The 49,829-nt window shown below is 44.0% G+C and carries 56 protein-coding genes and 1 pseudogene (2 of these 57 cut by a window edge); 7 read left to right on the top strand and 50 right to left on the bottom strand.

The annotated features are described in order from the left end of the window. The 15 genes and pseudogenes from K364_RS0103600 to K364_RS0103535 form a co-directional block, all read right to left on the bottom strand. Positions 1–1,606, bottom strand: partial view of a heavy metal translocating P-type ATPase gene (locus K364_RS0103600; protein WP_028306871.1) — the 5' portion only. The gene continues 755 nt to the left of window position 1, outside the view; 1,606 of the gene's 2,361 nt are visible here — the first part of the coding sequence; its start codon is at positions 1,604–1,606; its stop codon lies off the left edge, out of view. A 13-nt stretch (positions 1,607–1,619) separates the two neighbouring features. Further along, positions 1,620–1,994 (bottom strand): ArsR/SmtB family transcription factor, encoded by a 375-nt coding sequence (locus tag K364_RS0103595; protein WP_028306870.1) that lies wholly within the window; start codon positions 1,992–1,994, stop codon positions 1,620–1,622. 316 nt (positions 1,995–2,310) lie between these two features. Continuing rightward, a pseudogene (locus tag K364_RS26910) lies at positions 2,311–2,534 on the bottom strand (recombinase family protein); the annotation flags it as partial. A 76-nt stretch (positions 2,535–2,610) separates the two neighbouring features. Beyond that, a complete protein-coding gene (locus K364_RS0103585) occupies positions 2,611–4,179 on the bottom strand; it encodes a recombinase family protein (protein WP_028306868.1) in 1,569 nt (522 codons plus the stop codon). After that, positions 4,142–4,633 carry a recombinase family protein gene (locus K364_RS0103580; RefSeq protein ID WP_084295472.1) on the bottom strand — a complete coding sequence of 164 codons (492 nt, stop codon included), beginning with the start codon at positions 4,631–4,633 and terminating at the stop codon, positions 4,142–4,144. The genes K364_RS0103585 and K364_RS0103580 overlap by 38 nt, the downstream gene beginning before the upstream one ends. Further along, on the bottom strand, positions 4,597–6,165 hold the full coding sequence (locus K364_RS0103575) for a recombinase family protein (RefSeq protein ID WP_028306866.1): 1,569 nt from the start codon (positions 6,163–6,165) through the stop codon (positions 4,597–4,599). The genes K364_RS0103580 and K364_RS0103575 overlap by 37 nt, the downstream gene beginning before the upstream one ends. Positions 6,166–6,226: 61 nt before the next feature. After that, entirely contained in the window at positions 6,227–6,445 is a 219-nt protein-coding gene (locus K364_RS0103570; RefSeq protein WP_028306865.1) for an SHOCT domain-containing protein, read from the bottom strand. A gap of 57 nt (positions 6,446–6,502) precedes the next feature. After that, complete coding sequence (locus K364_RS27505) at positions 6,503–7,507, bottom strand: N-acetylmuramoyl-L-alanine amidase (RefSeq protein WP_014256646.1); 1,005 nt, start codon at positions 7,505–7,507, stop codon at positions 6,503–6,505. After that, complete coding sequence (locus K364_RS0103560; RefSeq protein ID WP_028306864.1) at positions 7,504–7,923, bottom strand: phage holin family protein; 420 nt, start codon at positions 7,921–7,923, stop codon at positions 7,504–7,506. The genes K364_RS27505 and K364_RS0103560 overlap by 4 nt, the downstream gene beginning before the upstream one ends. Before the next feature lie 87 nt (positions 7,924–8,010). After that, entirely contained in the window at positions 8,011–10,479 is a 2,469-nt protein-coding gene (locus K364_RS0103555; RefSeq protein ID WP_028306863.1) for a glycosyl hydrolase family 18 protein, read from the bottom strand. Next, positions 10,476–11,051, bottom strand: a complete 576-nt coding sequence (locus K364_RS0103550; protein WP_028306862.1) for a hypothetical protein — start codon at positions 11,049–11,051, stop codon at positions 10,476–10,478. The genes K364_RS0103555 and K364_RS0103550 overlap by 4 nt, the downstream gene beginning before the upstream one ends. 9 nt (positions 11,052–11,060) lie before the next feature. Continuing rightward, positions 11,061–11,255, bottom strand: coding sequence for a hypothetical protein (locus K364_RS26055; protein ID WP_003520677.1), 195 nt, complete (start codon positions 11,253–11,255; stop codon positions 11,061–11,063). A gap of 10 nt (positions 11,256–11,265) precedes the next feature. After that, positions 11,266–13,788 carry a phage tail spike protein gene (locus K364_RS0103545; RefSeq protein ID WP_028306861.1) on the bottom strand — a complete coding sequence of 841 codons (2,523 nt, stop codon included), beginning with the start codon at positions 13,786–13,788 and terminating at the stop codon, positions 11,266–11,268. A 4-nt stretch (positions 13,789–13,792) separates the two neighbouring features. Beyond that, positions 13,793–14,566, bottom strand: a complete 774-nt coding sequence (locus tag K364_RS0103540) for a distal tail protein Dit (RefSeq protein WP_028306860.1) — start codon at positions 14,564–14,566, stop codon at positions 13,793–13,795. Positions 14,567–14,579: 13 nt separating this feature from the next. Continuing rightward, positions 14,580–16,766: a phage tail protein gene (locus K364_RS0103535; protein ID WP_028306859.1), complete on the bottom strand. Its 2,187-nt coding sequence runs from the start codon at positions 16,764–16,766 to the stop codon at positions 14,580–14,582. Between the two features lie 133 nt (positions 16,767–16,899). On the opposite strand from K364_RS0103535, the gene K364_RS0103530 reads away from it, so the two are divergent. Further along, positions 16,900–17,172 (top strand): AbrB/MazE/SpoVT family DNA-binding domain-containing protein, encoded by a 273-nt coding sequence (locus K364_RS0103530; RefSeq protein WP_004463997.1) that lies wholly within the window; start codon positions 16,900–16,902, stop codon positions 17,170–17,172. After that, positions 17,169–17,573, top strand: coding sequence for a putative toxin-antitoxin system toxin component, PIN family (locus tag K364_RS0103525; protein ID WP_004463999.1), 405 nt, complete (start codon positions 17,169–17,171; stop codon positions 17,571–17,573). Before K364_RS0103530 ends, K364_RS0103525 begins: the two co-directional genes overlap by 4 nt. A 48-nt stretch (positions 17,574–17,621) precedes the next feature. Here the strand turns inward: K364_RS0103525 and K364_RS0103520 are convergent, their stop codons facing one another. The 34 genes from K364_RS0103520 to K364_RS0103355 form a co-directional block, all read right to left on the bottom strand. Continuing rightward, the gene (locus tag K364_RS0103520; RefSeq protein WP_028306858.1) at positions 17,622–17,813 is read right to left on the bottom strand and encodes a hypothetical protein; all 192 of its coding nucleotides are present in this window, start codon (positions 17,811–17,813) and stop codon (positions 17,622–17,624) included. Beyond that, positions 17,810–18,193, bottom strand: coding sequence for a hypothetical protein (locus K364_RS0103515; protein WP_023062535.1), 384 nt, complete (start codon positions 18,191–18,193; stop codon positions 17,810–17,812). Before K364_RS0103515 ends, K364_RS0103520 begins: the two co-directional genes overlap by 4 nt. After that, positions 18,193–18,792, bottom strand: a complete 600-nt coding sequence (locus K364_RS0103510) for a major tail protein (protein WP_028306857.1) — start codon at positions 18,790–18,792, stop codon at positions 18,193–18,195. The genes K364_RS0103515 and K364_RS0103510 overlap by 1 nt, the downstream gene beginning before the upstream one ends. Before the next feature lie 5 nt (positions 18,793–18,797). Continuing rightward, positions 18,798–19,142 carry a hypothetical protein gene (locus tag K364_RS0103505; protein WP_003516028.1) on the bottom strand — a complete coding sequence of 115 codons (345 nt, stop codon included), beginning with the start codon at positions 19,140–19,142 and terminating at the stop codon, positions 18,798–18,800. Next, positions 19,139–19,570: an HK97 gp10 family phage protein gene (locus K364_RS0103500; RefSeq protein ID WP_014256681.1), complete on the bottom strand. Its 432-nt coding sequence runs from the start codon at positions 19,568–19,570 to the stop codon at positions 19,139–19,141. The genes K364_RS0103505 and K364_RS0103500 overlap by 4 nt, the downstream gene beginning before the upstream one ends. A gap of 17 nt (positions 19,571–19,587) precedes the next feature. After that, a complete protein-coding gene (locus tag K364_RS0103495) occupies positions 19,588–19,923 on the bottom strand; it encodes a head-tail adaptor protein (RefSeq protein ID WP_028306856.1) in 336 nt (111 codons plus the stop codon). 2 nt (positions 19,924–19,925) lie between these two features. Continuing rightward, entirely contained in the window at positions 19,926–20,234 is a 309-nt protein-coding gene (locus K364_RS0103490) for a head-tail connector protein (protein WP_028306855.1), read from the bottom strand. Between the two features lie 21 nt (positions 20,235–20,255). Further along, positions 20,256–21,452: a phage major capsid protein gene (locus K364_RS0103485; RefSeq protein ID WP_028306854.1), complete on the bottom strand. Its 1,197-nt coding sequence runs from the start codon at positions 21,450–21,452 to the stop codon at positions 20,256–20,258. Between the two features lie 14 nt (positions 21,453–21,466). Beyond that, positions 21,467–22,219, bottom strand: coding sequence for a head maturation protease, ClpP-related (locus K364_RS0103480; RefSeq protein WP_051533789.1), 753 nt, complete (start codon positions 22,217–22,219; stop codon positions 21,467–21,469). Then, a complete protein-coding gene (locus tag K364_RS0103475) occupies positions 22,206–23,477 on the bottom strand; it encodes a phage portal protein (protein WP_028306852.1) in 1,272 nt (423 codons plus the stop codon). Before K364_RS0103475 ends, K364_RS0103480 begins: the two co-directional genes overlap by 14 nt. Continuing rightward, on the bottom strand, positions 23,474–25,078 hold the full coding sequence (locus tag K364_RS0103470) for a terminase TerL endonuclease subunit (RefSeq protein ID WP_028306851.1): 1,605 nt from the start codon (positions 25,076–25,078) through the stop codon (positions 23,474–23,476). The genes K364_RS0103475 and K364_RS0103470 overlap by 4 nt, the downstream gene beginning before the upstream one ends. A gap of 76 nt (positions 25,079–25,154) precedes the next feature. Beyond that, complete coding sequence (locus K364_RS0103465) at positions 25,155–25,649, bottom strand: gamma-glutamylcyclotransferase family protein (RefSeq protein ID WP_028306850.1); 495 nt, start codon at positions 25,647–25,649, stop codon at positions 25,155–25,157. A 61-nt stretch (positions 25,650–25,710) separates the two neighbouring features. Continuing rightward, the gene (locus K364_RS26050; protein ID WP_084295471.1) at positions 25,711–26,610 is read right to left on the bottom strand and encodes an amidoligase family protein; all 900 of its coding nucleotides are present in this window, start codon (positions 26,608–26,610) and stop codon (positions 25,711–25,713) included. Positions 26,611–26,752: 142 nt separating this feature from the next. Then, on the bottom strand, positions 26,753–26,983 hold the full coding sequence (locus K364_RS0103455) for a DUF4314 domain-containing protein (protein ID WP_013297311.1): 231 nt from the start codon (positions 26,981–26,983) through the stop codon (positions 26,753–26,755). A gap of 3 nt (positions 26,984–26,986) precedes the next feature. Next, positions 26,987–27,316, bottom strand: a complete 330-nt coding sequence (locus K364_RS0103450; protein ID WP_028306848.1) for a hypothetical protein — start codon at positions 27,314–27,316, stop codon at positions 26,987–26,989. After that, positions 27,309–27,983, bottom strand: a complete 675-nt coding sequence (locus K364_RS0103445) for a virulence factor (RefSeq protein WP_028306847.1) — start codon at positions 27,981–27,983, stop codon at positions 27,309–27,311. Before K364_RS0103445 ends, K364_RS0103450 begins: the two co-directional genes overlap by 8 nt. 116 nt (positions 27,984–28,099) lie before the next feature. Further along, positions 28,100–29,353 (bottom strand): site-specific DNA-methyltransferase, encoded by a 1,254-nt coding sequence (locus tag K364_RS0103440; RefSeq protein WP_028306846.1) that lies wholly within the window; start codon positions 29,351–29,353, stop codon positions 28,100–28,102. Between the two features lie 5 nt (positions 29,354–29,358). Beyond that, on the bottom strand, positions 29,359–30,657 hold the full coding sequence (locus tag K364_RS0103435; protein ID WP_028306845.1) for a site-specific DNA-methyltransferase: 1,299 nt from the start codon (positions 30,655–30,657) through the stop codon (positions 29,359–29,361). Beyond that, the gene (locus K364_RS0103430) at positions 30,632–30,814 is read right to left on the bottom strand and encodes a hypothetical protein (RefSeq protein WP_004400063.1); all 183 of its coding nucleotides are present in this window, start codon (positions 30,812–30,814) and stop codon (positions 30,632–30,634) included. The genes K364_RS0103435 and K364_RS0103430 overlap by 26 nt, the downstream gene beginning before the upstream one ends. Next, positions 30,814–31,365 carry a P27 family phage terminase small subunit gene (locus tag K364_RS0103425; RefSeq protein WP_003515999.1) on the bottom strand — a complete coding sequence of 184 codons (552 nt, stop codon included), beginning with the start codon at positions 31,363–31,365 and terminating at the stop codon, positions 30,814–30,816. Before K364_RS0103425 ends, K364_RS0103430 begins: the two co-directional genes overlap by 1 nt. 120 nt (positions 31,366–31,485) lie before the next feature. After that, positions 31,486–31,845, bottom strand: coding sequence for an HNH endonuclease (locus K364_RS0103420; protein ID WP_028306844.1), 360 nt, complete (start codon positions 31,843–31,845; stop codon positions 31,486–31,488). A gap of 133 nt (positions 31,846–31,978) precedes the next feature. Next, positions 31,979–32,209 carry a hypothetical protein gene (locus K364_RS0103415; RefSeq protein ID WP_028306843.1) on the bottom strand — a complete coding sequence of 77 codons (231 nt, stop codon included), beginning with the start codon at positions 32,207–32,209 and terminating at the stop codon, positions 31,979–31,981. A 126-nt stretch (positions 32,210–32,335) separates the two neighbouring features. Further along, on the bottom strand, positions 32,336–32,791 hold the full coding sequence (locus K364_RS0103410; protein WP_011838164.1) for a hypothetical protein: 456 nt from the start codon (positions 32,789–32,791) through the stop codon (positions 32,336–32,338). Positions 32,792–32,882: 91 nt separating this feature from the next. After that, entirely contained in the window at positions 32,883–33,185 is a 303-nt protein-coding gene (locus K364_RS0103405) for a VRR-NUC domain-containing protein (protein ID WP_028306842.1), read from the bottom strand. A 300-nt stretch (positions 33,186–33,485) separates the two neighbouring features. Beyond that, positions 33,486–36,041, bottom strand: a complete 2,556-nt coding sequence (locus K364_RS0103400) for a phage NrS-1 polymerase family protein (RefSeq protein WP_028306841.1) — start codon at positions 36,039–36,041, stop codon at positions 33,486–33,488. Next, positions 36,038–36,463 carry a DUF7768 domain-containing protein gene (locus tag K364_RS0103395; RefSeq protein WP_028306840.1) on the bottom strand — a complete coding sequence of 142 codons (426 nt, stop codon included), beginning with the start codon at positions 36,461–36,463 and terminating at the stop codon, positions 36,038–36,040. Before K364_RS0103395 ends, K364_RS0103400 begins: the two co-directional genes overlap by 4 nt. A gap of 15 nt (positions 36,464–36,478) precedes the next feature. Next, positions 36,479–37,300 (bottom strand): phage antirepressor, encoded by an 822-nt coding sequence (locus K364_RS0103390; RefSeq protein WP_028306839.1) that lies wholly within the window; start codon positions 37,298–37,300, stop codon positions 36,479–36,481. A gap of 4 nt (positions 37,301–37,304) precedes the next feature. Continuing rightward, complete coding sequence (locus tag K364_RS0103385; RefSeq protein WP_028306838.1) at positions 37,305–39,227, bottom strand: bifunctional 3'-5' exonuclease/DNA polymerase; 1,923 nt, start codon at positions 39,225–39,227, stop codon at positions 37,305–37,307. A 56-nt stretch (positions 39,228–39,283) separates the two neighbouring features. Next, positions 39,284–40,036 carry a hypothetical protein gene (locus K364_RS0103380; RefSeq protein ID WP_028306837.1) on the bottom strand — a complete coding sequence of 251 codons (753 nt, stop codon included), beginning with the start codon at positions 40,034–40,036 and terminating at the stop codon, positions 39,284–39,286. 132 nt (positions 40,037–40,168) lie between these two features. After that, complete coding sequence (locus K364_RS0103375) at positions 40,169–40,585, bottom strand: gp33 family protein (RefSeq protein WP_028306836.1); 417 nt, start codon at positions 40,583–40,585, stop codon at positions 40,169–40,171. After that, positions 40,575–41,855 carry a DEAD/DEAH box helicase gene (locus tag K364_RS22755; protein ID WP_242841644.1) on the bottom strand — a complete coding sequence of 427 codons (1,281 nt, stop codon included), beginning with the start codon at positions 41,853–41,855 and terminating at the stop codon, positions 40,575–40,577. The genes K364_RS0103375 and K364_RS22755 overlap by 11 nt, the downstream gene beginning before the upstream one ends. A 44-nt stretch (positions 41,856–41,899) precedes the next feature. Continuing rightward, positions 41,900–42,070 (bottom strand): hypothetical protein, encoded by a 171-nt coding sequence (locus tag K364_RS26560; protein ID WP_156946390.1) that lies wholly within the window; start codon positions 42,068–42,070, stop codon positions 41,900–41,902. Between the two features lie 271 nt (positions 42,071–42,341). Next, positions 42,342–42,731 (bottom strand): RNA polymerase sigma factor, encoded by a 390-nt coding sequence (locus K364_RS0103360; protein ID WP_028306834.1) that lies wholly within the window; start codon positions 42,729–42,731, stop codon positions 42,342–42,344. A 152-nt stretch (positions 42,732–42,883) separates the two neighbouring features. After that, positions 42,884–43,093 (bottom strand): hypothetical protein, encoded by a 210-nt coding sequence (locus K364_RS0103355; protein ID WP_028306833.1) that lies wholly within the window; start codon positions 43,091–43,093, stop codon positions 42,884–42,886. A 272-nt stretch (positions 43,094–43,365) separates the two neighbouring features. Between K364_RS0103355 and K364_RS0103350 the strand changes: the two genes are divergently transcribed. The 5 genes from K364_RS0103350 to K364_RS22750 are packed head-to-tail and all read left to right on the top strand — an operon-like array spanning position 43,366 to position 48,809. Beyond that, the gene (locus K364_RS0103350) at positions 43,366–43,593 is read left to right on the top strand and encodes a helix-turn-helix domain-containing protein (RefSeq protein ID WP_028306832.1); all 228 of its coding nucleotides are present in this window, start codon (positions 43,366–43,368) and stop codon (positions 43,591–43,593) included. A gap of 16 nt (positions 43,594–43,609) precedes the next feature. Beyond that, positions 43,610–44,848, top strand: coding sequence for an ABC-three component system protein (locus K364_RS0103345; RefSeq protein WP_028306831.1), 1,239 nt, complete (start codon positions 43,610–43,612; stop codon positions 44,846–44,848). Then, positions 44,832–45,074 carry an ABC-three component system middle component 7 gene (locus tag K364_RS0103340; protein WP_014451309.1) on the top strand — a complete coding sequence of 81 codons (243 nt, stop codon included), beginning with the start codon at positions 44,832–44,834 and terminating at the stop codon, positions 45,072–45,074. The genes K364_RS0103345 and K364_RS0103340 overlap by 17 nt, the downstream gene beginning before the upstream one ends. Further along, positions 45,049–46,686 carry a DUF2326 domain-containing protein gene (locus K364_RS0103335; RefSeq protein ID WP_028306830.1) on the top strand — a complete coding sequence of 546 codons (1,638 nt, stop codon included), beginning with the start codon at positions 45,049–45,051 and terminating at the stop codon, positions 46,684–46,686. Before K364_RS0103340 ends, K364_RS0103335 begins: the two co-directional genes overlap by 26 nt. Before the next feature lie 20 nt (positions 46,687–46,706). Beyond that, positions 46,707–48,809, top strand: coding sequence for a site-specific DNA-methyltransferase (locus K364_RS22750; protein WP_207640823.1), 2,103 nt, complete (start codon positions 46,707–46,709; stop codon positions 48,807–48,809). 221 nt (positions 48,810–49,030) lie between these two features. On the opposite strand, the gene K364_RS0103320 is transcribed toward K364_RS22750, so the two are convergent. Further along, positions 49,031–49,829, bottom strand: a protein-coding gene (locus tag K364_RS0103320; protein WP_156946389.1) for an IS3 family transposase (it continues 361 nt past the right edge of the window). Within the gene, positions 49,031–49,829 belong to an annotated coding region that runs on past the window's edge; the region does not span the whole gene.

Genomic DNA, 49,829 nt, shown 5'->3' with positions numbered 1-49,829 from the left:
TGTTATAGGCTTTCAGAATGGACAGTGCAATTGGATGACTTGAATGACTTTCAGCAAATGCCGCATATTCAATCAATTCCTCATCAGTAAAATCGGCTTGGGGGTTAACATCCACAACCTCAAATATACCTTTAGTTAAAGTACCTGTCTTATCGAAAACAACCACTTCAACATTGTTCAACGCTTCAAGATAGTTGCTGCCTTTTACTAATATCCCCCGCTTAGACGCTCCGCCAATCCCTCCGAAGAAGCCCAATGGTATTGAAATTACTAACGCACATGGACAGGATATAACTAAAAACACTAATGCTCTATATATCCAAGTAGCGAAAGTTGCATCGGGGATCACCAATGGAGGTATGATTGCTAAGGCTAACGCTCCAAACACTACAATCGGAGTATAGGAACGGGCAAATTTTGTTATAAATTTTTCTGTAGGAGCCTTCTTACTGCTGGCATTCTGAACCAGATCCAAAATTTTAGATACAGTTGAATCACCAAAATCCTTTGTTACCTCTATAGTCAAAACACCATTTATATTAATGAATCCGCTCAATGCATCGTCTCCTGGCTTGAGTTTACGAGGAACAGATTCCCCTGTTAACGCTGCAGTGTCAACCATTGAGTTTCCTTCTATAACCTTGCCATCGAGGGGAACTTTTTCTCCTGGCTTAACAATAATGATGTCACCTATGTTTACCTCTTCAGGAGATACTTTCCTGATCTCATCGCCAACTTTAAGATTTGCATAGTCAGGACGAATATCCATCAAAGCACTTATTGATTTTCTGGAGTGACCTACAGCTATATCCTGAAACAATTCACCTACCAGATAGAACAGCATAACTGCTACACCTTCTGGATACTCTCCAATGAAGAAAGCACCAATGGTAGCAATACTCATTAGAAAATGCTCACTGAATACCTGTCCACGGGCAATACCTTTTATTGCTCTTAAGACAACCTCTCCACCAACTATGATATAACTAATAATAAATAAGGTAAGCTCAAGCCAATTTTGGAAATTAAAGATGATTCCCACGGCAAATATTGCTCCACCGACCACAAGTCTTATAATTTCTTTTTTGTTGACACCTTCTTCTTCCTCTTCGTTATTTTCGTTTATTTTGGTCTTGGAGTTATTCTCCTCAAAAATGACCTTTACATCTGGCTCTATTTTCTTTACTATGCCTTCAATCTTCTCATTTAACTCAGAGCGGTTGACTTTCGGACTTATTTCCAGTATTAGTTTCTTCGAAACAAAATCTACTGCAGCAAATTCAACTCCTTCTAGACCGCTTATTTCTTTTTCCATTTTAGCTGCACAATTCGCGCAGCCAAGTCCTTCAAGTATTAATACTTTTTTATTGCTCTTGTTAACGGATTTTTCTTTCACTACCACATCCGGTTCGTGCTTGTGCACTATGGTTTTAACTTGCTGTAATGTATTCTTATACTCTTGCTCTGATTCAATTTCTAAAGTCAATGTCTTGTTCATGAAGTTCATATAGGCTTTGACTCCATTTAATTTATTAACCTCATCTTCAATTTTAGCTGCACAATTTGTGCAATCTAAACCTTCTAAAATTACTTCCTTCTTTAACATTACTGACCCTCCTTTACTTACTTTCTTCTGAAATATGAATTAATCCCTGGTCAAATATTTGCTTTACATGTTCATCTTCAAGAGAGTAGAATACAAGCTTTCCTTCTCTTCTGCTCTTTACTAGTCCAGCCTGCTTTAAGACTCTTAGCTGATGTGAAATTGCTGATTGGGTCATATTTAATAAGAATGCAATATCGCAAACGCACATCTCTGATTCATCTAATGCCCAGAGTATCTTAATTCTTGTTGAATCTCCAAAAACTTTAAATAGTTCTGCTAGATCATATAGAGTTTCTTCTTGAGGCATATTTTCTCGCACTTTATTTACAATTTCCTCATGTATTACATCACAGTCGCATCTTTCAATTGGTTGAATTTTTTTTGCCATATTTATATCACCTCTTTATCATTCAATTAAACACTTGAATAAGCTTTCATATATATTATAAACCTCAATTCTCCGTTTGTCAATAAAAACATATGAGTAATTGTTCAAGTGTGTTTATCTTTTAGCTTTACGGTCAAGACCGCCACCTCTAAGCGCAGCGTAGGTGGGTTTTAATCAGGTGGAGTAGACTCTCCATCTGATTCCCCGATGTTTCAGCTTGCTGAAACGAGTTCACTTATTAGATTATCCCCAAGTATAAATAGAAAAGAACCGCCCATCAAGAAGTATTTCTCCTCAATCGGCGGTCAAGTTCATTTTAAATTAATACATCAATCTCTACTCCAGACTTAAACTCAACGGTCAGCTTATTATCAAATACCGTAACTTTTTCAATAAGCCGCCTTACCAGTTGCTCATCATATTCCTCCAGCTCATAGGACTGTTCATTCAAGAAGTCTGTCATTTCAGCTATTCGCTGCTTCTTCCTTCACGCTCTGCATTTTTAACCAGCGCATTTTGCTTCTGCTCCCGCAATCGGTAATCCAATTATGTCTCCTGTAGTTATTTATAATAGTATAAGTACTCTTCCCCTACTGGCGGCTATCTTAATACGAGCTTATAGGTTTACTTCTATTTCTAACCCTGACTTAAACTCTACCACTAGCCTGTCATTATATACAGTTGCCTTTTCAATTAGTTTTCTAACCAGTTTATCATCAAATTCCGTAATACCACCGGTTTGCATATTAAGGAAGTCCGTCATCTCAGCAATCCGATCCCGCTTATCTTGGCGGAGAGCGTTTCTCGAAAGGGTTTCTTGCCTTAGATCACGTAGTCGGTAAATCTCATTGACAATATTATCGTATGCTTCCTTTGAATTTGCCTTTTGGATTAACTCGGTTTGGAGTTCTTCTAGCCTTTTATCAATGTCTGCTGTAGTCTCATCCAAATCCACGCTTAATACGGTTTCAATATTCTTCTTCAGTATGGCCAGAAAAGAGTTTTTTCCGCTGACCGCTACATTGATGGCTTCTACAATTTTCTCTTTAAGCGTATCTTCAAGTATAGTGGAAGCGGTACAAAACAAACCGGTATTTTCTAACCGGCTAACACATCTCCATACGATTGATTTCTTCCCTCGATTATTCCAATGTACCCTGCGGAATATTTCATGGCAATTGCCGCAGAAAACCATCTGTGATAAAGGATGATTGTTGCTATAGTTTCTTTTCTTTCCATTCTTACTTATATACACACATCTTCTTTTGACAAGCTGTTCCTGCACCTGCATAAAGATTTCACGCGGGATTATAGGCTCATGGCTGTTTTCTACATAGTATTGTGGAACTATACCGTTATTGGGTACCCTTTTCTTCGATAAAAAATCTACCGTATAGGTTTTCTGCAGCAGCGCATCACCGATGTATTTTTCATTCCTCAAAATCTTATTGATAGTGCTGGTATGCCATCTGGGATTGCCCGCGCCTGTAAGAATTCCGTCAGCTTCCAGACCTCTTGCTATCTGCAGCATACTGGAACCTTCGAGGTATTCTCTATAAATGCGTTTAACAATTTCTGCTTCTTCTGGCACGATAACTAAATTACCGTCTTTATCCTTTGTATAGCCAAGAAACCGGTTGTGATTAATATGGATTTTCCCTTGCTGATATCGGTACTGAATGCCCAGTTTTACATTCTGGCTTAACGATTGGCTTTCTTGCTGTGCCAAAGACGCCATAATGGTCAACAGGATTTCCCCTTTGGAATCCAATGTGTTTATATTTTCCTTTTCAAAGTAAACTGGAATATTTTTTTCTTTAAGCTGCCTTATGTACTTTAGGCAGTCCAGCGTATTTCTTGCAAACCGGCTGATAGATTTCGTAATTATCATATCGATTTTGCCCTGCATGCATTCTTCTATCATCCGGTTAAATTCTTCACGCTTTTTTGTGTTAGTTCCGGTAATGCCTTCATCTGCAAATATACCGGCTAACTCCCATTCTGGATTGCTTTTAATGTAATTTGTATAATGCTCGATTTGTGCTTCATAACTGGTTGCCTGCTCCTCGCTGTCCGTAGAAACACGACAGTAAGCTGCTACCCGAAGCTTAGGCAATTCCTCAGCCTTTGCACTATTCCCAATTCGCTTACGAGCAGGAATTATCGTAACATTCCTGGTTGTCATCTAAAATCACCTCGCTCTTAATAGAACTATAAGCATACTCTGCCTGCTGAAATGGATCATCGTATAGATTATCTGGCATTGAAGCATGAAACCTAAAATTCAGGCATTTCTTTTCATTTCCTTTATGTTTATAAATCCTGCCAAGCGCCTTAGCTCGTCTGCGTCTTTCCAGTTGTGCTTTTTCGAATGTGTCCCTGCTGATAATTGGCGGATAGAATTTGTCTTCAACATACCGTTTATCTGAAAGCATTTTTGCAACAGATGTGTGGTAACGCTTAATGCCCGCTTTTTGAGCCGCATCGGTTAAAGAAAGCCCGGAAAGATAAGCCTCAAATAGTTTCTCAATCTTAACTGCTTCCTCTTCATTAACGACAGCCCTGCCGTTTTGAATGTTATATCCAAAAGGTATATGGCTCATCATTTCACCAGCCTTTCCCTTAAGTTCAACCCGCATTTCATTTTGAAACCTATTTCCTCCTGTGAAAACACAATGATTTCTTCAATAAAGTTCTCAAATATATCGCTATCAAATGCATCAATATGCTTTTCAGCTTTCGTTGCAAATTTAAGAAGCTTCTCAACCTCAACAAGGATAGTCTGACTCCCATCGATTGCGCGTTTTATGGCTTCTTTTTGTTCTTTTAATATGGCTGCTTCTTTAAGCAGCTCATTTTTTTGTGTATTAAAAAGAGCGGGTTCCAGGTATCCCTTGGCCATAAGTCCCATAATTACCTGAACCCGCTCTGTATTTTCTTTGATTTTTGTTTCCAGTTCTTGAATCTTCGCTAGATTATCTGAGTAATTTGCTTTCTTTAAGCTTTGCAGTAATGGTCTTAGAATGAATCTATGACCGAAAATAAGCTTATTGATCATTACAACAAAGGCCTGATGGATCGCATCCTCTCTGACAAACTTCATTGAACAGCTTGATGCGTCCTTTATATGCTTTGTGCAGCACCATGCAATATATTTACGGTCACCGCTGCCATGAATTCGACGCTTAAAACTGCTGCCACATTCTGCGCATTTGATTTTCCCCGAGAAAGGGTAGCGGTTTTGATATTTACTGCTTCCCTTGATTACGCCTTTTTCTTTACCTCTTTGCTTCAATATTTCTTTGACGGCTTCAAATTCCTCATGGGATATGATAGCTTCATGATGATCCTTTATCATGTATTGATCTTTTTCCCCACGATTATAATGCCGCTTAAAATTCTCATCTGTATATGTTTTTTGCAGAAGGACATCCCCGGTATATTTTTCATTGCTTAAAATGCCGCGGATAGTTGTCGTTGTCCAATGCGAACCTCTCTTTGTTGGGATTTTATCCAAATTTAACCCATCTGCAATTTTCTGTGTGCCTTTACCAGCCAAAGCTTCAGAAAAAATCCGCTTTACGATTTCAGCCTGTTCTTTATTGATAAATAGCTTTCCATCCACATAATCATAACCATAGGGAGGATACGAAATTTTGTATGTTCCGTTTTGGAACCTACGCCTGATAGACCACTTACTATTTTCTGCAATGGATAATGACTCGTTTTCTGCAAGGCTGCTCAAAATTGTCAGCACTAATTCGCCTTCCATGCGCTGGGTGTTTATATTCTCTTTCTCGAAATAGATGAAAACACCGAGATCGGTAAGTTTTCGTACCATTTCAATGCAGTCGGTTGTGTTTCTGGCAAATCTGCTGACTGACTTGGTTATAATAAAGTCAATTTTCTTGTTTTCACAATCTGCAAGCAGCCTTAAAAGTCCAGTCCGATTCTCCTTTTTTGTACCTGAAATGCCTTCATCATAGTAAATCCCTGCAAATTCCCAATCAGGATTTGCTTTTATATAGGATTCATAATGGTCCTTTTGCGCTTCCAGGCTTGCCATTTGCTCATCACTATCGGTTGAAACCCTGCAATAAGCTGCCACTCTTACCTTTGGTTTGAAAGCTTGGAGAGCATTGTTTCCATCAATCCTTGTTACCTTTCTCACTGTTTTCACCTCCTTTGGGTATGTGACATGTTACCTCTGTGTGCCGCTAATAGCAAGCCAATTAGGCCATAAGCTGTGCATACATCGGCGAGAAAGTTTTGCGGTTCAATTTGTCGATTTTGTTGAATTCTTCTTCTGAAATCAGTCCCGCCTTAAGCATCCTCTGCAGAATTTTGTATGCCCGCCAGTAATCAACCTCTCTTTGAAGTTCCTCCTGCGTTATCTTTGTATAGTTAGTTTCCTGCGGGTTATATGGTATATGATTAGCCGTCTCTATCATTCAAGAAAGCACCTCCTATAAAAACTTAGGACAGCCTCGACTGGCTGTCCTTTATCGTTATTCCGGCAATTTGAGAACTTGTCCGGGGTAAATAGTATCTGAAGTCAGGCCATTGAGTTTCTTAATCTCCGGATATCTTGTTCCTCTACCGAGTTCTTTTTCTGCTATTCTCCATAAGGTGTCGCCTTTTTGCACTGTATAGGTTCTATTGCCCTTGTTATCAGGAATGCTGTTTACAATTACAAGGTTTTCTTTTGCTACCCAAGTGTTTATGCCTGCAATCTCTTGACCGCCGGATTTCTTAACCTTTTTGCCAAGCAATACACATTCTTTGCCGCCTTTTATGACCGGCTTGCCTTTGTATAAAGTCTGTGTGACCCTGTGGTAATAGTCATTTTTGACCCACGTTGGAACTTCCACACTGCCGGGGTAGTAATTCTTTACACTGACCTTAAACTCCACCATATCTCCAATTCCAATATCAGTATTGATATCTGTACTGTTCTCCAGCGCTTTTTTTACTGCTTTACGGAAAGTGTCCATATTCTCCCCATGCTTGGGAAACCAGTGCATCACATCAGCATGGTTGCTGGCAATACCGAGCTTATATCCTTCGGAGTGGCAGATGATGTCATTCTCATTAAGACCGTACTTCTTGCAGAGCATAACGCAGAGTTCAACAGCATTCTGCCACGCTTTACGGAAATAATCTTCCTGCTTTGCTGCATCATAACCCACCATTACCGACCCGGATTTATACGAAAACCCAGCAGGCTCACAGATTTCAAAGCCAATATGGGTATTGTTGGCTGCTCCTCCCGCATGCCACCCGCGATGATCCCAAGGCAGGTATTGCCAAATCTCTTTATCGTCTACAAAAGCGTGAACACATACCTGCCTATTTATTTCGCCGGCCTTGTAAGATTTGTTCCAACGGGAAAACCACTCAGCCGCCATTACACCCGGCACAGCCGTCGAATGTACCATGATTCCTTTAGGCGTGATTTTGCGGCCTGCTGTATAGCAATCGTTTCGCGTCATGTATTTAGTAAAAAGCTTCATTTCTTTTCATCCTCCTCATTTGAGCGATCATGCAGTTGTTCCAATGCGTTCTTCAGCTTTTCAGGAATGGGCAGTCCTATATGTGCTGCATTCTCAAGAATTGAAATTCCCTCGTTACTCAGGTAAAAGAAAATCACCGCTGTCCGGATTGCCCCGCCATTGCCGAGCACCTGGCTGTCGATGATGTGTCCTACTCCTACAAGTACAAAAATAAGCACTTTCTTAAAGATGCCCTTGGCCCCGACTTCACTCGAAAGCTTTCTGTCTACAACGGCACACATCACTCCGGTCACATAGTCAATGGCTACAAAAGCGATGAGTGCATATAAAAATCCATCCAGCCCTCCAAGAAACCAGCCAAGAAATCCGCCAATAGCAGTAAAAACCGCCTGTACCCAGTTCCATACTGTTTTCATTGTCTTAAACCTCCGTTCAACTTGAGTTTTGCATATAAAAAAGCGCCCTGCCTTAAAGCAAAGCGCTGAATAAATAAAACTTCTAAACTATATTTGCTTCGGAAGCGCCTCCCACAGCCGCATATCCTCCTGCCCAAGAGACCAGATAGCTATACCTCGCAGTTTCCATCGATAAGCCGCTTCGTTTGCCCAGTAAACAAGGCTGTCTGCATCCTGATAATACAGAATAGAAAAACCATCTGCATCTCCGAGGAAGAGACGGGATATCCAGATATTGATGTCTTTCGGTATAATCTTTACTTCATAGTCATTACCGCAAGAAAGAGCCAAAAGTTGTGAGTGGAAGAAGTCATAGTCCATCGAAATGTCCTCACTGCGAGTTATCGATTCCTCCACATCGTTATTTACTGAAAACACCTGAAATTCATCATCCCACGTGACACCAGTGCGAGCAAGCCTGCCAAAGCTGGTTATAGTTCCATCCGGGAGTTCCACATCAAAACGCTCGTATGGTTCATATACCCACGCATCGCCCAGTCTCAGCAGCTCGCATACCGTCCGGTTGTCCGAGCTGTACCCTGCATAACCACTACCACCGTTTACATTCACTGTGAAACGCAGGGTTGAAGCTGCACCAGAATATACTCTTACCTTATTGCCGCGTTTTCGCATCTCTATAGTATACATATTCGGATTAGCACGAAGATCGGCATCTACAGTTTTTGAGAAACTGGTGGAATAGCTACCAAGCAAGGAATTACCTTGATAAAGCTCGACTCTTTGCGTGTCATAGTTTAAGCAGCAGAAAATATCCCCAAGGAACACCCCAGCCCGTCCACTGCTATTTTGAGGGAAAGCCAGCCTTGCCCGGATATGGATGTCGGAAAACCCGTCGTATTTCCATGCAAGTTTGCCATATCCCTCGAGCTGGGAATATGGGCGGCTTTCTGTGCTGTCTGGATCTTGCCAAACATCCCATTCGCCATCCAGCACAGTCCAATAATTTTCAGGCAGGATGTTCCTGTCCCGAAAATCCTCATACCAAATAAGCGCCGAGTCGGGTTTTCTTCGCAACATTTCAAAGGTCAGTTTAAAACCTCGATCCGGCTCAACCATCACACCATTTACATCCTTGAACCGACGAGGAGAGAGCATAAAGCTGGCTTCACCGGCAAAGGGATACTCCGAAAATCCACTGCAAACCCTAAAACCGTAAAACTGGACTCCCGGCACACCACCGCTTATGCTGACAGCATGCGTTCCCTCTTGGAGAAATACACCTTTTGCAAGTGTCAACCAGCAAACTCTTCTCCAGTATGGCCACCATAAACGGTTCTCGCTGAAAGTCTTTGATTCACCATCAAGGGAAACGATAATCGCATTTTTGTCCCAGTAAGGAAAGCAAAGCTGTACTGCAATATCGTAATATCCCGCTTCTCTTATCTCAAAACGGTACTCTGCTGACGCCTGGTCATCTCCAAGTGAGGCCATCTCATCAGTAATAATGACATTTCCTTCGTATTCATCCGGAACTCCGTTCCTGTCAATATAAATGGTTCCGAACTCCGCTTTCTGCTCCTTGCCATAGCTTGTCAAATATCTTCGCCTGTTATAAACCCCTTTTAGCAGCGGATATTCCCAGGATACAGCATCCCATCCTTCCATATAATCATATACATGAGGAAGAGCCCAAGGTACTTTGTTATAGTCATCCCAGTAAGCCACAATTGGAATAAACGGCTGGGGCGGTGCATCGCCTGTGAAATTGTAAACTCCAGTCATCCAGTATTTTGCCGCATAGTAGGTATTAGACACTCCTCGATAGGTTATTCCAAGGTTTTCAGGTGTATCATGAATCCTCCAGTTCCAGCCATAAGCAGGCAAACCCATGAATATCTTATCGGGTGACATAACGGAAACAGCATAATCATATATGCCCTCAAGCCAGTCACGAGGAGATACTGGGCCGGGAGCAGAGCCCGCCCATGCCATGCCATAGCTCATGATGGCGGCGGTATCGCAATAGTCGTTAAGATCGGCATAAACACACCAGTTTTCACCGCCCACCGAGCCTTGAACGCCGGTCATACCCGGCAGGCAGATGTTGACAAGCTTTGTTGCATCATAAGACTTAACTGTATTGTATATATCCCTAAATAGTGCATTCGCCGCATCCTTGTTTTCATAACCGCCGCCGCGCTCCAGGTCAATATCTACCCCAGCGCACCATGGATACTTGTTCATGATTCGGATGATTTCAGTAAGAAACTTATCCTTTGCACCGTTTTCGTTGTTGCGAAGTGCAGTAAAAATATTGGCTATTCCATGATTCATAATAGTGAGCAGCCACTTAATGTGCGGCCATTTCTGAATATACGGAAGCATGCTGCTGATGCTGGTACCGGTTTCAGTGATTGTGCCTGTTGCGTCAACCTCAAAAGTAAAAATGCCTACCGTATCAAAGCGGTCGCCGTAGTCTCTAAGTGCTTCATACATTCGGGCATTTCCCATAAAACTCCACACCATGCACCGCTTACCTTTTAAGAAATCCCTCACAACCGGTCACCGCCTTCCTGCATCTCCTGAAATTCAAAGAGCACCCGCGCCGATTTTCTCTCTTCCAGCTTCACCATATGTTTGCTATCCCATGCCGCAGAGTATTGATAAAACCCATCCTTACGAGTGGGACTTCCGTTTTTAAGGCATTGGCGGGTGGAAGCCTTGAGCGCCAGCTCATCGCCTGCATTAACCGGGTCAAGAAACTTTACTTTATGCGCACCCACACCTTGGGATAGTTCAATACTCCCTGTGGCCATATCCTGTATAGGATAGATATAGCAGTCAAGACCAGCAGAAGTTTTACCCAGGTTGAATAAAATTACAGTCTCCGCTGTTCGCACCACACCGTTATAATGCCGGGGCGGAACTGGCTGCCCGTTTTCCTGCATTTTCGTTAGCATTTTGCTCGTGTGGACGGTATAGCCTGTCAACTGATCTCCATCCTGAAGCTGCAGGTCGGTGAAATAGATTATTCCGGTACAGTCGGAAATCTTGAGTATCACAGTAACGCCCACCACATGTTTATTGCTTTTTAGTTGTATGGTTTCTGTAAATCTTGAAAACTGCATCCATTTCACCTACCCGTCTAATGTCCACTGAATTTCGCATACATGCCCGATCCATCCAGTGGAAACCGAACCGCCCTGAAGCAATAAGTCTGTAAAGTACACTGTGCCGGTGCAGTCAGTGACGCACAGCCTGATGGTGATAGATTTGACTCTGCTGATACTTTTGGGAGAAATACTGTGTGCAATCTGATTGAAATATGCCATATCATCACCCTCAAATCAGGTCTATAAATCTTGTTTCTGTTGTACCGTCCTCGTATTCAATGACTATCTCAACACCAACTTGGCCGTTTTCGCCCTTTTCAAGGTTTTCGGAAGCAATCTGCGCTGAAAATGTATAGCTTTTACGTGTTGCTGGGTATACCGTCTGTGACAGACTCTTTGTCATACCAGGTACACCAACAGCCTTGAAGGAAGCAGTTCCCGAAACACCATTCTCAGTATCCACTTCAAAGCCGGAATTGACCCAGTAGGCAAAACCATCATCCGCTCTGGAATTGCGCAGATGGTTGAATGGTACCATATCTTTAATTTCCTGACGGTTTATCAACTCTGCTGAGGACAGCGCATCCGCTGCCTTGTCCCACTGTGCTGAAGAATCGCCGAGTTCCCGCAGTTTAGTTGAAAGCTCAATCACTGTTTTCCATGGCTCCTGCAAGTTATACTGCCTTCTCACAACACGAGTCTTTACCAAAAGGCCTAGTTCCTTATCGTCTACCGTTACAATATCACCCAGTTTCCATGCTTCGTGCTCATAACCGGTTAGCGCAGATAAATCCATTGCAGACAGTACATAAGAAACGCGAGGCTTCGAATATTCTGCAAGCCGCATTTTTGCATATTCCAGCATCTGATACGGATTTGTAAACGACGAACAATCAAGCGTCGACACCCTCACTTCACTGGAAAAAGTGTAATCTTCCACGTATTCCTTACCTCCATTAATTGAAGCGAAGGTCAATCCGTCCTTTCCATAAGCATAGAGCTTTGTCACTAATTCACGTGTATCGACTACCCGCTGAATACTTTTCAAATTCTTTCTATATGAAAAAAGCGCTCCGCTATCAGTAGCACTAAAAGTCAAAAGGTGTACCTGGCGGTTGGCGCTGTCAAACACCAGATCGCCGCCATAAATATTCTGTACGGTGCGAAGGATGGATAAGGCATTTTTTTCTGTACACTGCCATGTCCGTTTCGTAGTGACAGTAACATTTCCTACTGTCCAACCTGTACCCAAAAGTGCATATTGCATCGGAACATCTGCAGTATCTGCATTGAATTCTCTAGGTTCTTTTTCCGCACTGAAAGACAGATCGTAAAATACCGCTTCAGCATATACTTGCGTAATAACACGCCCATCTTCGCTTTTATTGTCCGTTAAGGTTCGGATCCGGTAAATGTCATTTACGATTTGCACTTGTTTTTCATTTTCCAGTGTGCTTCTTTTTGGATCATGGAACGGAAGCTTGAATTCCAGCGTATCCGCGCCGTTCACCTCACCAGTGACAATGATATCAAAGGCATTTTCAAGAACAGCTTCCCATGCTCCGTTTTTGTCCAAAATCACAGGACGGGCAAAGCCTAGTTTCTCATAGGGCGCTTTCGGTATATCATGAAGCTGTATTTCCAGAAGTTTTGGTGTCTTCAACGGATCGCTGCTGGTAAGGGTAACACGGAACCTTATATATTGCCGATTTGGCGATTGAAGTTCACCGCTGGTTCCCACAGCCTGCCATGCAGACCATTCTTCAAGATCATCGCTTGTACTGGTCTCTAATAAAGTCACTGACGTAACACCTGCAGTATATTCGCTTGTGACAGCTACACGACCGCTGCCTGATAAAGCACATGGAACCGCCCTTGTATAAAGTACGCCACTTGCAGGATACTCGCCATCTGTTGCTTTAAGGGTGACTGTGCCAGGCTCTGCCAAAGCATCTACATCCGAAGCCGCATCCCCACCGTTTGCATGTAAAGACGACTTAAAATATAACAGCAAATCATCAATTGTAAGCTGTGAGTCCGTTTCCAGAAACCAGTCATCAAAGCCTCCGGCATAGTAGTAGGTATTTGCATGCATCCCCATAATAATGTTTGCTATGCATTCCCGGTTCAATTCTCCCGAAAAGGAACGCACAGGCGACACCCAGGTTGCCCCGTCGCTGCGATCGCATATGATGTTCTGTACCTTTTTGTTGCTTACTTCAATGATGGAGGCGATAAAGTACCAGCCGCCGTTTTTTAAGGTAATGGTAGCTGTTTCACTCTGGTCGTAGATTAGTGTGCCGGAGGAGTTATACAACATCAGCCTAAGTCTTCCTTGATAAAGTGAAACATAAAGAATTGGCTGACCAGGTCCTTGGCGGGTATTGAATATGGGTATATATGTCTGGCCGACCGAATAGGTGGTAGGATTAATCCAACCGCCTACAACAATCTTTTCGCCCAGATTGCTAAAGAAACTCCCATCATTTTCTGCTATAAGATGGGTCTTTTCAGAAGTCGGATTAACAATATTTTGCCTAAAGTATCTTCCGAATCTTCCAGCAATAAGGTTTGCTGATGTACCTGACCAGCCGGAGATGGTAAAATGTCTGCCATGTCCCGATGAATCCATAAGCTGAAGATTTTCGTCTGGTGTTTTTTCATTAAATCGCCATAAAGCAGACGTCCTTGATGTTACAGGAAACTCACCGGTAAAATCCTCTTGGCTCGTTAGAATTGATTTTATCGCCATGTTATCACCTCCATCTGCTTTTTGCCTGTATTTTTAACTCAGTAAAGGTCGCGTTTTCTGCGGCAATCTCAATATGATTAACACCTTTCCTGAGAATTGGAAAATTCAGATCCTGCAGGCTGGGAAGACCATTTCTCAAGGTTCGGCCTGTTTCATCAATAGCTTTAGCCGTTACCATGCCAGAATCGATAACAAGTGTCTCACCTTCAGATAATGAGCCAACAATTCGCAATTCCTCTCCGTTCGTAATAAGCGAAATATAGCTTGATGAGGACGTTGATATCAAACCCTTCAAGAGATAAACCGGATTGGAATCCGCATTTCCTTTAACCCTCTCCAATTCATGCAGACCTGTTTCAGAAAGAACAAATATCTCATCTTCCAACGCATAAGCATATGGGTCGGGACAAACAAACCGAAGTTCAAAGCTGCCCGCTGTCCGCAATATCCGCTCACAGTCAACCGCTTCTGATAAGCGAGCCATGAAATATCGGTCGGGCAAATCATCTAGAACAAGTTGTTTAAGACCGTTTTCCGGATTTAACCATTCAGCAACATTATCAAGAACCGATACAAGCTCAGTAAAACTGCGCTGGGGAAGCACACTACAGCTAATTATTATGTTTCGTTCTGATATGTCGCAGCCAAAATCTGCAATACCTGCTTTGCCCGGCACAGTTTCAAATGAATTGCGCAGGGCAGGGGAGACCTGCCATTTGGTAAGTCTTGCTCGTATTTTCATACTTTGCGACGATATTCCATTGTAGATAAATCCCATATGCTTCCCTCCATTACGCTGTTATAAAACGTCCCTGCGCCCTTGAACCTGTCTGCATCAGGTTATATAACTCCTGTGAAATCCTACGTATGTCTTCTTCACCACGAACAATCATCTGCTGCACCACAACAAGCGGCCCGGAAGCTAAACCGCTAAATCCACCTCTTCCACTTACATTAATATCAGGAGATATATTAAAATCTGTCGGCACTGCATTTTGCATATCGTCTGCCACTCTGGCCATAGCCTTGTCAAATCCCTCACCAATACCCAGTGCCATATTGCCGCCAATACCTTCAAAAACAGTGGACGGAGATCTGATTCCAAGAAAATTCTTTACTCCATCAACAATACCGGAAAAGAAACCGGAAACCTTATCCTTAATCCAGCTACCAAGGCTTTTAATACCTTCCCAGATGCCTTTTACAATGTTCTTACCAATCTCAACCACTGAAACAACCGCCTTGCCCAAGCCTTCTATAATAGCCGCAACAATCTGAGGTAAAGACTTTACTAGTTCTGGAATGGCTTTCACAAGCCCGGCAGCAAGCTGTACGATAAGCATAATTCCTAATTCTATGATCTTCGGCATATTGTTCGTCACAAAGTCAATGATTGCTGTAATTATCCTCGGCAGTGCTTCAATGAGTTCTGGCAATGCGTTTAAAAGTCCCTGCGCCAGTCCCTGAATCAATGTAAAAGCAGCTTCAAGGATTTTGTCCATGTTATCCAGCAGTCCTTGCACAATGGTGATTACTGCTTGAACCGATGCTGGAATTAGCTCCGGTAATGCTTCTCCAAGCCCCATTACCAACGCTGTGATTAGCTGCACAGCTGCATCAATGAGTAAAGGCAGGTTATCAATGAGTGCTCCTACAATAGTCATGACCGCATCTACTGCTGCTGGAATCAGCTCCGGCAGCAGGCTCAAGAGAGTTTGAAGCACCTGAGAGAACAATTCAGTTACAGTTTGCAACAGCATGGGAAGCAGATCTTTGACTGCTGAGATAATAGAACCAGTTGCCTCCGGCAGGGCTGCCACGATATTCTCCAAAACCGGTACAATATTTTTAACTACAGCCTGAAAGGCATCCACAAGATTTTGGGTTAGGTTCGTCATATCAGCGTTCGCATTGCCAAGTCCTGCTATAAACGAACTTAGAGAGGCTTGTAAAAGACCAATGGAACCGCTGATGGTCTGGGTAGACTCTCTTGCGAAGTTGCCAGCATACTGTTCGGTTTTTTCAAAAAACATCTGCATGGCGATCTCGGCCTTTTCGGCATTGGTTGCGCTATTCCAGGCAAAATCCAGCCCTTTTGCAAGAGCATAAGCTTCGATGGTAGTGGCGTTCATGGCGACACCCAGATTATCCATCATGGTGAAGTTACCCTTGGCTGCGCCAGCGATGGATTCCATAGCAGTCTGCATGTCAATACCCATAACCGAAGCCATATCTGCCGCTCGCTGCATGGCCTTCTCGGTAAGTTCCAGACTTTTTTGCTGATCGACACCAGCACCCTGAAACAGTGCGCCCATTTTGTTGGCGGTGGCAAGGTACTCGGATTGGGACAAGCCCAGATTCTTGTAGGCTTCTTCTCCCGTTTTTTGGATACGTGCAGCATATTCTCCAAACACAGCTTCAGAACCGCCAAGGTTCTGCTCAAGCTCACCAAACTGCTCCACGACCTCTTTTCCCAGCTTGATGGCAGCCGCGCCCGCTGCGGCTGCTGCAGCACCCATAGCCGCGCCAACACCTTTAAGAACGCTGCCCAGCTTCTCAAATTTCGAGCCGGATTTTTCGGCATTGTCTCCACTTTCCTTCAATTCGTCCCCAAGCTCGTCTGCACTTTCAGCAGACTGTTCGAGCTCGCGCTCCATTTTGTTCAGTTCGGCTTTTGCATTATTAAGCTGTATTTGCCACGACTGAGTACGTCTGTCGGTTTCTCCGAAAGATGAGGCGGCATTGGCAAGCGCTTTCTCCAAAGTAGCAATTTTTTCTTTCTGCAATTCGATCTCTTTGTTAAGCACCTTGTTTCTTGCAGTAACAGCTTCAACTGATTTATCTTGCTTATCAAACTGAGATGCAACCAGGTTCATCTCGCTGCCCAGTACCTTAAAACTTTGGTTGATCTCACGAATGGCGTTCTTAAATTCCTTTTCGCCTTCAATCCCGATCTTCAAGCCAAAATTGTCTGCCACATAACCGCCTCCTTTCGAGTAAAAATTAAAAAATTATAAAAGGCTATTGTATTTCAATGCGGTTTGGCATATACTAATAGTAGGGAAAGTAGGGAATTTCCTGCTTTTCAAATCCTAAAAAGGAGGACTTAGCATGAACGTTCCCATAGTTGATAATGCAAAGGTAATGGCAAAAGGCCAGATCACGCTGCCAAAAGATATCCGCTCCAAACTTCGCCTTTCCACCGGAGACCGCGTCACCCTCATTTGCGAGGAAGACCGGGTTATCCTTATGAACTCCGCTGTCTACGCCATGAAAATGCTACAGAAAGAAATGGAGGGCGAAGCGGAAAAAGCCGGGATCCGCAATGATGACGATGTTATGGATCTGGTGAAGGACGTCCGCGCGGAGATTGAAGGTCTATGAGAGTGTTAATTGACACCAACATCCTGATCTCCGCTTCCTTGAGCTGCGAAGGAACGCCTTATCAGGCGTACATTAAAGCTGTAACACACCCCAACCATGGTATGGTTTGCGATCAAAACATCGATGAGCTTCGCCGGGTATACAACCGGAAATTCCCCCATAAGATCCAGGCGCTTGAACGCTTTTTGGCGATTGCGCTTACTGTTCTTGAAGTTGTTCCAACTCCCGCAGTTGACGTGTCGGATGAGGCGCTTGTCCGGGACGCATCCGACAGGCCAATACTCAGGGCGGCCATTGCGGCAAAAGCTGACGTGCTTGTAACCGGAGACAGGGATTTCCTTGAATCCGGCATAACAAACCCAAAGATCGTAACAGCGGCAGAGTTTTTGCAAATGGAATAAAAGCAGCTTTTTAAAGCAGGGATTACAGCCACCCTGCTTTTTTGCTGCTTATATTCCATAAGGTATCACGTCATCAATGGTCAGCATACGCTTTGGTTTGGCCAGCCCTAAAAACTGCTTGTGGCACTCCCATAAATCAAGCAGGTATCCAACAGGCATGAGCCATACTTCTTCCTCTGAACGATTAAGCTGGACAGTGCCGTAATATAAAAGCCGAGTGAACAATTCCTCATCGCTCACTCGGCCGGTGTGTTTTTTAAATCATCCTCACTTTCAACATTTCTTTTGGTGCCTTTGAACATTGCTTCCATGATAGCGTCTTTATATGCTGCCAGTTCCAAGGGAGATGTGAGAAGTTCCACTGTCTCTTCAGTCAGGAGTTCACGTTTATCCTGATGTTTGAGATTGTGTATCAGAATGCTCTGGTTAGCCAGCAGTGTAATCAGCCATACCACTTCGTCAAGAGCCATTTCGAAGTTCTCGGTTTTCATCAGTTTTGTGCCGAGGTTTTCAAGACCGCCGTACCTTTTTGCAATCTCCTTTGTCGCTTTAGTGGTTAGTATAAGCTGATATTCTTCATCGCCGATTTTGATAATCGCGCTTCTGTCATTATCCTGCATTATTCGCTGCCTCCTCCCACAGCAAAGACCGGCTCATAAACTTCCGTATACCAATTATTAATGGTTTCAGGCAATACTCCGGGATCGTCTTCGCTGACCTCTGCCTTCCAAGGGTGCTTTCCCTGGCCATCTGGTTTGTTACGTCTCATGACTGTCCCTTCAATGGTGGGTGTCGAAAAGGTAATGCTGTCACCTTTCGTTTGCAGATTTGTCGCCGGGATGCCGAATTTCACCCTGTAAAGCCAAAAATACCTGTACTTGCCGTTAGCTTTCTTGGCTCTAAAGCCGATTGCCACAGGCGCACCTCCATCCTCGCTGGTGGAAATCAGCACCTTATTGTCATCAAGAGTGGCTCCCGTCAAAACCTCTGCAGCGGCAACTCCGATATCTGCAACACCAAGAGTCAGTGTGCCGCTTTGAAATTCCTTGACCACTTCTGCCGCCCCGTCATCGGCATAAAGTGTCGCCTCTGCCAGCTCCACAGAAAGTTCTGCCGTAATAGCCTTAGCCAGCGGAACAGGCGTGTCGTATGTCTCTTCTCCGTTTTCATTCTCAGTTATTTTGGCATAATATAACCTGTCCAGTCCGATTGTGGCCATGTTTTTCATTCCTCCTTTACTTCATACTCTTTTGCCACATCAATGGCATAGTGGTGATAGCCGGTATCGTCCTCATGGCCTATATACCGCCTGTCGGTAATGGTAAAGCCTGCTTGAAGCAATGTGTTCACTATTTCGTTTTTACGGGCAGTGTAGTTTCCCTTTATAAATAAAGACAACCTTACCTCCTGGGTTTCTACCTGAGGCCGGTTGTCTGCAAAAACTTCAAATGTATCTGTCATCGGAGTAATGACAAGGTACTCATCTGGCGGTACACCGCTAAATACCCCGGTTTCAATGGGGATACCCAAACCATCCAATAACGAGTTTAATTCTGACAATATGCTCATATACGACCCAGCTCCTGTTCCAGTCTTGACTTCATTGCTTCGATGCAGGACTTCCTTGTAGCTGATTTTGCCGGTTTCAAAAAGGGCCTTGGAGGCTGCCCGGACTTGCCATACTCAATAATATTAGCAATCTTCGCATTACTTTCCCCATCCTTCCTTGGTTCAGTAAAGCCGATTTTTATGTTGTGGTTTCCATCCCTGTCCTGTTTGGCAGGAGAGAGTCCCAAAGCATTTACCAATTCACCGGTTGCTCTGGACGGATATTTAGTGCCGCTCCCGATAACTGACTGAAGGTTGGACTTCACTTTTGAAAGTACCACTTCTCCGCCTGCTTCCAGCACCTTAGGTATGATTTCGTCTGTTCTTTCTCCAAGTCTGGATAACTTGAGCAAGAACTCTTCCGGCATTTTAACTTCCACCTTAGCCACGTTGCGGCCCCCTCCTCTTATGCTTTACTTGATTTCACCTTTTCCGCAAGCACCTCAATATACATTCCACGTCCTTTTACGTCCTCTACACTGATAATGTTGTACCTGCCATCGCTGCAAACGAGTACAAGATCTGTGGTAATTTCAAGGTTAGGGATCCTACGGAAGCGGAACAGGGCAGACGCCTGCGAAAACGCCGCCCTGTTTGCCCATTTTTCACTGCCATGCCTATCTTCCTTGTATGCCCTTACCGAAGCGAGAATGACATCACCTTTTTCAGTAAAACCCTCACTATCCTTAACCGGCTTGGTTGAAATAATATCCACAAAAGTTTTCATTTTCCCAAAGCCCATATTTACACCTTCCAATCCCGGTCAAGCCGCAGCAATAGATTAACTGTATTCCATACCTGCTGTCCTGCCTGCACACTATCCCCAAAAAAGCCAGCCGTCGAGCCATCCCTGCTTTCATAAAAATGGCTCGACAGCATAATGACAGCCTGCTCAGTAGTAGGCGGCATGGGGTTTTCGGCATAATATCCTTCCGGCTTTTTCTGGTAACTTTCCGCATAGGCCACTGCGGCTTTGATATACTCTTGTAAAAGTGCGTCATCTTCGTTGTGTTGCAATATGAGGTTTGCTTTAACCTTCTCCAAAAGTTCCATGCCGCAGCACCTCCGTTTTCATTAAGCTGATTTCTGCTGCAGTATCTTGACTGCTTCAGACAGTACCAGCTTTCCATCTACACGCTGGGTTGCCATGAATCCAACTTGTCCGGTCGCAGCATACAACTCATTAAGCCGCTTAAAAACCCTGCCTTGACGGTCTGCCACCCAGTAATAAGAAAAATCGCCGAATACAATCGTTTTTGCTCCGGCGGCAATGGCTGGCATAAATGCAGAAGTTTTAACTGGACGATTGAGGATAGTATCCGGTGTTCCAGCAGTTACAGAAGGCTGCCAGAGATACTGACCGTTATTGTCTTTAAGCTTCCTGATGGCCTTGACGGTTGAATCGTTCATTATAAACACCGCGTTTCTGCGGTAGGGAGACTTGAGGCTGTAGAACAAGTCCATGATCTCGTCAAGGGTAATGGCTGCCGCGCTTGCCGCGGTCACTCCCACCTCGCCGCCTCCGTTATTAGCCAAAATTCCGGTAGGTTTGCCGGAACCGTCCCCAATGAAGAAGGCTTCCTCCTCCTTTGCTCCGATGCGGCGGGCGAATTCCCTGGCGATATACTGCTCAAGATTGAACACGCTGTCGTTTAACAGTTCCTCGGACACCTTGATCATGGTCGCCAGCTTGTAAGCTCCGATGGAGACCTGCGCAAAGGAGTCGTCGCTTTCCGGGATCTGGCCTTCTTCGTCCACCCAGGACGCGGTGCCCTTGCTTGCCACCACCGGAATTTTTCTGTCGCCGCTGGACGTTGTAATGACATTGGCAATCTGGCGGAAGATATTCTCCTCTTCCAGCGCCTCCACAAGAGTACGCTCAAATTCGTCGGGCACAAGATACCCGCCTTCGCTTTCAGTTCCTACCTGCAAGGCGTTCTGTACGTCAAAACTGAGCTTGTTGCGCATGGCCTTCCAAAACGCGTTCCTATACTCGTCAGTTGCCCTGCCGGTTTTGGTTTCGCCTTGAGGAGCGGGTTTGTTGGTGATGGGATTGCTGACCGGCTTTGACAGTTCCAGGTCAATGGCGGCCTGGCGCTCCAGCCGTTCGATTTCCTTGCCCAGCGCAATAACGTCGGCTTCCATTCTCTCATAAGTTGCGGTGTCCTCAGGTGAAAGCAGCCCGTCGCTTCCGCGTTTGCCGTCGAGGAAAGTCTTGGCCGCTTCCCAGGCTTTCGCGCGTTTTTCGCGCAGTTCCAGTATTTTGCTCATGGTCGAATTCCTCCTTATGGTTTTAATAAATAAAGCCGCTTTTCAAGCGACTCAACCGGGGTTCCTTTTGGTTTTTCTTTATATGCAAGCTTTTGCAGGATGGAATTAGTAACAGCCTGCCGACTAAAGATCATCCCCTCAGATATTTCAAACTCGGAAGGGGACGATTCGTCCTCCATAAACAGGATGCCGTCGGCAAAGCCCAGTTCCACCGCTTTCCTTGCATTAAACCAGCTTTCGGCATCCATAAGGTGCGATATTTTCGCCCTGGATAGCCCGGTTTTCAGCTCATAGGCGTTGATGATGGATTCCTTGATCTCCTCCAGCATCGCGATGGCTTTCTCCATCTCCTCCGTATCGCCGATGGCTATGGTCATCGGGTTGTGGATCATCATCATGGATACCGGCGACATGAAGACGTCGCCTCCGGCCATGGCAATGACCGACGCGGCGCTGGCCGCAATACCGTCAATCTTTACGGTGACCTTGCCTTTGTAATCCATCAGCATGTTGTAAATCTGATTGGCCGCAAATACATCGCCGCCCGGGCTGTTGATCCAGATCGTTATGTCTCCCTCTCCGGACAACAGCTCCGATTTGAACTGCTTGGGAGTTACTTCGTCTCCAAGCCAGCTTTCCTCGGCTATGGGCCCGTCAAGGTACAGAGTCCGGCTGCCGTCATCGTTTTGCACCCAGTTCCACCAGCGTGACGCTGGACCCAATCCGCGCTCCGGGTTTTGCGGGTTTTGGGGCTTATCTGCCCGCATTTTTGCTTGCATTCTTATCTGCCTCCTTATCATAAAAATTGCCTGCTTGCGACAGCGGAAGCATATTGCCGTTGATGAGATACAGGTCGCCGCCCAGTTCCGCGGGAATGCGGTTCATGTTCTCAAGCTCACGGATATCGTTGGCCGACATCCAGCCGTTCTGGCGCGCCACGGCATAGCCGTTCATGCGGCTGGCATAATCCCCGCGCAGAAGGCCGTCCACGTTGAACTTGACAAAGTATGTCCGCTTCTCCGACGGCAAAAGCAGCGCCTTTTGGATGGCCTGCTCCCATCGCACCACCCATGGATCAAGTGTATATTTGACAAACTCCAGCGACTGCTGCTCGATGTTTGAAAAGCTCGACTTCTCAAGGTCTCCAACCATATGGGGAGGCACGCGGAATATCCGGGCAATTTCGTTTATCTGGAACTTTCTTGTCTCCAAAAACTGTGCCTGCTCCGGCGGGATGCCGATCTGCTGGAATTTCATGCCCTCTTCCAGAACGGCAATGCGGTGGGCGTTGGCACTGCCTTGATAAACAGCGTTCCAGCTTTCTCGCACCTTTGCCGGATCCTTTAATACGCCGGGATGTTCCAGAACGCCACCCGGATTTGCACCATTGGCAAAAAAGGATGCACCATACTCCTCACAGGCAATAGCCATGCCTATGGCGTTCTTGGCCATAGCAATAGGGGAGTATCCGATCAGTCCGTCAAAACCGAGTCCCGGGATGTGAAGAACCTCATCACTTCGTAGGTATATAAGGCCTGCTTTTGGATTAACCCTGCTCTCATCGCTGTCGCGCCGATAAGTGTAAAACAGTTCTCCGTTTGGAGCCCTGTCTACCGTCATTTTGTTTGGCAAAAGTGGATAAAGCGCCAGCACTCGTCCGGAACCGTCCCTAATAATTTGAGCGTAAGCATTTCCCCATAAAAGAAGATGACTCATCAGTGTTTCTCGGAACACGAATGAAGTCATCTCAGGGTTTGGTTCGTCATGGAGTAAATAATAGAGCGGGTGGGTCAGCGCTTTTTCTTTGCCACCGTCTTCTTTATAGCGGTACACATGAAGCGGAAGCCCGGCGATGGCTTCTGCAAGTATCCTTACACAGGCATACACTGCAGTTGTCTGCATAGCAGTCCGCTCATTGACAGCTTTTCCGCTGGATGTGCCGCCGAAGAAAAAGCTATATGCATTACCGAACAGGCTGTTTTTCGGCTTATCCCTTGCTTTGAACAAACGGGAAAATACACTCATATAATCAACAGCCCCCTTTCATCATAAATTGATCCGTTGCGTTCATCCCCGTCATGCCTTAACGCGCGGTCAAGCGCCATAATTAACGCTACCGCACCATCTATTCTCTCGGTGGATTTTTCTTTATCCGGCTTAATGTTTCCGGCGGGATCGGTTTTGACATAGATATTGTCCATCATCCACCGCAGTACTGGATTACCACCATGGGCGATGCGTTCTTCCAATGTCAGCTTCATCAACTCTTTTGTAGGCGGCGACATATCCTTGAAACCCTGACCGAATGGAACAACCGTAAACCCCAAAGCCTCGAGGTTTTGCGTCATCTGAATTGCGCCCCAGCGGTCAAAGGCTATTTCCTTAATGTTATATTTCATTCCGAGTTCCTCAATAAAGGTTTCGATAAAGCCATAATGCACGACGTTACCCTCAGTGGTATATAAAAAGCCTTGCCTCTCCCAGACATCATAAGGCACATGATCTCTCCGCACACGCTGATCAATATTCTCCTCCGGTATCCAGAAAAAAGGTAGAATCTGATATTTATCAGATTCATCAAGCGGTGGAAACACCAGCACAAAGGCGGTAATATCGGTAGTAGATGACAGGTCAAGTCCTCCGTAACAGGTTCTGCCGCGCAATTTTTCTGCATCAACAGGAAACGCACACTTATCCCATTTATCCATTGGCATCCAGCGCACCGATTGTTTCACCCACTGATTTAAGCGGAGCTGACGGAATAAATTTTCCTCTGCAGGATTTTGCTTGGCATTTTCACAAGCCACCCTCAATTTTTCGATGTCGACTGTAATGCCCAGTGACGGGTTAACCTTTCTCCATACCTTTTCACTTGTCCAGTCATCGGTATCGGCTGCGCTGTAGATAACAGGGTAGAAAGTCGGATCTATCTTACGCCCTTGAAGAATATCCTCAGCCTTTTGATGTACTTCCCAGCAGATGGAATTGCGGTCTGTGCCAGCAGTTGTAATCAGGAAAAACAGCGGCTGTTTTCTTGCATCGCCAGATCCGTGAAGCATTACATCATAAAGATCCCTGTTTGGCTGGGCATGAAGTTCGTCAAATACCACACCATGGACGTTTAGCCCATGTTTCGTATATGCCTCCGCTGAAAGCACCTGATAAAAACTGCCTAACGGTTTATATACCAGCCGCTTCTGCGACAGCATTGGTTTAATTCGAGACTTTAATGCCGGACACTGTTCCACCATATCTACTGCAACATCGAAAACAATGGATGCCTGCTGACGGTCAGATGCACATCCGTAAACCTCGCCGCCATGCTCGAAATCACCGCAGGTAAGGTATAAGGCGATGGCCGCCGCAAGCTCGCTCTTCCCCTGTTTTTTTGGGATTTCTATATAGGCAGTGTTGAACTGCCGGTATCCGTTCGGTTTCAAGACGCCGAATATATCCCGGACAATCTGCTCCTGCCAGTCAATAAGCTCAAAGGGCATCCCGTACCATTCGCCCTTGGTATGCTTCAGGCAGTTTATAAAGGCAACGGCGGCGTCCGCCGCTTCCTTGTCGTATCGGGAACCTTCCGCCATAAACTTGGTTGGCTTATATCGCTTTAACTTCCGCAGCTTTGCCGCCTCCCTTCCTGAAAGTGAACAAGAAAAAAGGAACCTCCTTACGAAGTTCCTCTCATCAAGTGGATTTCTATGAAATTTCTATGCCGGCGGCGTCTTTCCCTATATCTCCCGTCTCCTGCGCCGCCGAATCCCGCACCGCTTTATTGAGAACGGAAATATCAAAGCCCGCGTCCATATATCCCTGCCGGATTACCTCGTAATAGTAACGACCCGGTGCTCCCAAATGTCTACCTTCATCCATGATATACACCATTGCGGACAACCACTGTCCTTTGAAACGCACCTTAACCGTTTCTTTCCGGTATAGATGCGGATAGCCTTCATAGCGGTCCAGCGCTTCCTCGTCATAAGGCGTGATTCTCCAGAGCAGTACCGGCACGCTTCCGCCTTTTTGCCTTTCTATCGTCGCCACCGCGCCTCCATTGCCGCCCCGGAATAACAGCCGGTAGCCTGTGAGTTTTGCACTCCCCAGCACTTTTGCCGTCGGGCAGCGGTATGCCATCTGCCTTAAGTTCAGATTGCTTCCGTATGCTAAATATATGGTTCCTTTTTCTTTGCTCATCGTATCATCCTCCTTGTATTTACCAAGGCAGGGGCGGAGATCCGCCCCTGCGCTTGTCTATCTATGCCGCCCGAAACCGCCATGCCGCGTTGCCGCCCAAGTGTTTGCAAAGGTGCTCCCGACAATTTTTGAACTCATCACCAATAAGTCCTATGCGGTTGAGATATGTCCGCATGGCAAACTTCTCGTTCTCGACCTGCGGCTTTTTGCTGGAAGCGCATTTTTGCGTCAGCGCCTGATGGTTGAGCGCCAAGGCAAGGACGATGTAGCTCCTTATTATCCCGGCGTGGAGTTCGCTGTTGAAGCCGCGAAGCTCGATCGTACCGTTGCCGTTGAAAAAGCTGTGCAGATTGAGAAAATAGTACCGACTTCCATGATATCGCTGGCTGCGGCTTTCGCTGTAACCCTCATACCAGATGCTCTCAATGGCCGCCATGGTCTTCGGCTTGCGGCGGTTTATCTTCTCCACCAGCGCCGCGTCCATCTTCTTGCAAAAACGCATCCTTTCCGGCTCAATCTGCAGCGCCTTGTAGAGCAGGTCGTTCTTGCTGGCAATGATGTTGATGAAGTTGCGGATGCTTCTTGGCGTGTGGTTTGCGCTGTCAAGATGGACATGAATTCCTGCACTGCTGTTGCTGAAGCCGCCCGCCTTGCGGAACCTCCTGATCAGCTCCTGCAGGGTTTCAATGTCCTCCCGGTAGGTGAGTATGGGGCTTACCAGCTCCACGCTGTATTCCCAGCCCGCCTCCACAATCCGGCCGCGTTCCTTTTTCTGCGTCCGGATGCTCCCGTCGCTCATGAATTTCCAAACCCGTCCGTCCGGCGCGATAACTTTCTGCGTGTTGTAGTAGTCGCTGCCGCTTTCGACCCTCCCGCCCAAAAACTCCGCGGCGACCTTTGCCGCCTGCGCCCTTGTAATACCTGTAAATTCTACCTCGATCCCGAATCTCGTTTCAAGCATTGCGCCATTCTCCTCGCTTTCTCTGTGTTTTCTGCCCTTCGGCAGTGTACATTAGGCCATTGAAAACACAGGATAGCAAGGCAATTCTGCATGAGTTTCCGCAGGATTTTGAGCAATTTTTCGCGTCTTAATTTGTGTACATTTACAGCTTTCTGATCATGTCCGCGCCATAGGCCGCGCCGAGGGTTGAACCGCAGTCCCAATCCACAAAAATAGTCCCTATATCATCCACAAATGAAACAGTGCCTTGATCTCCCGGTTTCAGCGCGGCGTACGGATCATCCATGCGGATGAGCTCCACGCGCGTTCCGGGCGGATATTCCTCTCTCAGCCTTTGAACAGTTTCTTTTGAAGGAAAGCCTCCTGCGCTCATCTTTCAATCCTCTCCTCCCGGATAATATGCGGCGTATTTGGGATAATCCGTGTCGTCCGGCATCACCAGGACTCCGTCCGGCCGCCCGCGCCGCTGTACCAGCAGGCATTGCCATACCCCGTCTTCGTCAATGCGGCAGAGTTCCTTATTTTCCTCGATAAACCGGCGGCCGACGCACAGATCGGCAATAAAGTTCTCATAGTCAATCTTTGAAAGCCCGATAGTTTTCACAACCGCAAAAGGCTTTTCCTCCTTATGCGGATGCGGTTTTCTCAAATCCTCGATCGCAAACGGACGCCGCACAAAGAAGGCGGTGTTTTGAAAATCAGTCATCTCCATCCGCCGCCTTTGCTCTGCCTTTCCGGTACGCCCCGTTGCCGGACAGCCTTGAAAGCAGCACCTTGCGCTCAGTTCTGAATTCATCCCCGATAAACCCCAGCCTAAGCAGGAAGCAGCGGAAGGCATACTTTTCATTGTCCGCCGGTTTTTCGGCAGCCAGCACGCGCTTTTGTGTCCCGGCCTGTTCCGCCATCTGCCTTGCAAGCGTGATATATGTCTGCACCTCGTCGGCATTTAAAGTCGCATTCCAAAAAGGGAATGTGATTTCGCCGTTTTCAGCCGAAACTTCAATATTGCGCTTGACAGACAGCGCTTTCTTGAGCAGCGTTTCCTTGCTTGCCAGCAGGTTTTTAAGGTTTTCAAGGCTCGCCTCGCCAAAGCCGTGCAAAGCAAGCGCAATCGTCATGTTTTCCTCCGCTGACAGCCCGGCGATATTCATCGCGTCGATCACCGGCCTGACGCTTTTGATTTTGTCAAGGCCGATTTCCGGCGAATGCACCACGCTGTCCCTGTCAACCGTCCAGCCATCAGCTTCGTAGGTAAAGCCCGGCGCTCCGGCATAGCGCACCTGGCCTCCGAGGGCCTCGGCGATTATTGCGGCAATGACTTTCCTCTCCTGGCCGGCAACCTTCTGTGAAAAGCGGAAGCTGTTATTTCTCATTCCGTACACCTCCCTCCGGAAAAGCTGAAATTGCTCTGATGATCATAAAAAATCCCACCTTTCTTTATTGGCGGGGTACATTAACGCTCTGTTTTGAGGGGAAAGCAAGGACATTTTTAATCAATCTGTGTTTCCGCGTAAGGTATTTTTCTACTACCTGTTACCAAGAATACTGAATCTGCGCCAAATTGTGAAACATAGCGCTTTACAATCACATCGCAGTATTTCGAGTCAAGCTCCATCATAAAACAAACCCGCCCGGTCTGCTGCGCTGCAATCATTGTCGTACCAGAACCACCGAACAGGTCAAGAGTTAAATCTCCAATATGGGAACTATTGAGCATTGCCTTTGCTACAAGCGATACCGGCTTCATGGTAGGGTGCTCCTCCGATACTTTAGGACGGGGTATCTCCCAAACATCTGACTGTTTACGGTCTTTAAGCGGGCAAAGGCGTGTTCCTTCAAGCCAACCGTACCAGATCGGCTCGTACTGGGTATGATAGTCCTTTCTTGATAGTACCAAGCTGTCTTTTTTCCATATAATTGTGCTCGACCAGTGATACCCTGCCTCCCGCATGACGTTCATCAAACTGCCCCATTCCTGAGCACTCATTACCACATAGGTCATGCATCCGGCTTCAGAAACCTCTTTCATGCATTTAAAAGCGCGCAATAAAAAAGCGCCGAATTCTTCGGTGCTCATATTGTCATTTAGAATTTGTCTTGGCTTCCAGCTTGGATGCCTGGTATCTGAACCGTAATCAACATTCCAGGGTGGGTCAGTGAAAACAAATCTCGCCTTTTGTCCGTTCATCAGCTTTTGCACATCTGAAAGCATGGTGCTATCACCGCACATCAGACGGTGGCTGCCAAGTACCCATATGTCGCCTTTTTTGGTAACCGGAGTTTTAATCTCTGCAATTGCCTTTTCTGTATCGAAATTATCTTCTTTGACATTAGCGGTTGTTTTATCACGGAACAACTCATCAATTTCCGAAGCATCAAACCCGGTAAGAGAAACGTCAAAACCATCTTCATTTAAATCCATAAGCAGATCGGTCAAAAGCGGAATATCAAACTCGCCACTGATTTTATTCAGTGCAACATTGAGCGCCTTTTCCCGCTGTTCATCCAAATCAACTACAACACAGTCGATCTCCTTATACCCCAAAGCTGTAAGTACTTTATAACGCTGATGTCCGCCGACAATATTCCCGGTGCGTTTATTCCATATAACCGGCTCTACATATCCAAACTCTTCAATAGACCGACGTAATTTTTCATATTCAGGGTCACCAGGCTTTAAATCTTTCCGCGGATTATATTTAGATGGTTTTAGTTTTTCTGTTGGTATTTTCAGTATATCCATAAATCTTAACCCTCCAGTTTGATGGCTTTTTCACCGGTGAATTCCTCCCAGCGCTTAACAGCTAAATCACAGTAAACAGGGGATAACTCCATTGCGTAGCATTTACGCTCGGTCTGTTCAGCCGCAATTATAGTAGTTCCGCTACCAGAGAACGGCTCAAGCACAATACCGCCTTTGTCGCTGTGCATTTTGATGCACCGCCATGGAAGCTCCACAGGGAACATTGCAGGATGCTCCTTGTTTGCCCGTACAGTGGTCATCTCCCATATCCCAGCATAGCCCCATTTCTTGCGTTCTTCCTTTGTAAGCCGTTTCACAAATTTATAACTGTGTCCCGCAAAGGCTGAAAGCCATACATATTCCTGATCGTTATATTCCTCAGTCTCTCCTTTATTGCTGAAGGCTGAAATATACTCATATTGCTGAACCGGCTTGTTTGAAACAAGATGATAAGGTCCTACGCCGAAATTTTGCCCTTGTTTCTTCCAAATGCGGATCCAGATAGGGCGGTAACCATTGGCCAAAAACATATTCACACTGTAAACACTGGTGGGTTCAATAAACTGAGAGCCGGTGGCATAGAGATCACCTAAGTTCCAGCAGACAATATCTGCATACTTGCACAGGTTTCTAATCACTGGGCGTACTGTCTCGAACCATGGTTCAATCCCAGCCTTTTCATATTCTTTGCCTACCCCATATGGAGGGGAAGTCACTGCCATCTGTGCGTGACACCCTTCCATCAACTTCTCAAAATCCTCATCCTTAGTAGAGTCACCGCACATCAAGCGATGATTCCCGAGAAGCCAGATATCGCCCCGCTTCGTTACAGGCTCGCACTGCACAATTTCCTCATGCGCTTTATCTATGTCAAAGCTGTCCTGCACCGCTTCCTTGGCATACCATCGGTTGAGCAGTTCGTCTATTTCAGAAGCGTCAAATCCTGTGAGCGACACATCAAACGCGCCTGCGTCAAGCTCGGCCATCAGTTCAGCCAGTTTATTCTCGTCCCACTCTCCCTGAATCTTATTAAGAGCAAGATTAAGCGCTTTTTCTCTCTGCAGGTCAAGATCTACAACGACGCAATCTATCTCAGTCTGTCCCAAGTCCAGCAAAACCTTTAAGCGTTGATGCCCGCCTACCACATTACCTGTTTTTTGGTTCCAGATAACAGGCTCCACATAGCCAAATTCCTCTATTGACCGTTTTAGCTTTTCATATTCCTTATCGCCGGGTTTTAAATCCTTGCGCGGGTTGTATGCTGCTGGATTAAGTTTTTCAACAGATATTTTTTGTATGTTCATGCTGCATTCTCCTGTTCAATATTTTCTTAAGACCCTTTTTTGCGCCCTCACAATCTCCGTTTATTACTTGTCCCCGCAGAGTCTTAAACTGCTGCTTCGTTAAATGGTCTTTATATTTTCTTAGTTCCCTAAGAAAGATTGAATTTGTTTTATGCATCAGCCACCCCTCCTGGCTGTCAGGAGTTTTTCCATCACATCATCGTGGGGAGTGGCCCCCTTGTATTCGGTAGCACAGTTTTCCCGCACGACTTGATAAATTTGATACCACAGGTTATTGGCCTGTTTCATGAAGCTTTGACTCATAGCCACATAAGGTGACGGGATGGCATTGCCAGTCGTCGGATGCTTAGCAAGAAAGCCAAATTCAGTGATACATTCCTCGCACTGGATCCACCGCGCCACACTCTGGGCATATTGCTCTATAAGCTGCGCAGGGATAAGGTGAACACACCTGCGTTCCTTAAGCCACTGCCATGTTTTTTCGTATATTTCCACCGCCAGTGTTGTTTTTCCGTTCTTCTGCTTTGCAGCAAGATAATCCCTCGGTGGCGGCATGCTCTCTCCTTCCAGTTCCGCAGCATCCGTAAACTCCATTACCATGAGCTTTCGTCTGCCGGGATTTCCTTCCAAAATCTTATCCGCCAGAGGTTTTTTCTTCTGTCCTGCACCGATACGTGCCCCGCCGCGGTTGGTACCGTCCTTTGCCATACACATCACCTCGATTCATGTAAAAATAAACAGGGGATATACCCCGTTTGAAACTGCGATTTTTCGCGCGTGACCCCCCGCCCGTTGCACAAAACTGCTTCACCAGAGATTTTGACCCCCCTACCGTCTTGCCCATCGTTCTCCTTCGCGAGCAGTGATCGATGAGTGACATTGTTTGCACAGGCTCATAAGGTTATTGTCTGCATTGGTTCCGCCTTTGGATAAAGGGATAATATGATGTACCTCTTCGGCTGGTGTAAGCCTTCCGTACTTTTGGCACTCCTCGCAAAGCGGATGCTCTGAGATATATCTGTCCCTGATGCGTTTCCATCTCCGGCCATAGCATTTTCTTGTTTGGGGATCTCGTTCGTATTTGCTGTAATAAGCATCCATTTGCCTTTGATGCATGTCACAGTACCTTCCGTCCGTCAGTTCAGGACAGCCAGGAAAGGAGCAAGGCCTTTTTGGTTTTCTTGGCATCTGGCCACCTCCTTTACGCGTATAAAAAAGCCCTCACAGGTTCATCCCATGAAGGCTTATCCATAACTTTTCACAATACCATTATATTTGGTTTTTTACTGAATTTCATCTCATAAAAATCTCATCTGGAATACTAAACAGAACATTTACTTTTTGCCCATGGCATCCTGCCGTTATAATACTTATCTGAAATATATCTCTGCATATCGGGTGGTAAAGCTGCAAGCAAAAGATAAGCCTTTTTTCTATCTTCCTCTAACTCCTGGGTGCTTTTATAGAAGGAACATTTATCTTGCAAGCACTTGTGTACAGTCAGGATATTGCAGCCATTCCTTCCGTTACTGCCAAAACAATTATCGTACATCTTTCTTCACTCCCGTTTTATGTCATAAGAAAAAGCCCCGAAGGGCTTATGCGTTTTAATGTCATTTTTTCACGATATCATTATATATTGGATACCTGTGTTTTACATCTCATAGAAATCTCATTACTACTTCCCGTATAAAAGCAGTGCCAGATGATTAAGTGCCTTGTCCTTCCTGCGGTACACCTGTGCTCTTTCAAGAAACAGCTTCTCTCCGATGTTTGCTACAGCTTCTGTCTTGCTCACATCATTAACAAAAAATTCTGTCAGTATAAACTGTTCTTCCTCCGACAGGGCTTCCCAAGCAGGCTTGAACCATTCCATATATTCCAATGCCCGTCTGTAACGTTCTTTCAACACATCAATCTCGTCAAGGCAAGCAGCAAGGCGTTCTTCGCCGCTTTTGGGATTGTGTTTGCCCGGAACTCCGGTAATCTTTGCACTATGAGGGCTTGTCATACGGGTTTCAATTTCATATATATCCTCATCACTGTGTTCGATAATGTACTGCATGCTGCTGTAATCTTTCAAAGCTTCAACAGCAGCCGCTTTTTTATCTAAATACTGCCATGCAATCAGCATATCGCACCTCCAAAAAATCAAGATAAAAAACCTTGATCTTTGAAGCAGTATGCTTTTTTTCGTTGCTTTGCAGTGCTTGTTCCCTTGTTCGTTATGTCTTCGTTCTTTGCAGAAGGCCATGCTTTTCCAGAATAACCTTCACCTCATCTACCGAATGAACAATCGCTGCCACACCTCCGGCACTGAGGATTTTCCTTATAGTTGCTTCCTGCAGTTTTGTTGTCTTTCCCGATGGGGTTTTTACTTCAAAAGCTATAAACCGCCCATTTACACAGGCAATAATATCTGGTATCCCCGCTGTCCCGTACATACCACCATGTTCCTTCCAACAGAAACACCCCGGTACTGTCTTTAAGTACCGCAGTACTTTAGTCACAATACTTCTTTCAGACATAACCGCTCATCCTCCAAAAATGTTACCTTTTTCCCTCTTATAACCTCGTAACATCCAAATAAGGCATCTCATAAATCAGCTTCCCAAGCGCTTTTCAGGATTTTGTTACCTTGTTACCTCTTTTTGGGGTAGGTGTATACACAAATATTTTTATTTTTATATTTTTTAGTCTTAAAAAAAGCAATGGTACTTTCGCGCGTATATATAAAGTTGAGGTAACAAAGGTAACATCGGTAACAAGTGGCTATTCATTAGCGTTTCGGGCGTTACCTTTTTGTTACCTTGTTACCTTTTTCAATACTAAAGAGGCTCAATATCTGTGATTTCAAAGCCGCTCACATCGCATCGCTCTTTCAGTATCGAGAAATCAAGAGCCCACGCTTTTTTTGTTTCATTCCCGAAACGCATCGTTTTATTGCTCTCTATAAAAAAGTCACTTTGCCTCAATTGCTTCAAAAACTGGTTATATGGAAGACATTCACCAGTGATTGCATAATCGCGTCTGTACTTGGTATAGCGGTCATATACATCACAGAAACGAATCCCGATAACCTTGCCATCTTTATCAAAAGTGTAGTCTTGATTCGGAGCCAGTTTCATCCGGGCCATGATTTCCAGGGTCTGTTCTACAATGGTCTTGTTATTGCTGCCGCCATCCAGCAAGTACTCCTGCACACCGTTTTGAAGATATCGAATACATGCCCCTTTGTTAATGGGAAATACTTCAGCCCACGTTACATTAAGGAATTCACACAGTTTGTTTACTAGGCTCAGTCCGGCATAGCAACAGGCGAGATTATTGACGATACGAGATGGAAACTCATCAGATATCTCTGACTTTGCTTCCTCATACCACTTCTCTGCCTCAGCAACCGATACTCTGAGTGCTATATCCAGCAGGCTCCGACCGAAGCTGCCAAGCAGATCCGCTTTTGCACACAGCTTATAAAATGCTTGTCTATGGCTGGCTGGTTTTAAGTCCTTCTTGCTGAATAGCAATTCTATGCTCCGTTCTCTGATGGCCGCTTCATCCGGCGATTCCTCACCAGCTACAATAATAGGTGCCAACAGTTCATAAGTAACAGCACTTTGATCCGCCCTACCGCGGACACCTTCATGGCCATCATATGCATCTCGAAGATGGTTGTATAAGGCATTTAGCCTTAACTTATCTATCTTTGAAGGCTTGAACTCATCCATCAACTGCGGTATCAGATTCGATGATGCAGATTCCTTCATCAGTGTAAATGCAGTAACCTGTGTAGCCGCGCGGATTTTACTGCACGAAAATACCGGCAGAATAACCCGCTCCAATGTATTACTTTTTCCGCTGCCTTGTTCTCCGACAAGCAATAAATGAGGAAACTTGATGCCTGATTTTTTAAGATGCGGTTTAATAAAGCATCCGGCCACCCAGGCCATTACTGATACCGTTTTTATGGGTTCGTTATAGCTGAGGAGCCATTCACCAAGTATAATAAGCTGTTCCTTTGTCAATGGCTCAAAGATTAGGATATCGGTTGTTATGCTTTTATACTTATCAAGCTGCACGATATCTTCAACAATGTTGCTTCCGGCTTCAATGGCACCATCCGTTGAAACATATACCATCCGCCCGCCATGCTCATAAATCCCAAGAGCCTTGACCCCTGTTTTCCTTACCCACTCCATTTCAGATATATAACCTTTCAGCAGTTCCAAATCTCCTTCTGAGCCAAAATAGCCTAAGGATATCGTCCGGCGGTTCAAGATATTTTTAAATTTTTGGATGTTATTGAAGTCGGTAGTCATAAATGTCTGGCGGTATATTTCATCACGAATTGTAATAAGGTCAGCAGTCATCTGCGTTTCATCTTCTGATACAATCATCTCCACCGGTTGAATGATAAAGTTTGTTATAGGATACACACTTTCGCCTCTGGTGCGGTAATACCTGCCCTCATGTTCAAAGATAACTGACTCGCTTTCGCGGCTGTATACGTTCTCTGTGACTTCAATGGCCTTATCCAGTGTCTCCTGCCCATATGTTGCTCCACTTGCATGATGTACCGTATCCCACTTTTCCCGGAATAACCCGGAATTTCTAAACAGCCTGTCCATCTGCTCTTTGTTTTTGCCTGACCAGAAAGCTAGCATACAGCAAAGGGCAAGGTCGGCTTCGGAATGGCTCGGATACCCTGCTTCCTGCCATTTTCCTTCCCATAGCAGATTAAATTCCTTATGGTTTTCGGCTGTCCGGGCTTTCTCCAGAATTTCTTCATCTGTAAGCGGCTCTAGCTTAACCACCTTACTGTCTTTCTTGCTTTTTCCTCTCCGCTTTTTACTTTTGATATAATTCTCATGTATCCAGGCTAGAGCTCCATTATCTTCAGCAATGTAATCAGGAGTCCCTGGCAGTCGCTCGCCAGTCATTGTGAAGTATCTGCTGTGGGCATACATTTCAACGCCGGTTTTAGTGTTTTTATTGCCCTTAGCAGGCATCTCCCCTTTATAGAAAATATGAAGCCCAGTTCCTGAAGGGCTGATTTCCGTATAGGACGGAAACCGCTCAAGGATATCCTTGGCGGTATCGCTTAATTCCCCAGTGTTTTTGTCGCGGCAGTGATCTATGTCTATCCCCACTAAACCTCCGCTTTTTGCGAATACAAAACCTAATCCGGTATAGAGGTATTGTTCTTTTGCCGCAATCGCATCGTCAAGCGTCGACCAGTCGTTTGGGTTAGTGCTTGAGGCTTTTCTACCAGTTAAGGGATTATAAGGGATTTTACTGTCTCTTCCGTCCTTTGTGTTTGGTTCCAGACGCCAGCAGATCCATTGCTTCCGGTTTGCTAATTCTTTAGGGAATGAGATGCTCATTTACACCGCACCTCCTCGCATCGTTCATTAAAATACCGAATCGGAATGCTGCGCTGCTTTGCCTTTTCAATCTCAATGGACATCCCTTTAGTAATTTTTCTGCCAAATACCCACACTTCTGAGCACTTTGACATCAATACCATGCCAAAGTACAAGCCCAGATTTCGCATTTGTTCATCATCGTCGTCCATAAACTGCGGAAACAAGAGGTGCGGAGCAATAGGTATGCAATTCCTGCTCACTGCAAAGCGGCAGTACCCCTGAGCCTTACGGATATTACGTTCTATATCACCAGCATATGGGCTGCAGATAAATACCATCGGTCTGTAAGGCGCTTTCCTGGCCTCTCGCTCAATCCTAAGCAGTGCTTCATAGGGTGTGGGGTCGTAATATCCTTCCGCGTTAAACTTGCTGATACTCATGGTATTACCCCCTGCCTATGCGCTTTTTTGTTCACGTTCGATTACAGGCAATATACCTTTCTTGTTTTTAAGAAGGTCATAGATAAATAGCCTTCCTTTTTGTGTCCAATATGTGTGCATTACGCTTCTTTCTGCATCAATAGCGTGGGTCTTGGACTGCGTGTATCCTTGATCGGCGTACTCCTGATATAAAAGCCAGCAGTTTCCCATTTTGTACTGTACTCCAAGCTCATGAAGCAGCTTATTGAAAGCGCGGCCAGACATTCCGTAATCCTTGGCAATCTTGCTGATCGGCACAAGGCTTTTATTTTGCAATATGAGATCATAATAGCTCGCCTTGGGCTTTAGCTCACTGATAATCTGTTTATTCTTTGCATTTTCTATTTCTAAAGCTTTCCGCCTGTCGCGTTCTGCCTTTAGTTCAGAGAAAATCCTGATGCCATACTCCGGATTAGAAATCATCTCTTCGATAACTTTATCTGTAGCATAAACTCCATATTTTCTGATCGTGGGCAGCACTTCATCAAAGACCCATCTTTCAAAGCGTTCAGCAGCAGGAAGTTTGCTACGTATAATGAGACGATATAGATTTCCCTCTGTAATATAAGTCCGTTCAACATGCTGTTCAGTCGAGACACCATATTGATTTGTAGTTAAGGTGACCCCGTCGTGTTTCACGACCCCGTCTGGTTTGCAATGGCGTTGTATCGCATCACGAGGGTTACTATATCCTAGCATCCTTGCACAATCCGTTGCAGGAAAGTATTCCTTTCCATCAATAACGAGTACTTTAAGTTCTCCAAATTCTGTATTCTTAAAAACCTGTAAATTAGTCATAATATCAATCCTCCATTTCTTTCATTTCTCCAAAATTTCTTCCTACCGAAGCCTCTGCCACAATAGGTACATCAAATTCAGGGAAGGGTTGTGTTTCCATACACTCTTTTATAAAAACAACTGCTTCGTCCACCTTGTCTTCCGGTAATTCAAAAACCAGCTCGTCATGTATCTGCAGCATAGGTTTCAGCCAAAGCCTTTCGGGAAGTCCACTGATGATGCGCCCACAGGCAAGCTTTAGAATATCTGCCGCTGTACCTTGAATAGGTGTATTTAATGCGCACCGCTCGGCAAACGACTTCTTGCCCCAATCTGATGACCGAATTCCCAGCAAGTATCTTCGCCTGCCCAGCCATGTTTCTGAATAGCAGCTTACAGCAGCCCGCTTTTTTACCTCATCCTGCCATTTGGCAAGACCGGGGTATCCGGATTTCAAGTTTTGAATGATGGTCTCACATTCGGACAAAGTTGGGTTCAGCCCAGCTTTAAATTTAAGTGTTCTCTGTAAGCCAGTAGGAAACAGGCCATAGAACACACCGAAATTGCAGTTCTTTGCAATGGTCCTGCGCTCTTTATAATGCGGAGCATTTTTGTCTGCTGCCTCTTCAAAAGGAATGCGGTAAATAACAGAAGTGGTCTGAGCATGGATATCACCGCCAGTACGATAGGTTTCCAGCATACGTTTGTCCCTGCAATAAAACGCTCCGACGCGCAGTTCTATCTGTGAAAAGTCAAGGGATAAAAGAACCTTTCCTTCCGGTGCAATGATAAATTTTCGTACGCCTATTGGGTCATTGTCTTTCTGCGGACAATTCTGCATATTCGGATTTCTTGAAGCAAACCGCCCTGTCTCTGTACCCAGTGGCATAAGATCCGGATGAATCCTGCCGGTATTTTCATCGATAAATCGAAGATACCCGTCTATATAGGTGGATTTGAGTTTTCCCCACTTGCGGTATTCCTGCACCAGTTCAAATAAGCGAGCAAGTTCAGGCCTGTTGGATTCACACCATCCTTTTAATAGGATCATGGTTTCATCATCGGCAGCTTCCTGATGTTTTGCGGTCGTTTTCATTACCGGAAGACCGAGATCCACAAAAAGATATTTTTTAAATGCTGAAGTTGAAGCATTTGCCCCAATCTCTACATTGCCGATAATTCCGGCAATCTCTTTTCTGATACTGACAATCTTTTCTGCGGCTTCCGCTTGTTTCTTCAGCATGGCTGACTTATCCACCAATATGCCGTTATACTTCATTATCCCGACATATACTGATGTAGGCGATTCTACCTCTTCCACAATAGTTCTGTGTTTGGGTAAAAATCTATCAAACCACTGATTGAAAACATGATACAAGCGAAGAGTGTAGTCGCTGTCAGCACAAGCGTAGCGGACAGTCTTCTCATCCTGAGGGTTCAATTCATCGAAAAACCGACCTTCAGTAACCGTTGAGAATTCTGTCATTTCTGCTTTGCAGAGTGCAGGTGCAAGCGTTTTAAGTCCGCTGTCAGCAAGACTTCTGAACTCCCACTTGCTTTTTAATGTAAGTTGTGATGCTGCAATCGTGTCATAGCAAGGCTTTTGAAGGACGATACATCTTGCGTAAAGGAACATAGACTCAAAAGCCAGATTATGAGCAACTTTTATTACATCTTTTGATTCGAATAGTAATTTCAGATAATCCCATATTGCCGCCTGATTCTCTGCATTTCGCCCGCTACGATGTTTAAGTGGGACATATATAGCAGTCCCTTCTGATACTGAAAAACTGATTCCTGTAATATCTGCTTTATGAGCATCCAGAGCTGCACTTTTATCGTTCCTCCATTTATCGCAAGGCGAGGTTTCAAAATCGAAAGCAAATAGGACAGTGTTTTTCAGATACTCTTGTATTTCAGATAGCATATAAACACATTTGTATCCCATGCGGTTCTCCTTTCCGCCCTATCGGAGATAGAAAGTTCCTCCGATAGGGCCTTTGATCACTTAAGCGGCTCAGTAATTTCACCTGATTCAGGGTCTACATTTATTACCTCTTCACCGGCAGGTTCAGTGTCATGGCCGACTCGGGTACTGAATGCTTTGACCTGCTCGGAAAGCTTGGATATCAACGCATATTCGTCAGCGGTCAGATCCCGATCTACAGCAAACTGAGCTTGGGAATAGGTGATACCGCTTGAGTTAGTCGCCTTTTTCAATGAAAAGCGGGTAACTACGCTGTTCGATTTTTTACCTTTAGAAAGCAGCCTTTTGATGTAGCGGGAAAACTCTTTCAACGATCCTGTTGGCAATGAGAGTATCAACGGAAAAATCTCCCCTTCACGCAGTACATATATCCTGCGGCGGTTCTTGCAAGCTTTGCTGCCGTTTTCCCCCGAACCGAACTGATTATATGGGCATTTAGAACAGCTTCCTCCGGGGTCTCCTTCGCCGGTTATACCATCAAAGCTTCCGCAATCCGGTGGGTTACTGCCTCCGGTATACTTGTCCTTGTAGTATGCATAAAGTGGATGATGATAAAGAATTACCGCTGAGAATTCCTTGACAGTATCAGGTTCTCCGGGATTCTCACCAGGCACTTCAAATACTGTGCTGCCTGCGGACGGGATTTTTATGCGTTCAAAAGTCATGTCAAGACCGTCAAGTTCTGATGCCATTGCCTCGTCAAGATTGAAATCAGCGAGCTGAAGAAAACCTGTATTTTCGCTAATAGTTACGAGTTCATTGTTTTTCATGCTTTTATACCTCCGTAAATATGAATTTGATATGAATTTGAAATGTAATCTATATCATTGTTCTTTGAAGCATTGTTCTTCGAACAGTTATTCCTTGAACATTGATATTGGAGCATTGCTTTCTGAAGCTATTTATCTTGCTGCTTTCCGCACAGTTACTGTTGTCTTTTCGAAGACATTCACAAGGCCTTTCAGCCAGTCCGGAAGCTCGTCCCCATTCTCCGCAATCTGTTCTTTAACAAATGCTGACAGGGAATTTGCATTGACTGTTTCATAGATGAGTTCTCCAAAGCCTTTACTGCGCAGAGCGTCAAACAGTTCTTCCTTCATGCCTGCGGCAGCACTGGCTCTTGTTGTCGTTGAAAGGCAGAACATTGTTCCTGCTCTTGTGAAGTTTTGCGTCTCACTGCTGATCATCAGCTCAGACAGGCGGTATTCAACATCGTCAATCTCTGCATTAATGCTTTTTAGTTCCTCTTCCGCGGCCTTTTTTGCATCGCGAAGCTCCTTAAGACGGTCAGCAAGTTCAAACATCGCATTATCGCTCATAGCTTTCACCTCCCTCTGGGGCAAAAGGATTTGCTCCTTTGCGGTAGTCGTCTATAAGCATTTTTGCAAGATCTGCCTTATTGCGTAGGGCAGTCAGGATTTTTGAATCCACAGTACCCTTGGCAATAAGGTAGATATATGTGCAGCCATTCTTCTGTCCAACTCTATGGATGCGGGCCTTTGTCTGCTCGAAATTCGACATGGAATAATCAAGGGAGTAAAATACCATTGTGCTTGCAGCAGTCAGCGTAATACCGAGTCCAGCGGTTGCAATCTGGCCTACAAACACCATGCAGTCGGGATCACATTGAAACCGGTTTACTTGCTCTTGGCGATCCTTAGTCGCACCATAAATACACGCATAGCCGATGTTCTTTTTCTCCAGCAACCTGCATATAGCATGAATTTCAGGGATAAACCTTGCTATGACAACCAGCTTATGTCCTTCTTGAATACTGCTTTCAAGGATATCTTCAAGAGCTTTCAACTTGGCATCACTGACTTGCTCGATTTTCCCACCGTCATCGCTTCCGATGAAGCCGCCGGTTAATTGCGAAAGACGAAGCAAGCGTGTCAGTATGTTTGTAGCTGTTACTTCTCCTGCTGACAGCTCAGTATAGCTTTGTTTGACAAGCTCTTTATATTTCTTTAAAGTGACAGGCTCAAGCTCAATATGGCGAATAATATCGGTGGTTTCCGGCAAATCCAGGCACTCCGCTTTGGTCGCCCGGAAGGCGATGCTGTGGATCCTTTTCATCAAATCCTGTTCCATTGATTTTTTCAGCACTGGCGTATGGTTGCCATAGCCAACCATGTTGAAATACCGGTTTCGGAATGCATAGAAGCTATTTCCAAAGATACGAGGATCAAGAAACTTGTACTGGCTGAATACATCTATGGCTTTGTTGGTTATAACCGTTCCTGTCAGCAAGAGCCGACACCGGGCAAGCAAGCCCAACCGGTGCATTGCTTTTGAAACCGCTGTATTATGAGTTTTAATTTTGTGTCCTTCATCGGCAATGATAAGGTCAGGATGCCAGTTTGCCAGTTCCTTTTCCATTCGCCACGCTGATTCATAGTTGACTACCACCACATGGATACCTTCGCCAGTTAAAAATCTTAGCTGTTGGATTTTCTTCTGAATCGTGCCATTAAGGACTACAAGCTGATATGGAAAATCTGCGAACCGTTTAAATTCGTCTTCCCACACTCCCAGAATGGAAAGTGGCGCAACAATCAGCACACGTTTTATTCTTCCTGCAGCAAGCAATGCTCCTATAATGGCGATTGAGACAAGAGTTTTCCCGGTGCTTTTCAGCCCATTTCCATCAGGAGCGCTGCACCCCATCCGGAAATGGCAGAAACACCACCACCCTTCAAAAGCCCAAATAGACTGCAGATGAAATTGAAAGCACGAATCTGATGCTTATATGGTCTGCCCTTTATGGGCATTGGAATAATTTCTTCGCGTTTAGAATGCATCAAGATCATCTACCTCCGAAACTTCGCGGATATCGACAGACTTTACACTGTTACCAGGAACAATAATCGTTACTCTCTGTTTTCTCCCCAGCAGATATTGCAAAAACCTTTCTCGTAGAGTGACATTGCGACATTTCACAATACCTAAATCTCTGTCATTATCCGAGATATTGATTTTGAGTTTGTGTTTCATATGCTCTTTTCACCTCATCTTTCTTAGGACTGATGTTTTGGCCCTCACTGTTAGGCCACGAAAACAGTAAAAGTAAATCCCCTAACTCAAAATTTTTTTTAGTTTTTCATGGATCTTTTTCATGCGGTTTGTAATAGCCATCTTACTGACCCCTTCTTCTCGTGCTATTGAAGCAAGGGATTCATTATTGAAGTACACCCTTCGTACCAGTTCTTTTTGCTGTGGGAGAAGACTATCGATGGCTTTTAGCAATGTCTCATTTTCTTGAGTTCTTATGTACTCTGCGGCAATGTCGGTATTGCTTGCGAAAATCTCTCCCTCATATTTCATTGCATCAAGTGATGTATGTCGGCGAGTCTCTTTATGGTTAATGTTGTATTCCTGACGGTCAAGTTCGACCAGAATTTCTCCCCACTCTTCAGATACTTCAATTTCAATGGTTTCAGTGTTGAAGTGATATTTGATTTTCATTTTTCTCAGCTCCTTGAATTTCAGATTTTTGAAATCCGCAGGAGCCGAAAATCCGTAGAACAAAAAATGACGGCCGGGATAATTCTCTGGTATGAGAATTAATCCTGGCCGTCATGCAGCTCCGCGGATTTTCTATTTAGTTGATTAACGTCTTATGCTGCGCAGACATAGCTTTCTACATGAAAAGCAGCATCATTTATTCGTTTGATTATTGTGACAACCCCATCACGTTCAATCTTCAATCTTCCTCCGATAGGTATCTGTGTACTGGTTTTACATCGTTTATATGCAACTTCTACAAGACCTGTGGCTGCGTCAGCTTTACAGACTAAGCGACCATTGAAATCGCGAATATCTTTCATGAGTTACCCTCCTTTTTCTTAAATTACAGCTTTGTTCCGCCGTCTATCTAAATTTTATTAATTCGAGCACCTGAAGTCCTCGGCTATGACTCCGCTGTTACTCCGCTGAAACTCCGCAAATCTCCATTTATTTTTGGAACAAAACTAACATAAGCGTTTGTAAAGCCGAAGTTTGTATATATAAATAACTAATTGTAATTTGTATAGTTAATTGCTATAATAATAAATAACCTGTTGGGAATACCATCCAATAGTGCTTGGAGGCGATTAAAATGGCATTTAGTTATAATAAACTTTGGAAACTATTAATTGATAAAAAGATGATGAAAAAAGATCTGATGGCGATGACGAATTTAACATCGACAACAATAGCGAAGTTGAGTAAAGATTTGCCGGTAAGCATGGATGTGTTAGGAAGAATCTGTAAAGCTCTTGATGTCAACATAGGCGATATTGTCGACTATGTTGACGACGATATTCCAACCAATAAAACAAAATAACAGGAGGGCGCAATACATGAAGAAGCTATGTTTTGGCACTTTTGCAACAATTTTAAAGATTTGCATGGCAAAAAGAGTAACACAAAAGCAATTGTGCGGTACCATGCTGCTTTCTATTGCGCCTACTTATGATATTCGCAGCGATGATGGCACCGTTTCAGATTTGATATTAGGTAAAAAAAATCTTTCACCTGTTGTAACCGATGCTGCTCCGGATGTAGATGCTCGTGATATTTCGGTTTTCTTTAAGGAGAAAGTCCTCCCCATGTTGGATAGTAATAAAAATAGCCTAATAGTTCTTGCATTGAAGGACATCATTGCTTCTGATGACACAATCGAACCTGAAACAATTGTTGAGAAAGTAAATAACATGACAAAGGAGGATATTGTTAGCTGTAATTCATTTGTTCTGGAAGACTTTCTTGCCGGAATATTTCTTTATACAGTACTTAATGTCGAAAACAGGAATTGTGAAAATAGTGTAAGAGAGATAACCGATGAGTACATACAATCCTTTGAAACTCAAAAGAAAAGCATTAAATTTATTACAACTTACAATAATTTTTCTATGGAAGCCGCTAATGAAGTTGCGATCGATGCTCGAGCTTTGGTGCTACTAGCTGAAACGGGCGGCAGATGCCAAAAGTGCGGTAGAATTCTTGGTATAAAAAAAGAAGGCAACGATATTAACTACGCTAAGATCGTTCGCCTTTCAGAAACTGACGATATTATTCTATGTGTTGACTGTGAACGCGAAATTCGAAATTTATCTGAAGAAGATAAATTGGCTTTATTATCCGACAAGCATGACTTAGAAATACTTGTTAAGGCAAGAGATGCTACATCAAGACATGAAATAGAAAAGCAAATTGAACAAGTACTTCGAGAAGTTGATCTAATGGATGTTACAGCCGATACACAACTCAAAATGGAACCTATTAAGGTTGAAAATAAAATTACTGAAAAACGCCTGAAAGAAAGAGTGCTTTTTGATGTTAGACGGTTTTATGAAGGAGTAAATGATACATTAGATCGGTTAGCCGGAGAAAATAAATTAAATGTGGATAGATTTGCTAAAAGTATTAAACGGATGTATGAAGATGCTAGTGAATCACAGATTTCACAAAGTGCTATTTACAACCTCCTTGTTGAGACATTATTTGAAAAGACCGGTCGTAAATACAGAGAGGCTTGTGAGATAATAATCTCCTACTTCGTGCAAAGGTGTGAGGTGTTCGATGAGATTACCAAATAAAGTAACATCATATTCAAACAGTATTATTGCGCTTTTTCCAGGTATTTTAGAAGCATTGTCACAGCAAGATATGTCCCCAAAAGAATTATTTGAACGAACCATGCCACGCCAAAAAAACATGGCTGATTTTCTAAGTGCTTTAGACTGCTTGTTTGCATTAGGCAGAATTAAACTAATTGAGGAAAAGAGGGTACTGCGCTATGTTAAAAGAGATACGATGCGATAAATTTGCTCCAAATCATCAAGTGATAAAACTTAATGAAGGATTAAACACGGTTTTGGGCAGTTCCAGCGGTACTAATGCAATAGGAAAATCAACATTTCTGTGGGTTATAGATTATGCATTCGGCGGTGACAGATACTACTCCATGTCGGATGATATAAAAAAGGAAATAGGCCCACATACCATCCATTTCACTTACGAGTTTGAAGGACAACCGTACTATTTTTATAGAAGTACTGAAGATACTAAAAATGTATATCGAAGTGATAAGGACGGACATTTTATTACAAAATTGACACTTGATGAATTTCGTAGCTTTCTATTTCAAGAATATAAAGTTGGTATCCCCTCTCTTACATTTTCAGATATAACTGAGCGTTTTTTCCGCATTTATGGGCGCGAAAATACGCTTGAAAAGTATCCATTACTTGTAAAACCTCGTGAACAAGATGAAAAGGCAGTCGATTTTTTATTAAAACTTTTTGGGCATTATGAAATTCTATCTGCGATTAAGAGCATGGAAGAAGAACTTGGGATTAAATTTTCGCAGCTCAAATACCGCCAACATCAGAGAGTGGATATAGAAAAAATCGAAACCAATCAAAAAATGATCGAGTCTTTAAAGAAAAGGCTTCAAAAATTAATGAAAAACAACGAAGAAGCGCAATTAGCAGTTTTTGGGTTTGATACACATACATTCGAACAAATAACTGCAATTCAAAAAGAATTGAATAGTTTTATTCGCAAACGTAATCGCTTGCAATCGCAGCTTAATGCTATTACGAGCAATATAGCTGATAGTAAGGCCGAAATCGCAAGTGAATTTGATTCATTGTTACACTTTTTCCCAAATGCTAATATAGCAGCATTTGAAAAGATTGAATATTTTCATGAGAAAATTAGAGAAATTTTAGGCGAAGAGATGAATCAGGAAATTGAGCGTTTGCAGCAAATAATTGATCAATATGATAAAGAAATAAATCGCCTTAATAGAAAAATTAAAGAAACTGGCTTAGCTAAGGAAATGTCAGAGAGAATACTATCACAGTGTGTTAATGTGTCTAAAACAATTGATAGACTTGAAGAAGAAACGGCGGATTTAATTCGTCAGAAAGAGCTTCAAGAAGCTCGCATTGAAGCGGAGAGGAAATTAAAAGATTTGCTGCTGCAACAAACCGAAATAATACATGAAATACAAGATAACATTAACCTACGAATGAAAATGATTAACGACGTAGTAACTGAACAGCAGGAAATCGCCCCACTTTTGCAGATAACTCCTCAAAAGGAAATTATATTTGAAACACCCGGAAACACAAGTGAGGGAACCGCTTTCAAGAGCCTAGTTATATACGATTTAACTATACTTGAACTACGTCCAATCCCTGCACTTATCCACGACTCCAATATCCTTAAACGTATTGAGGATATACACTTAGAACATATATTGGAACGTTATCAATCCAGTAATCGCCAGGTTTTCATTGCGTTTGATAAAGCTGATTCTACAACTGAGAAAGCGCACAAGATTTTAGAAGAAACAGCAATCTTGCGATTATCAGATGGTAATGAACTATTTGGTCGTTCGTGGAGTAAATACGAATCGAATGATTAAATATTAGGAGGATGAAAAATATGGCTGCAATCAATGATTTACTGCGTCAAATTCCTGACACTTCTTTGCGTGATCGATTAGAACAGGAATTTGCCCGCTTATCAAAAAATAAAAAATTTGGTCTTGTATTTGAAGAGCACATTCCTGAATGTACTCCTCTTTATGATGTTCCTGTAAAACGTGGCTCGACGGTTGCACTCAAAACAGGTCATATTAACGATTTGTATACGGTGTTAAAAATAGAAGAGGATATTGCCCTTTGCCGCAACAAAACAACAGGTGATACTAGAAATATCCCAGTTTCGGAGTTGGTTTCAGTTGCTCAATTTGGAGAACCTATTTTCCCCATGCTTCAGCCAATTGCTGCTGTAGAGAATGCACCTGACAGTAATTTATGGCACACTATTATTGAAGCAGATAATTACCACGCTCTCCAGTTATTAGAATATTTATATCCAAAGAAAGTAGACTGCATTTATATAGATCCACCATACAATACCGGTGCTCGGGATTGGAAATATAATAATGATTATGTTGATTCCACTGATAATTGGCGTCATAGTAAATGGCTATCCATGATGCAGAAACGTTTAAAGATAGCAAAAAGAATACTTGCTGATGATGGTGTTTTGATTACTACAATAGATGACAATGAATATGCTCATCTATGGATTCTCCTTCACGAAATTTTTCCAAACCTAACTCATACCTGCATAACCATTCAGCATAATCCCGGCGGAACTCAGGGCAAAAAATTTTCTGTGACTCATGAATATGCAATATTTTCATATTCATCAGAAAGTACTATTTTTCGCAAGCAACATACTGGTGGAGATGTATATAATTTAAGACGTTGGGGAAGCACTTCAGGTCGCTACGAAGGTGCAACATGTTTTTATCCAGTAATTCTAGACTCTAACTATAACATCATCGGTTTTGGTGATTTACTCGATGAAGAGTTACACCCTACAGCTCAAGTAGAATATAATGCAGATGGTACAATTTATGTTTGGCCAATTGATAAGAATGGCATTGAAAAGAAATGGCGATATGGACGTGATACCGTAGAATCAGTAAAAGATAGAATGTTTATTGAAAAAAGAGGAAATCGAATAGAAATTATTTTACGTAGAGAAAGCGAACCTCCAAAAACGGTTTGGACTGATCCTTTATATAATGCAGAAGCCCATGGTACAGATATGCTTAAAACCATAATTGGTGGCGGTTTTTCTTACCCAAAATCACTCTATGCTGTCCATGATGCATTGTTATTCGCTGTATCAGGAAAGAAAAATGCTTTAATTGTCGACTTTTTTGCTGGTAGTGGAACAACGCTCCATGCGGTAAATTTACTAAACGTAGAGGATAATGGTAACCGTCGTTGTATTTTAGTAACAAATAACGAAGTATCAGACGCAGAATCAAAAGCTTTACGCGAACAAGGATATCAACCTGGCGACCCAGAATGGGAAAAACATGGTATATGTCGCTCGGTTACTTGGCCTAGGATAAAATATAGTATCCTTGGAAAACGTGATGATGGCACTATCCTATCAGGAGAGTATTACACAAACCAAACAGTATCAAAAGAGGTAGAGCGTTCATTCTATCAGCTTGGCTTTATTGATAATCCTACGGAACTAACAACTAATGCAAAAAAGCAGCTTGTTTCTTTGCTACGCGGTAAGGATGGAAAGTCGCAATTACCACAATCATTAGTCAAAGCAGATAGTAAATTTATTGTTTCGGATAAACATTCGGCGACTATCTTGTTTGATGTAAATGCTGTTAATGAATGGCTGGAAGCTTTAGAAGATCAAGACCACATCACAGACTTTTATATAGTGGTAAAATCTGCTGCCACTTTCAAGGAAATTAAAGCACAGGTATCAAACTTGCTCGGTCCAATGAATGTAACATTGCAAGTTAAACGTCCCATGAGCGATGGTTTTCCTGCAAATGTTGAGTATTTTAAACTAGGTTTTTTAGATAAAAACAGCGTATCACTAGGTCAACAATTCCGCGAAATATTACCATTGCTTTGGCTAAAATCCGGTGCTATCGGCCGGAGGCCAGAAATAAACAGCGATGAAGAACCAGATATGTGGAGTGCTCAGGCCTAGCTGGACACGCATAAAGTTCCCTTTTCTCTTTATTTCATACAAATGCTCTGTTTCTCTTTTTATCTATTTTGTGGGCTCTGCCCACACCCGCCCTCGCCGGTAGGCAGGTGGTCATGCTTTGCAAGACCACCTAACAATAGGGTATTGGCTTCGTGGCAGTAAAGGGTAAAGCTTCGCCCGGCTAAAGCCGGCCCTTGACTGCCTGCAATGTCTGTGGCTCTTTAAGCTACTAGTGACTGGGTCTCTCTGTGATATCTTTCATATTCCATGGGTGACATGTAGTCTAAGCTGCTGTGAGACCTTTTTGAATTATACCAAGTCTCTATATAGTTAATTATTGCTAATCTTGCTTCTTCTCGGGTCTTAAAACGCCTTCTATGAACCAGGTCTTTCTTTAATGTGGCAAAAAAGGATTCCATACAGGCATTATCATAGCAGTCTCCTTTTGCACTCATGCTTTGTCTTATGCCATTTTCTCTAAGCTTGTCCTGATAATCATAGGCTGCATACTGTGAGCCGCGATCTGAATGAAATATAAGTCCTTTTTGAGGCTTCTCTCTTTTTATTGCCATCTCTAGTGCACTAATTGTTAGCTGTTTTGTCATTCTGCTATCTAATGCCCAACCAACTATTTTTTTGTGGTATAGGTCTTCAATTGCAGCTAAGTAGAGCCAGCCTTCTTGAGTTGCTATAAAGGTAATATCTCCAACCCACTTTTGGTTAATTTTTTCAGCTTTAAAATCTTTGTTTAATAAGTTAGGAGCTACTGGATAGTTGTGATTTGAATTGGTAGTAGCTTTGTATCTAGATCTTAGAACACTAATTAACCCATATTCCTTCATAAGTCGTCTTACTCGCTGGTTGCTTGTTTTTATGCCTTTTTTTCTTAATTGTCTTTTTATTCTTCTGTGACCATAGGTGCTATCTGACTCATCAAATATTTCTTTTATGTGAGTAATCAGATCTCTGTCGTTTAATTCACGATGACTTATAGGCCTATTAAGCCACTCATAGTATGTG

Origin of the sequence: Desulfitibacter alkalitolerans DSM 16504 (genome assembly GCF_000620305.1) — a bacterium.
GTDB lineage: Bacteria > Bacillota > DSM-16504 > Desulfitibacterales > Desulfitibacteraceae > Desulfitibacter > Desulfitibacter alkalitolerans.
The sequence above is the reverse complement of the archived record's forward strand: the minus strand, read 5'-3'. Positions and strand labels throughout refer to the sequence as shown.

Bases quoted from the DNA above. Each gene is read 5' to 3' on its own strand.
- K364_RS0103410 (WP_011838164.1), bottom strand. From the start codon at position 32,791: ATGCTGATTGCATGGCAGTATTTAGATAAAAAAGCGGCTGCTGTTGAA.
- K364_RS0103550 (WP_028306862.1), bottom strand. From the start codon at position 11,051: ATGCAGTTTTCAAGATTTACAGAAACCATACAACTAAAAAGCAATAAA.
- K364_RS0103415 (WP_028306843.1), bottom strand. From the start codon at position 32,209: ATGTACGATAATTGTTTTGGCAGTAACGGAAGGAATGGCTGCAATATC.
- K364_RS0103490 (WP_028306855.1), bottom strand. From the start codon at position 20,234: ATGGAACTTTTGGAGAAGGTTAAAGCAAACCTCATATTGCAACACAAC.
- K364_RS27505 (WP_014256646.1), bottom strand. From the start codon at position 7,507: ATGAAGCTTTTTACTAAATACATGACGCGAAACGATTGCTATACAGCA.
- K364_RS0103475 (WP_028306852.1), bottom strand. From the start codon at position 23,477: ATGAGTGTATTTTCCCGTTTGTTCAAAGCAAGGGATAAGCCGAAAAAC.
- K364_RS0103570 (WP_028306865.1), bottom strand. From the start codon at position 6,445: ATGATAGAGACGGCTAATCATATACCATATAACCCGCAGGAAACTAAC.
- K364_RS0103510 (WP_028306857.1), bottom strand. From the start codon at position 18,792: ATGGCCACAATCGGACTGGACAGGTTATATTATGCCAAAATAACTGAG.
- K364_RS0103585 (WP_028306868.1), bottom strand. From the start codon at position 4,179: ATGACAACCAGGAATGTTACGATAATTCCTGCTCGTAAGCGAATTGGG.
- K364_RS0103375 (WP_028306836.1), bottom strand. From the start codon at position 40,585: ATGAGCGATAATGCGATGTTTGAACTTGCTGACCGTCTTAAGGAGCTT.
- K364_RS0103440 (WP_028306846.1), bottom strand. From the start codon at position 29,353: ATGGATATACTGAAAATACCAACAGAAAAACTAAAACCATCTAAATAT.
- K364_RS0103385 (WP_028306838.1), bottom strand. From the start codon at position 39,227: ATGGGATACAAATGTGTTTATATGCTATCTGAAATACAAGAGTATCTG.
- K364_RS0103445 (WP_028306847.1), bottom strand. From the start codon at position 27,983: ATGAGAAATAACAGCTTCCGCTTTTCACAGAAGGTTGCCGGCCAGGAG.
- K364_RS0103390 (WP_028306839.1), bottom strand. From the start codon at position 37,300: ATGACTAATTTACAGGTTTTTAAGAATACAGAATTTGGAGAACTTAAA.
- K364_RS0103560 (WP_028306864.1), bottom strand. From the start codon at position 7,923: ATGAAAACAGTATGGAACTGGGTACAGGCGGTTTTTACTGCTATTGGC.
- K364_RS0103465 (WP_028306850.1), bottom strand. From the start codon at position 25,649: ATGAGCAAAGAAAAAGGAACCATATATTTAGCATACGGAAGCAATCTG.
- K364_RS22750 (WP_207640823.1), top strand. From the start codon at position 46,707: ATGGCTGCAATCAATGATTTACTGCGTCAAATTCCTGACACTTCTTTG.
- K364_RS0103480 (WP_051533789.1), bottom strand. From the start codon at position 22,219: ATGCGGGCAGATAAGCCCCAAAACCCGCAAAACCCGGAGCGCGGATTG.
- K364_RS0103425 (WP_003515999.1), bottom strand. From the start codon at position 31,365: ATGGCAAAGGACGGTACCAACCGCGGCGGGGCACGTATCGGTGCAGGA.
- K364_RS0103505 (WP_003516028.1), bottom strand. From the start codon at position 19,142: ATGAGCATATTGTCAGAATTAAACTCGTTATTGGATGGTTTGGGTATC.
- K364_RS0103450 (WP_028306848.1), bottom strand. From the start codon at position 27,316: ATGACTGATTTTCAAAACACCGCCTTCTTTGTGCGGCGTCCGTTTGCG.
- K364_RS0103335 (WP_028306830.1), top strand. From the start codon at position 45,049: ATGTTAAAAGAGATACGATGCGATAAATTTGCTCCAAATCATCAAGTG.
- K364_RS0103515 (WP_023062535.1), bottom strand. From the start codon at position 18,193: ATGCAGGATAATGACAGAAGCGCGATTATCAAAATCGGCGATGAAGAA.
- K364_RS0103430 (WP_004400063.1), bottom strand. From the start codon at position 30,814: ATGCATAAAACAAATTCAATCTTTCTTAGGGAACTAAGAAAATATAAA.
- K364_RS0103350 (WP_028306832.1), top strand. From the start codon at position 43,366: ATGGCATTTAGTTATAATAAACTTTGGAAACTATTAATTGATAAAAAG.
- K364_RS0103355 (WP_028306833.1), bottom strand. From the start codon at position 43,093: ATGAAAGATATTCGCGATTTCAATGGTCGCTTAGTCTGTAAAGCTGAC.
- K364_RS0103435 (WP_028306845.1), bottom strand. From the start codon at position 30,657: ATGAACATACAAAAAATATCTGTTGAAAAACTTAATCCAGCAGCATAC.
- K364_RS26055 (WP_003520677.1), bottom strand. From the start codon at position 11,255: ATGGCATATTTCAATCAGATTGCACACAGTATTTCTCCCAAAAGTATC.
- K364_RS0103485 (WP_028306854.1), bottom strand. From the start codon at position 21,452: ATGAGCAAAATACTGGAACTGCGCGAAAAACGCGCGAAAGCCTGGGAA.
- K364_RS0103580 (WP_084295472.1), bottom strand. From the start codon at position 4,633: ATGCGGGTTGAACTTAAGGGAAAGGCTGGTGAAATGATGAGCCATATA.
- K364_RS0103360 (WP_028306834.1), bottom strand. From the start codon at position 42,731: ATGAAAATCAAATATCACTTCAACACTGAAACCATTGAAATTGAAGTA.
- K364_RS0103455 (WP_013297311.1), bottom strand. From the start codon at position 26,983: ATGAGCGCAGGAGGCTTTCCTTCAAAAGAAACTGTTCAAAGGCTGAGA.
- K364_RS0103395 (WP_028306840.1), bottom strand. From the start codon at position 36,463: ATGAGTATCAGCAAGTTTAACGCGGAAGGATATTACGACCCCACACCC.
- K364_RS0103495 (WP_028306856.1), bottom strand. From the start codon at position 19,923: ATGGGCTTTGGGAAAATGAAAACTTTTGTGGATATTATTTCAACCAAG.
- K364_RS0103525 (WP_004463999.1), top strand. From the start codon at position 17,169: ATGAGAGTGTTAATTGACACCAACATCCTGATCTCCGCTTCCTTGAGC.
- K364_RS26050 (WP_084295471.1), bottom strand. From the start codon at position 26,610: ATGCTTGAAACGAGATTCGGGATCGAGGTAGAATTTACAGGTATTACA.
- K364_RS0103380 (WP_028306837.1), bottom strand. From the start codon at position 40,036: ATGAAAAACAATGAACTCGTAACTATTAGCGAAAATACAGGTTTTCTT.
- K364_RS0103540 (WP_028306860.1), bottom strand. From the start codon at position 14,566: ATGGGATTTATCTACAATGGAATATCGTCGCAAAGTATGAAAATACGA.
- K364_RS0103595 (WP_028306870.1), bottom strand. From the start codon at position 1,994: ATGGCAAAAAAAATTCAACCAATTGAAAGATGCGACTGTGATGTAATA.
- K364_RS0103405 (WP_028306842.1), bottom strand. From the start codon at position 33,185: ATGTCTGAAAGAAGTATTGTGACTAAAGTACTGCGGTACTTAAAGACA.
- K364_RS0103400 (WP_028306841.1), bottom strand. From the start codon at position 36,041: ATGAGCATCTCATTCCCTAAAGAATTAGCAAACCGGAAGCAATGGATC.
- K364_RS0103345 (WP_028306831.1), top strand. From the start codon at position 43,610: ATGAAGAAGCTATGTTTTGGCACTTTTGCAACAATTTTAAAGATTTGC.
- K364_RS0103545 (WP_028306861.1), bottom strand. From the start codon at position 13,788: ATGGCGATAAAATCAATTCTAACGAGCCAAGAGGATTTTACCGGTGAG.
- K364_RS0103530 (WP_004463997.1), top strand. From the start codon at position 16,900: ATGAACGTTCCCATAGTTGATAATGCAAAGGTAATGGCAAAAGGCCAG.
- K364_RS0103420 (WP_028306844.1), bottom strand. From the start codon at position 31,845: ATGCCAAGAAAACCAAAAAGGCCTTGCTCCTTTCCTGGCTGTCCTGAA.
- K364_RS0103340 (WP_014451309.1), top strand. From the start codon at position 44,832: ATGAGATTACCAAATAAAGTAACATCATATTCAAACAGTATTATTGCG.